This is a genomic window from Planomonospora algeriensis, assembly GCF_977012225.1.
The window spans coordinates 1-56,231 of sequence record NZ_CDRNDK010000001.1; the positions used below are offsets into that span (position 1 = coordinate 1).

51 protein-coding genes and 1 pseudogene (1 of these 52 running past the window's edge) are annotated in these 56,231 nt (G+C 72.2%); 26 read left to right on the plus strand and 26 right to left on the minus strand.

Going from position 1 to position 56,231, the window contains the following annotated elements:
• From ACWJ6R_RS00005 to aceB, 3 genes are all read right to left on the minus strand, one after another.
• On the minus strand, positions 1 to 822 hold an 822-nt coding region (locus ACWJ6R_RS00005; protein WP_449060214.1), incomplete at its 3' end, for an FAD-binding oxidoreductase.
• Positions 822 to 2,306, minus strand: coding sequence for an FAD-linked oxidase C-terminal domain-containing protein (locus tag ACWJ6R_RS00010; RefSeq protein ID WP_449060215.1), 1,485 nt, complete (start codon positions 2,304 to 2,306; stop codon positions 822 to 824). The genes ACWJ6R_RS00005 and ACWJ6R_RS00010, both read right to left, overlap by 1 nt.
• Positions 2,307 to 2,384: 78 nt before the next feature.
• Positions 2,385 to 3,971, minus strand: a complete 1,587-nt coding sequence (gene aceB, locus ACWJ6R_RS00015) for a malate synthase A (protein ID WP_449060216.1) — start codon at positions 3,969 to 3,971, stop codon at positions 2,385 to 2,387.
• A gap of 232 nt (positions 3,972 to 4,203) precedes the next feature.
• Between aceB and ACWJ6R_RS00020 the strand changes: the two genes are divergently transcribed.
• From ACWJ6R_RS00020 to ACWJ6R_RS00045, 6 genes are all read left to right on the plus strand, one after another.
• A complete protein-coding gene (locus ACWJ6R_RS00020; RefSeq protein ID WP_449060217.1) occupies positions 4,204 to 4,893 on the plus strand; it encodes a DUF4097 family beta strand repeat-containing protein in 690 nt (229 codons plus the stop codon).
• A gap of 307 nt (positions 4,894 to 5,200) precedes the next feature.
• Positions 5,201 to 6,568: a GTPase HflX gene (gene hflX / locus ACWJ6R_RS00025; protein WP_449060218.1), complete on the plus strand. Its 1,368-nt coding sequence runs from the start codon at positions 5,201 to 5,203 to the stop codon at positions 6,566 to 6,568.
• A gap of 869 nt (positions 6,569 to 7,437) precedes the next feature.
• On the plus strand, positions 7,438 to 8,646 hold the full coding sequence (gene hutI / locus ACWJ6R_RS00030) for an imidazolonepropionase (RefSeq protein WP_449060219.1): 1,209 nt from the start codon (positions 7,438 to 7,440) through the stop codon (positions 8,644 to 8,646).
• 111 nt (positions 8,647 to 8,757) lie between these two features.
• On the plus strand, positions 8,758 to 9,798 hold the full coding sequence (locus tag ACWJ6R_RS00035; RefSeq protein ID WP_449060220.1) for a DegV family protein: 1,041 nt from the start codon (positions 8,758 to 8,760) through the stop codon (positions 9,796 to 9,798).
• Between the two features lie 94 nt (positions 9,799 to 9,892).
• The gene (locus tag ACWJ6R_RS00040) at positions 9,893 to 10,816 is read left to right on the plus strand and encodes a helix-hairpin-helix domain-containing protein (protein WP_449060221.1); all 924 of its coding nucleotides are present in this window, start codon (positions 9,893 to 9,895) and stop codon (positions 10,814 to 10,816) included.
• Positions 10,813 to 13,353, plus strand: a complete 2,541-nt coding sequence (locus ACWJ6R_RS00045) for a ComEC/Rec2 family competence protein (protein ID WP_449060222.1) — start codon at positions 10,813 to 10,815, stop codon at positions 13,351 to 13,353. The genes ACWJ6R_RS00040 and ACWJ6R_RS00045 overlap by 4 nt, the downstream gene beginning before the upstream one ends.
• Before the next feature lie 100 nt (positions 13,354 to 13,453).
• Here the strand turns inward: ACWJ6R_RS00045 and ACWJ6R_RS00050 are convergent, their stop codons facing one another.
• Positions 13,454 to 13,606 carry a hypothetical protein gene (locus tag ACWJ6R_RS00050; protein ID WP_449060223.1) on the minus strand — a complete coding sequence of 51 codons (153 nt, stop codon included), beginning with the start codon at positions 13,604 to 13,606 and terminating at the stop codon, positions 13,454 to 13,456.
• Between the two features lie 114 nt (positions 13,607 to 13,720).
• Between ACWJ6R_RS00050 and holA the strand changes: the two genes are divergently transcribed.
• The gene (gene holA / locus ACWJ6R_RS00055) at positions 13,721 to 14,692 is read left to right on the plus strand and encodes a DNA polymerase III subunit delta (protein ID WP_449060224.1); all 972 of its coding nucleotides are present in this window, start codon (positions 13,721 to 13,723) and stop codon (positions 14,690 to 14,692) included.
• A gap of 267 nt (positions 14,693 to 14,959) precedes the next feature.
• Here the strand turns inward: holA and rpsT are convergent, their stop codons facing one another.
• Both rpsT and ACWJ6R_RS00065 read right to left on the minus strand, forming a co-directional pair.
• Positions 14,960 to 15,232, minus strand: coding sequence for a 30S ribosomal protein S20 (gene rpsT, locus ACWJ6R_RS00060; RefSeq protein ID WP_068896890.1), 273 nt, complete (start codon positions 15,230 to 15,232; stop codon positions 14,960 to 14,962).
• 146 nt (positions 15,233 to 15,378) lie between these two features.
• Positions 15,379 to 16,398: a hypothetical protein gene (locus tag ACWJ6R_RS00065; RefSeq protein WP_449060225.1), complete on the minus strand. Its 1,020-nt coding sequence runs from the start codon at positions 16,396 to 16,398 to the stop codon at positions 15,379 to 15,381.
• A gap of 237 nt (positions 16,399 to 16,635) precedes the next feature.
• Here ACWJ6R_RS00065 and lepA point away from each other — a divergent pair, with 237 nt between their 5' ends.
• Positions 16,636 to 18,474, plus strand: coding sequence for a translation elongation factor 4 (gene lepA, locus ACWJ6R_RS00070; RefSeq protein ID WP_449060226.1), 1,839 nt, complete (start codon positions 16,636 to 16,638; stop codon positions 18,472 to 18,474).
• Between the two features lie 180 nt (positions 18,475 to 18,654).
• On the opposite strand, the gene ACWJ6R_RS00075 is transcribed toward lepA, so the two are convergent.
• Positions 18,655 to 19,929: a glycoside hydrolase family 18 protein gene (locus ACWJ6R_RS00075; RefSeq protein ID WP_449060227.1), complete on the minus strand. Its 1,275-nt coding sequence runs from the start codon at positions 19,927 to 19,929 to the stop codon at positions 18,655 to 18,657.
• A gap of 199 nt (positions 19,930 to 20,128) precedes the next feature.
• On the opposite strand from ACWJ6R_RS00075, the pseudogene hemW reads away from it, so the two are divergent.
• Positions 20,129 to 21,341, plus strand: a pseudogene (hemW, locus tag ACWJ6R_RS00080) (radical SAM family heme chaperone HemW).
• Between the two features lie 15 nt (positions 21,342 to 21,356).
• On the opposite strand, the gene ACWJ6R_RS00085 reads toward hemW, so the two are convergent.
• The 3 genes from ACWJ6R_RS00085 to ACWJ6R_RS00095 all read right to left on the minus strand — a co-directional run bounded on the left by ACWJ6R_RS00085 (position 21,357) and on the right by ACWJ6R_RS00095 (position 23,609).
• Positions 21,357 to 21,776, minus strand: a complete 420-nt coding sequence (locus tag ACWJ6R_RS00085; protein WP_449060228.1) for a DUF4870 domain-containing protein — start codon at positions 21,774 to 21,776, stop codon at positions 21,357 to 21,359.
• A 218-nt stretch (positions 21,777 to 21,994) separates the two neighbouring features.
• On the minus strand, positions 21,995 to 22,810 hold the full coding sequence (locus ACWJ6R_RS00090) for a DUF3097 domain-containing protein (protein ID WP_449060229.1): 816 nt from the start codon (positions 22,808 to 22,810) through the stop codon (positions 21,995 to 21,997).
• 61 nt (positions 22,811 to 22,871) lie between these two features.
• Positions 22,872 to 23,609: a hypothetical protein gene (locus ACWJ6R_RS00095; RefSeq protein WP_449060230.1), complete on the minus strand. Its 738-nt coding sequence runs from the start codon at positions 23,607 to 23,609 to the stop codon at positions 22,872 to 22,874.
• 188 nt (positions 23,610 to 23,797) lie between these two features.
• Between ACWJ6R_RS00095 and hrcA the strand changes: the two genes are divergently transcribed.
• From hrcA to ACWJ6R_RS00110, 3 genes are read left to right on the plus strand one after another with little or no spacing between them, the layout of a single operon-like run.
• On the plus strand, positions 23,798 to 24,811 hold the full coding sequence (gene hrcA, locus ACWJ6R_RS00100) for a heat-inducible transcriptional repressor HrcA (RefSeq protein ID WP_068896883.1): 1,014 nt from the start codon (positions 23,798 to 23,800) through the stop codon (positions 24,809 to 24,811).
• A 12-nt stretch (positions 24,812 to 24,823) separates the two neighbouring features.
• The gene (dnaJ, locus tag ACWJ6R_RS00105; RefSeq protein WP_449060231.1) at positions 24,824 to 25,969 is read left to right on the plus strand and encodes a molecular chaperone DnaJ; all 1,146 of its coding nucleotides are present in this window, start codon (positions 24,824 to 24,826) and stop codon (positions 25,967 to 25,969) included.
• Entirely contained in the window at positions 25,966 to 26,697 is a 732-nt protein-coding gene (locus tag ACWJ6R_RS00110) for a 16S rRNA (uracil(1498)-N(3))-methyltransferase (protein ID WP_449060232.1), read from the plus strand. The genes dnaJ and ACWJ6R_RS00110 overlap by 4 nt, the downstream gene beginning before the upstream one ends.
• Positions 26,698 to 26,713: 16 nt before the next feature.
• On the opposite strand, the gene ACWJ6R_RS00115 is transcribed toward ACWJ6R_RS00110, so the two are convergent.
• Both ACWJ6R_RS00115 and ACWJ6R_RS00120 read right to left on the minus strand, forming a co-directional pair.
• On the minus strand, positions 26,714 to 27,373 hold the full coding sequence (locus ACWJ6R_RS00115) for a hypothetical protein (RefSeq protein WP_449060233.1): 660 nt from the start codon (positions 27,371 to 27,373) through the stop codon (positions 26,714 to 26,716).
• On the minus strand, positions 27,370 to 27,849 hold the full coding sequence (locus ACWJ6R_RS00120) for a SigE family RNA polymerase sigma factor (protein WP_189234883.1): 480 nt from the start codon (positions 27,847 to 27,849) through the stop codon (positions 27,370 to 27,372). Before ACWJ6R_RS00120 ends, ACWJ6R_RS00115 begins: the two co-directional genes overlap by 4 nt.
• 355 nt (positions 27,850 to 28,204) lie before the next feature.
• Here ACWJ6R_RS00120 and ACWJ6R_RS00125 point away from each other — a divergent pair, with 355 nt between their 5' ends.
• The 7 genes from ACWJ6R_RS00125 to era all read left to right on the plus strand — a co-directional run bounded on the left by ACWJ6R_RS00125 (position 28,205) and on the right by era (position 34,295).
• Entirely contained in the window at positions 28,205 to 28,555 is a 351-nt protein-coding gene (locus ACWJ6R_RS00125; protein WP_449060266.1) for a histidine triad nucleotide-binding protein, read from the plus strand.
• Between the two features lie 126 nt (positions 28,556 to 28,681).
• Positions 28,682 to 29,746 (plus strand): PhoH family protein, encoded by a 1,065-nt coding sequence (locus ACWJ6R_RS00130; protein WP_449060234.1) that lies wholly within the window; start codon positions 28,682 to 28,684, stop codon positions 29,744 to 29,746.
• Between the two features lie 34 nt (positions 29,747 to 29,780).
• Positions 29,781 to 30,263: an rRNA maturation RNase YbeY gene (ybeY, locus tag ACWJ6R_RS00135; protein WP_068896879.1), complete on the plus strand. Its 483-nt coding sequence runs from the start codon at positions 29,781 to 29,783 to the stop codon at positions 30,261 to 30,263.
• Positions 30,260 to 31,564, plus strand: coding sequence for a hemolysin family protein (locus ACWJ6R_RS00140; RefSeq protein WP_449060235.1), 1,305 nt, complete (start codon positions 30,260 to 30,262; stop codon positions 31,562 to 31,564). The genes ybeY and ACWJ6R_RS00140 overlap by 4 nt, the downstream gene beginning before the upstream one ends.
• Before the next feature lie 446 nt (positions 31,565 to 32,010).
• Positions 32,011 to 32,775: a hypothetical protein gene (locus tag ACWJ6R_RS00145; protein WP_449060236.1), complete on the plus strand. Its 765-nt coding sequence runs from the start codon at positions 32,011 to 32,013 to the stop codon at positions 32,773 to 32,775.
• A 42-nt stretch (positions 32,776 to 32,817) separates the two neighbouring features.
• Complete coding sequence (locus ACWJ6R_RS00150; protein ID WP_449060237.1) at positions 32,818 to 33,150, plus strand: cytidine deaminase; 333 nt, start codon at positions 32,818 to 32,820, stop codon at positions 33,148 to 33,150.
• A 224-nt stretch (positions 33,151 to 33,374) separates the two neighbouring features.
• Positions 33,375 to 34,295: a GTPase Era gene (gene era, locus ACWJ6R_RS00155; RefSeq protein ID WP_449060238.1), complete on the plus strand. Its 921-nt coding sequence runs from the start codon at positions 33,375 to 33,377 to the stop codon at positions 34,293 to 34,295.
• On the opposite strand, the gene ACWJ6R_RS00160 is transcribed toward era, so the two are convergent.
• Together ACWJ6R_RS00160 and ACWJ6R_RS00165 are read right to left on the minus strand one after the other, a co-directional pair.
• Positions 34,286 to 34,750 (minus strand): hypothetical protein, encoded by a 465-nt coding sequence (locus ACWJ6R_RS00160; protein WP_449060239.1) that lies wholly within the window; start codon positions 34,748 to 34,750, stop codon positions 34,286 to 34,288. The genes era and ACWJ6R_RS00160 overlap by 10 nt on opposite strands.
• Positions 34,751 to 34,968: 218 nt before the next feature.
• Positions 34,969 to 35,448, minus strand: coding sequence for an urease accessory protein UreD (locus ACWJ6R_RS00165; protein ID WP_449060240.1), 480 nt, complete (start codon positions 35,446 to 35,448; stop codon positions 34,969 to 34,971).
• A 321-nt stretch (positions 35,449 to 35,769) separates the two neighbouring features.
• Here ACWJ6R_RS00165 and ACWJ6R_RS00170 point away from each other — a divergent pair, with 321 nt between their 5' ends.
• The gene (locus ACWJ6R_RS00170; RefSeq protein ID WP_449060241.1) at positions 35,770 to 36,753 is read left to right on the plus strand and encodes a transporter substrate-binding domain-containing protein; all 984 of its coding nucleotides are present in this window, start codon (positions 35,770 to 35,772) and stop codon (positions 36,751 to 36,753) included.
• The gene (locus ACWJ6R_RS00175) at positions 36,750 to 38,003 is read left to right on the plus strand and encodes a hypothetical protein (RefSeq protein WP_449060242.1); all 1,254 of its coding nucleotides are present in this window, start codon (positions 36,750 to 36,752) and stop codon (positions 38,001 to 38,003) included. Before ACWJ6R_RS00170 ends, ACWJ6R_RS00175 begins: the two co-directional genes overlap by 4 nt.
• A gap of 71 nt (positions 38,004 to 38,074) precedes the next feature.
• Here the strand turns inward: ACWJ6R_RS00175 and ACWJ6R_RS00180 are convergent, their stop codons facing one another.
• Positions 38,075 to 38,320 carry a DUF2630 family protein gene (locus ACWJ6R_RS00180; protein ID WP_449060243.1) on the minus strand — a complete coding sequence of 82 codons (246 nt, stop codon included), beginning with the start codon at positions 38,318 to 38,320 and terminating at the stop codon, positions 38,075 to 38,077.
• Between the two features lie 378 nt (positions 38,321 to 38,698).
• On the opposite strand from ACWJ6R_RS00180, the gene leuA reads away from it, so the two are divergent.
• Both leuA and ACWJ6R_RS00190 read left to right on the plus strand, forming a co-directional pair.
• Positions 38,699 to 40,405 carry a 2-isopropylmalate synthase gene (leuA, locus tag ACWJ6R_RS00185; protein ID WP_449060244.1) on the plus strand — a complete coding sequence of 569 codons (1,707 nt, stop codon included), beginning with the start codon at positions 38,699 to 38,701 and terminating at the stop codon, positions 40,403 to 40,405.
• Positions 40,406 to 40,829: 424 nt separating this feature from the next.
• A complete protein-coding gene (locus tag ACWJ6R_RS00190) occupies positions 40,830 to 42,086 on the plus strand; it encodes an ATP-binding protein (protein ID WP_449060245.1) in 1,257 nt (418 codons plus the stop codon).
• A gap of 36 nt (positions 42,087 to 42,122) precedes the next feature.
• On the opposite strand, the gene ACWJ6R_RS00195 is transcribed toward ACWJ6R_RS00190, so the two are convergent.
• From ACWJ6R_RS00195 to ACWJ6R_RS00205, 3 genes are all read right to left on the minus strand, one after another.
• Positions 42,123 to 42,446, minus strand: coding sequence for an STAS domain-containing protein (locus ACWJ6R_RS00195; RefSeq protein WP_449060246.1), 324 nt, complete (start codon positions 42,444 to 42,446; stop codon positions 42,123 to 42,125).
• A complete protein-coding gene (locus tag ACWJ6R_RS00200; protein ID WP_449060247.1) occupies positions 42,443 to 43,003 on the minus strand; it encodes a DUF5994 family protein in 561 nt (186 codons plus the stop codon). Before ACWJ6R_RS00200 ends, ACWJ6R_RS00195 begins: the two co-directional genes overlap by 4 nt.
• Positions 43,004 to 43,223: 220 nt before the next feature.
• Positions 43,224 to 43,952, minus strand: coding sequence for a TetR/AcrR family transcriptional regulator (locus ACWJ6R_RS00205; RefSeq protein ID WP_449060248.1), 729 nt, complete (start codon positions 43,950 to 43,952; stop codon positions 43,224 to 43,226).
• Positions 43,953 to 44,197: 245 nt separating this feature from the next.
• Between ACWJ6R_RS00205 and ACWJ6R_RS00210 the strand changes: the two genes are divergently transcribed.
• Positions 44,198 to 45,142 carry an NAD-dependent epimerase/dehydratase family protein gene (locus ACWJ6R_RS00210; RefSeq protein WP_449060249.1) on the plus strand — a complete coding sequence of 315 codons (945 nt, stop codon included), beginning with the start codon at positions 44,198 to 44,200 and terminating at the stop codon, positions 45,140 to 45,142.
• Positions 45,143 to 45,151: 9 nt separating this feature from the next.
• Here the strand turns inward: ACWJ6R_RS00210 and ACWJ6R_RS00215 are convergent, their stop codons facing one another.
• The 3 genes from ACWJ6R_RS00215 to ACWJ6R_RS00225 form a co-directional block, all read right to left on the minus strand.
• Entirely contained in the window at positions 45,152 to 46,057 is a 906-nt protein-coding gene (locus ACWJ6R_RS00215; RefSeq protein ID WP_449060250.1) for a Gfo/Idh/MocA family protein, read from the minus strand.
• 10 nt (positions 46,058 to 46,067) lie between these two features.
• The gene (locus ACWJ6R_RS00220; protein WP_449060251.1) at positions 46,068 to 47,498 is read right to left on the minus strand and encodes a M20/M25/M40 family metallo-hydrolase; all 1,431 of its coding nucleotides are present in this window, start codon (positions 47,496 to 47,498) and stop codon (positions 46,068 to 46,070) included.
• A gap of 236 nt (positions 47,499 to 47,734) precedes the next feature.
• Entirely contained in the window at positions 47,735 to 49,096 is a 1,362-nt protein-coding gene (locus tag ACWJ6R_RS00225; protein ID WP_449060252.1) for a Glu/Leu/Phe/Val family dehydrogenase, read from the minus strand.
• A gap of 198 nt (positions 49,097 to 49,294) precedes the next feature.
• Here ACWJ6R_RS00225 and ACWJ6R_RS00230 point away from each other — a divergent pair, with 198 nt between their 5' ends.
• Positions 49,295 to 50,866 carry an alkaline phosphatase D family protein gene (locus ACWJ6R_RS00230; RefSeq protein WP_449060253.1) on the plus strand — a complete coding sequence of 524 codons (1,572 nt, stop codon included), beginning with the start codon at positions 49,295 to 49,297 and terminating at the stop codon, positions 50,864 to 50,866.
• 42 nt (positions 50,867 to 50,908) lie between these two features.
• On the plus strand, positions 50,909 to 52,324 hold the full coding sequence (locus tag ACWJ6R_RS00235; protein WP_449060254.1) for an ATP-binding protein: 1,416 nt from the start codon (positions 50,909 to 50,911) through the stop codon (positions 52,322 to 52,324).
• Between the two features lie 43 nt (positions 52,325 to 52,367).
• Here ACWJ6R_RS00235 and rocD read toward each other — a convergent pair whose 3' ends face one another.
• The 5 genes from rocD to ACWJ6R_RS00260 form a co-directional block, all read right to left on the minus strand.
• Entirely contained in the window at positions 52,368 to 53,579 is a 1,212-nt protein-coding gene (gene rocD, locus ACWJ6R_RS00240; protein ID WP_449060255.1) for an ornithine--oxo-acid transaminase, read from the minus strand.
• Between the two features lie 47 nt (positions 53,580 to 53,626).
• Positions 53,627 to 54,526 (minus strand): dimethylargininase, encoded by a 900-nt coding sequence (gene ddaH, locus ACWJ6R_RS00245; RefSeq protein WP_449060256.1) that lies wholly within the window; start codon positions 54,524 to 54,526, stop codon positions 53,627 to 53,629.
• 134 nt (positions 54,527 to 54,660) lie between these two features.
• Positions 54,661 to 55,134 carry an Lrp/AsnC family transcriptional regulator gene (locus ACWJ6R_RS00250; RefSeq protein WP_189234618.1) on the minus strand — a complete coding sequence of 158 codons (474 nt, stop codon included), beginning with the start codon at positions 55,132 to 55,134 and terminating at the stop codon, positions 54,661 to 54,663.
• A gap of 131 nt (positions 55,135 to 55,265) precedes the next feature.
• Positions 55,266 to 55,976 carry a DUF5941 domain-containing protein gene (locus tag ACWJ6R_RS00255; protein ID WP_449060257.1) on the minus strand — a complete coding sequence of 237 codons (711 nt, stop codon included), beginning with the start codon at positions 55,974 to 55,976 and terminating at the stop codon, positions 55,266 to 55,268.
• Positions 55,973 to 56,231 carry the 3' end of a CDP-alcohol phosphatidyltransferase family protein gene (locus ACWJ6R_RS00260; protein ID WP_449060258.1) on the minus strand. 1,319 nt of this gene lie beyond the right edge of the window, so the window shows 259 of its 1,578 coding nt (coding positions 1,320-1,578); its start codon lies off the right edge, out of view; the stop codon is at positions 55,973 to 55,975. The genes ACWJ6R_RS00255 and ACWJ6R_RS00260 overlap by 4 nt, the downstream gene beginning before the upstream one ends.

Sequence of the window (56,231 nt, forward strand, 5' to 3'; positions counted from 1 at the left end):
CCCGGAGCCTCCGGCGTGGGCCGGGCGGTCGCCGGGGCCCGCGGCCGGAGCCGTCCAGGACTCCGGGCCGGGGAGGCGGACGGTGATCCAGCGGCGGACCCGGGAGGCCGGATGGAGGCGGAAGGCGGCCTCGGTGATGATCCCGAGCGTGCCGTACGAACCGGTGAAGAGCTTGCCCAGGTCGTAGCCCGCGACGTTCTTCACGACCTTCCCGCCGGACCGGGCGACCGTGCCGTCCGCGAGCACGACGGTGATCCCGATCAGCAGGTCGCGGGCGGTGCCGTAGCGGAGCCTGCGCGGTCCGGCGGCGGCCGTGGCGAGCGCGCCTCCGACGGTGGAGCCGCCGGAGGGGACGTCGAGTGCGAGCTCTTGGCCGGCGGCGGCGAGGACCCCGGCGAGGGCCTCCACGGTCACGCCCGCCTGCGTCCGCACGACGAGGTCGCCGGAGGCGTGCTCCAGGATCCCGTCCAGGCGGCGGGTGCCGACCAGCAGGTCGCAGCGCTCCGGCGGGCGCCCCCAGTGCAACCGGGTGCCGCCGCCGGTGGGGACGGCGGCCAGGTCGTGGGAGGCGCAGACGCGCATCAGCGCCGCGACCTCCTCGGTGCTCCCCGGCAGGGCCACCCAGCGGGGCGCGACCCCGGCGACGGCATCGCCGTGACCGGCCTCCCGGATCTCCGCGCCGGTCCCGCGCAGCGCCTTCAGCACCTCCGGCGCCGTCCCCGCGGCGCTCCCGTCTGCGGTGCTCTCACTCGCGGAGGCCCCGTCCGCGGCGCTCCCGCCCGCGGAGGCCCGGCGGGGGCCGCTCCCGTACGGCGCGCCCATCAGAACTGCTCCGCCCTGCCGGACTCCACCAGCGGATGCGCGCCCCTGCGGACGCCCGGCGCCTCGCCGCACAGGCGTGGGGTCGGAAAGACCTTGCCCGGGTTGGACAGGCCTCGGGGATCGAAGGCGCAGCGGACCAGTTGCATGGTGTCCAGATCGTCGTCGGTGAACATCTTCGGCATATATCGTGCCTTGTCCACGCCGACCCCGTGCTCACCGGTGATGGACCCGCCGTGCTCGACGCACAGGTCGAGGATCCTGCCCGAGACGGTCTCGGCCCGCTCGGCCGCGCCGGGCTCGGCGTCGTCGAAGAGCACCAGCGGGTGCAGGTTGCCGTCGCCGGCGTGGAAGACGTTGGCCACCCGGATGCCGTGCTCGGCCGAGAGCCGGTCGATGCTGGCCAGGACGTCCGGCAGCGCGGTTCGCGGAACCACGCCGTCCTGCACGATGTAGGCGGGGCTGATCCGGCCGACCGCGGCGAAGGCGGACCTGCGGCCCTTCCAGATCGCGTCCCGCTCCTCGGGGCCGGCGGCGGTCCGCAGCTCGAACGCGCCGCTCTCGCGGCAGACCCGCTCCACCTCGGCGGACCGGAGCGCCGTCTCGGCGGCCGGCCCGTCCAGCTCCACGATGAGGACCGCGCCCGCGCCGGCGGGATAGGCGCAGGCCACGGCCGCCTCGGCGGCCTCGATCGCCAGCGCGTCCATCATCTCGATCGCCGCCGGGACGATGCCGCCGCCGATGATCGCCGAGACGGCCCGCCCGCCCTGCTCGATGCTCCCGAACGCCGCCAGCAGCGTGGTCACGGCCTCCGGCGCGCGCAGCAGCCGCACGGTGACCTTGGTGGTGATCCCGAGCGTGCCCTCCGAGCCGACGAACGCGCCCAGCAGGTCGTAGCCCGGATCGTCGGCGTCCAGGGTGACGACGTCGCCGTCCGGGGTGACGATCTCCAGGGCCAGCACGTGGTTGACCGTGAAGCCGTACTTCAGGCAGTGGGCGCCGCCGGAGTTCTCCGCCACGTTCCCGCCGATCGTGCAGACCTGCCGGCTGGAGGGGTCGGGCGCGTAGTAGTAACCGTGCGGGCCGACCGCCTCGGTGATCGCCAGGTTGGTCACGCCGGGCTCCACCACGGCCCGCCGGTTCGGCAGGTCGACCTCCAGGACGCGCCGCATCCTGGAGGTGACGACCAGCACGCCGTCGGTCCGCGGGAGCGCGCCGCCGGACAGCCCGGTGCCCGCGCCCCGGGCCACGAACGGCACGCCGTACTCGTTGCAGATCCGCACCACGGCGGAGACCTGCCCGGTGGTCTCCGGGAGCACGACGATCCCGGGGACGGCCCGGTGGTGGGTCAGGCCGTCGCACTCGTAGGTGCGCAGCCGGACCGGATCGGTGATCACCGCACCCGGCGGCAGGACCGCCGCCAGCCGCCGGGCGGCCCTGTCGAGCACGGGGCCGAGCGCGGGTGTCACGCCTGTCGGGTCCGTCAACGCGCCCCCTCCGGCAGCCGTGGGACCGCGGTGGGATCCTCTCCGGACGAGGAGGATCCCACCGCCGGATCCCTCGTGTCACGGCATGCGGGCATATGCGGGCAGGGTGAGGAACTCGGCGAAGTCGTCGTCGAGGGCGACCTCCTTGAACAGCGCGGTGGCCTGGGCGTAGAGGGCCTCGTCGTAGCCCGGTTCGGTCTTGATCTTGGCGAGCTCCTCGTCGATGATCCGCTCGACGAGCTCCTTGGTGACCACGGCCCCGGTGTCGGCGAGCTCGATGTCGTTGTGGATCCACTGCCAGATCTGGGAGCGGGAGATCTCGGCGGTGGCGGCGTCCTCCATCAGGTTGTGGATCGCCACCGCGCCCAGGCCGCCCATCCAGGCGGCGAGGTAGCGCAGCGCCACGTCCACGTTGTTGCGCAGGCCGGCCTCGGTGATGTCGCCCGGGGTCTTGGAGACCGCGAGCAGGTCGGCGGCGGAGACGGAGACGTCCTCGCGGAGCCGCTCGATCTGGTTGGGGCGGTCGCCGAGCACGCCGTCGAAGACCTCGCGGCAGATCGGGACCAGGTCGGGGTGGGCGACCCAGGAGCCGTCGAAGCCGTCGCCGGACTCGCGGGTCTTGTCGGCGGTGACCTTCTCCAGGGCGACCTTGTTGACCTCGGGGTCGCGGCGGGAGGGGATGAAGGCGGCCATGCCGCCGATGGCGTGCGCGCCGCGCTTGTGGCAGGTGCGCACCAGCAGCTCGGTGTAGGCGCGCATGAACGGCGCGGTCATGGTCACCGCGTTCCGCTCGGGCAGCAGGAACTCCCGGCCCCGGGTCCGGAACTTCTTGATGACGCTGAACAGGTAGTCCCAGCGGCCCGCGTTGAGCCCGGCCGAGTGGTCGCGGAGCTCGTAGAGGATCTCCTCCATCTCGAACGCGGCCGGGTAGGTCTCGATCAGCACGGTCGCGCGGATCGTGCCCTGCGGGACGCCGAGCAGGTCCTGCGCCCGGACGAAGACGTCGTTCCAGAGGCGGGCCTCCAGGTGCGACTCCATCTTCGGCAGGTAGAAGTAGGGGCCCTTGCCCTTGGCGAGCTGCCGGGCGGCGCAGTGGAAGAAGTAGAGGCCGAAGTCGACGAGCGAGCCGGAGAACGGGGCGCCGTCGCAGGTGAGGTGCTTCTCCTCCAGGTGCCAGCCGCGCGGGCGGACCACGATGGTGGCCAGCTCCTCGTCGTGCTTGAGCGCGTAGCTCTTGCCACCGGTTTCGAAGTCGATGGTCCGGTCCAGCGCGTCCCGCAGGTTGAGCTGTCCGCTGACGGTGTTCTCCCAGGTGGGGGCGTTGGCGTCCTCGAAGTCCGCCAGCCAGACCTTGGCCCCGGAGTTCAGCGCGTTGATCGTCATCTTCCGGTCGACCGGGCCGGTGATCTCCACCCGGCGGTCCACCAGGCCGGGCGCGGGCGGAGCGACCTTCCACTCGGACTCGCGCACGTGCTTCGTCCGGGGAAGGAAGTCGAGGGTGCCTCCGGCCGACAGCTCCTCCTGCCGGGCCTGGCGGGCGGCCAGCAGTTCCAGGCGCCGGGCGCCGAACTCGCGCTGGAGGGCGGCGACGAAGGCCAGCGCCTCCGGCGTGAGGATCTGGTCGAACCGCTCCAGCATGGGGCCGGTGATCTCAACGCCGTCCATGAGCTTCCTTTCCGTCTGGTGGAAAACAACTTCTGAATTGTGGAATCGACGCTACTGGACGGTCACTTACGGGTCAAAGGCCGGGGTCCTCTCAGGGCCCCCTCCGGGGTCTCCCGGATGGGATCATGAGGTCGGCCGGGCCACAGTTGGATCAGTTCCCTCCGACGGAGAGGGTGCGGAACCGGTCGTGAGGGGGAGGCGGAGCGCCTCCCGGAAGTCGAGGATCAGGGTCATGAAGAAGAACATGCTGGCCGCGGGGGCGCTCTTGGGATCGGCGCTCGTGCTCTCCGGCTGCGGGATCGGCCTGGCCACTCAGCAGACCGCCGTCTCCTACGACGTGACCGACGAGGTGCTGGTGCTCTCCGTGGACGCGGAGGCCGGGGACATCGTGGTGAACGAGTCCGGCCGGAGCGGGATCAGCGTGACCGAGACCCTCCACTGGAGCAACGACAAGCCCAAGACGGAGCACTCCGTCGACGGCGGCACCCTCACGCTGAAGTACACCTGCCCGTCCGGGTTCAGCCTGGGGAGCTGCAGCGTCGACTACAAGGTCGAGATCCCGAAGGGGGTGCGGGTCCGGGTCGAGACCGGCGCGGGTGACATCACGCTGCGCTCCCTCACCGGCGAGGTGGAGGCCGGCAGCGGAGCCGGTGACATCGAGGCCGGCGGCCTGGCCGGCAAGGCGTTCACCGCCGACACGGGGGCCGGCGACGTCGAGGCGGAGTTCACCGCCGCACCCGACCGGGTCGTCGTGGAGACCGGCGCGGGCGACGCCACGGTACGGCTGCCGAAGGGCCCCTACCGGGTGGACCTCAGCAGCGGCGCCGGGGACGAGACGATCCAGGTCGAGCAGGACCCGTCCGCGACCCGCACCGTGAAGGTGTCGAGCGGCGCCGGGGACGCGAAGGTGCTGCCGGTCTGAGCCCCGTCCGCCCGGGTCCGGGTCCGGGTCCCGCGCGCCACCGCCGCGAGGAGGCGGTCGGCGTCACCGCCCGGCCGGGAGGGTCCGGATCCCGCCCGTCCGGGCGGGCGGCGGGGGATAACCAGGTGAGGACCGGACGTTCACGTGGCACCATCGGCGGGAAGACATCCGGGGCGTCCGGGCGTTGTCATAGGTGTCACGCCACAGGCGTCACAAGAAGACCGAACATCCGAACAGGAGCAACGACATAGACACTCGTGAGTCGCTGGACTTTGACCAGTTCGACGATCTGCCCGAAACCGGTGAGATGGACCTGGCCGAGCGCCAGGCGCTGCGCCGGGTGGCAGGGCTCTCCACCGAGCTCGAGGACGTCACCGAGGTCGAATACCGTCAGCTGCGGCTCGAGAGGGTCGTCCTGGTCGGTGTCTGGACCTCGGGCACGGTGACCGACGCCGAGAACTCCCTCCTGGAGCTCAAGTTCCTCGCGGAGACGGCGGGCTCGGAGGTGCTGGAGGGACTGATCCAGCGCCGTCAGAAGCCCGACACGGCGACCTACATCGGTTCCGGCAAGGCGCAGGAGCTGGCGGACATCGTGGCGGCCACCGGCGCCGACACCGTGGTCTGCGACGGTGAGCTGAGCCCCGGCCAGCTGCGGCAGCTGGAGGAGGTCGTCAAGGTCAAGGTCATCGACCGGACCATGCTGATCCTCGACATCTTCGCCCAGCACGCCAAGAGCAGGGAGGGCAAGGCGCAGGTCGAGCTCGCCCAGCTCAACTACCTCCTGCCGCGCCTGCGCGGCTGGGGCGGAAACCTGTCCCGCCAGGTCGGCGGCCGGGCCGCGGGCGGCGTCGGCATCGGCGGCCGCGGTCCCGGTGAGACCAAGATCGAGTTGGACCGCCGCCGCATCCGCGAGCGGATGGCCAAGCTCCGCCGCCAGATCGGCGAGATGACCACCGCGCGCGAGACCAAGCGCGCGCGGCGGGTGCAGCGCGAGGTCCCGGCCGTGGCCATCGCCGGCTACACCAACGCCGGGAAGTCCTCGCTGCTGAACCGGCTGACCGGCGCGGGCGTCCTGGTGGAGAACGCGCTGTTCGCCACCCTCGACCCGACCGTCCGCCGGGCCTACACCCCCGAGGGACGGCTGTTCACGCTGGCCGACACCGTCGGATTCGTCCGGCACCTGCCGCACCAGCTGGTCGAGGCCTTCCGCTCCACGCTGGAGGAGGTCGGCGACGCCGACCTGATCCTGCACGTGGTCGACGGTTCGCACCCCGACCCGGAGTCGCAGCTCGCCGCCGTGCGGGAGGTCTTCTCCGAGATCGAGGGCGCCGGGGACATCCCCGAGATCGTGGTCGTCAACAAGGCCGACGCGGCCGATCCGGTGGTGCTGGCTCAGCTGACCGCGCGGGAGAAGCACACCGTCGTCGTCTCGGCCCGCACCGGCGCCGGGATCGACGAGCTGAGGGCCGTGATCGAGCGCGAGCTGCCGCGCTTCGACCAGGAGGTCAGGATGCTCGTGCCGTACCAGCGCGGCGACCTGGTCTCCCGGGTCCACCAGGAGGGCGAGGTCCTCGACGTCGAGCACACCGAGGAGGGCACGATCCTGCACGCCAGGGTCCTGCCCGGTCTGTTCGCCGAGCTGGAGAGGACCGCCAAGCCGGTCGAGACCGTCTGAGGCGGCCGGAACGGCGCGGTGGCCGCCCGCAGGAGCGGCCCGTGAGCCGGGCCGGGGACGTACGGACGTCCCCGGCCCGGCTCCCGCACGTTCCGAGGGCGTTCAGGAGCCGTCCGGTCCGTCCGGGGCATCAGCAGATCCACCAGAGCGAGGTCCGGAGGGGCGGCGGCCATCGCCTCGGTCAGGCGGCGTGCGTACTGCAGCGCTTGTCATGATGTGCCCCATTTATGAAGCGGGGCCGGGAAGGGATCGCAGAGCTCATGGAGCGGGGCCGGGAGGAGGCTTGGGAGCGGTGCCGAAGTGTCGCCGACGCGGCCGGTCGTTATGTGAGATTAGAAGAGTATCGACTCTACGGGCAATGCCGGCGCTTGCGTGGCGAACCTGGATTGAGAAGAACTGACACTTCCTAAAAACCGTATATATCGCCATAAATCCGGCACTGGCCGGTCAAGGTTGGGGTTGCTACCATGGGGCAAACCTAACGAGATGTTAGGGCACAGGTCTGTTTGTCGCCCGATGTTACAGGTGGGGAACGAGTGATCTGAGCTGCGGAAACATGCTCGCTGTCGGCTGCGGGCGCGAGGCTGGCGAACCGGTGGCGGTTACGGCGAATCGGCCTTCTTCCCAATTAGCCTGTACAGCGGGCCAAGCTGTGAAATAACGTAACTGAACCGAAACCGCCGGATCATGACCCCGGCGCTACTGTCGCCGCACACACATGAGCGGATGAGAGCAGGAGACCCCCCAATGTCGTCCGGACTCGGAGCGGACCCGGTGGGCACCACGCCCGGCACCGGCCGGGCTCCCTTGTCGTCTCCGGAGACGCCCTCCGCTCCGGTGCCTTTCCCTGCGCACAAGGCGGTGATGCGATGACGGTCCGCCTGCTGACCAACATCGGCCGGCTCTGGACCGGCAACGACGTCTGCAGCAATGCCGCGATCCTCGTGCACAACGACCGCATCGCCTGGGTCGGCCGCGCCGCGGACCTGCCGCAGAGCGTCCCCGGCGTGGTGGACGACATCGTCGACGTCGACCACGTCGAGAACCTGGGCGGAGCGCTCGTCACGCCCGGCCTGATCGACGCCCACACCCATCCGGTCTACGCGGGCAACCGCTACGCGGAGATGGCCATGCGCTCGGGCGGCTCCACCCCGTCCGCGATCACCGCGGCCGGCGGGGGCATCGGCTCCACCGTCACGGTCACCCGCGGGACCGACCCGTGGACCCTGTGCAACGGCGTCCGCGAGCGCCTGCGCGAGTGGCTGCTCAGCGGCACCACCACGGTCGAGGCGAAGACCGGCTACCACCTCACCCGCGACGGCGAGCTCGCCGACGTGCGGCTCCTGCGCGAGCTGGAGAAGGAGCCGATGATGCCGCGCGTGCACGTCACGTTCCTCGCCGCGCACGTCGTCCCGCCGGAGTACTTCGGACGCCAGCGCGACTACGTCGAGGCCGTGGGAGCCTGGTGCGCCGACGCCGCCGCGGCCGGTGCCGACAGCGTGGACGTCTACTGCGACGAGGGCCATTTCACCACCGAAGAGGCCCGCTGGGTGCTCGCCTCGGGACGCAACGTCGGCCTGCTTCCCCGTGTCCACGCCGGCGCCTACAGCCGCCGCGGCGCGGTCCAGCTCGCCGCCGAACTCGGATGCGCCTCGGCGGACCTGCTCCACCACACCTCCGACGAGGACATCGCGCTCCTGTCCCGCTACGGGGTCCCCGCCGTGCTCTGTCCCGGCACCGCGCTCCAGCGCGGCAGCCTGCCCCCCGTGCGCCGGATGCTGGCCCAGGGGGTCACGGTGGCCCTCGGCAGCGACCACAACCCCGGGCACTGCGGCATCACCTCGATGTCCCTGGTCGTCAGCCTCGCGGTGGCGGCCTTCGGCATGAGCGTGGGCGACGCCCTGCGCGCCGCCACCCTGGGCGGAGCCACCGTTCTCGGAGCCCCCGACCGGGGCGTTCTGGCCCCTGGCCGGCTGGCCGACATCGTCCAGTGGGACGCGGACCACGAGGGCGCCTTCGCCTGGGCCTTCGGACTCAAGCCCCGGCGCGTCTGGCGGGGCGGCACCCCCGTCCAGTAGCACTCGGCACGGGGTTCCGCCCCGGCCCCCGATCCGGCGGCCCTCCGGTACGGAGCACCTCCCGCCCGCTCCACCCTCGATCATGCGGTCTGCTGCGGATAATCTCTGGGCATGCCACCATCGGTCGCCGTCGTCACCGACTCCACCGCGTACCTTCCTCCGGAGGAGGCCGCCGGGCTGGGGATCGTCGTGGTGCCGCTCCAGGTGGTCGTCGGGGGCAGGGCCTTCGACGACGCGGTGCGGGCGGACGGCGCGGGGACGGACGGCAGAGGGCCACGCGGTACGGAGGCGGACGATCCCGGCGCGGACGCCGCGATGGCGGACGGCGCTGCACCGGATGGTGCCGGAGCGGAGGGCGCCGGAGCGGGCAGGGGCGGGGGCGGAGCGGGCAGGGCTGAAACGAGCAGGGCTGAAACGAGCAGGGCTGAAACGAGCAGGGCTGAAACGAGCAGGGCGTTCTGGGAGCGGGCTCCGATCACGACCTCCCGGCCCGCGCCCCGGCGTTTCGCGGACGCCTACGCCAAGGCGGCCGCCGCCGGCGCCGAAGCCGTGGTCTCCATCCACCTGTCCGGGAAGATGTCGGGCACCGTCGAGGCGGCCAGGGCCGGCGCCGCCGACTCTCCGATCCCGGTGGAGGTCGTCGACAGCGGATCCGTCGCGATGGGACTCGGCTTCCCGGTCCTCGCCGCGGCGCAGGCCGCCGTGCGGGGGGCGACCGGCGCCGACGTGGCCGGAGCCGCGCGCCGCCGCATGGCGGAGACCCGCAGCTTCTTCTACCTCGACACCCTGGAGTACCTGCGCCGGGGGGGCCGCATCGGCGCGGCGGCGACCATGCTCGGCTCCGCTCTGATGATCAAGCCGCTGCTGCACATCGCCGACGGTGTGATCGCCCCCCTGGAGAAGGTGCGTACGGCGAACCGGGCCATCGCCCGCCTCGAGGACCTCGCGGTCCGGGCCGCTGCGGATGCCGGGCCGGTCGAGGTGGCCGTCCAGCACATCTCCTCCCTTCCCCGGGCCGAGGCGCTGGCCGTACGGCTCTCCGAGCGCCTCCCCGATCTCTTCAGGGTGGTCGTGGTCGAGGTCGGTGCGGTTCTCGGCGCCCACGCGGGACCGGGCATGCTCGGGGTGACGGTCTCCCCCCTCTCTCCGTGACGTTCCTCCACAGGGAGCCCGGGATCCAGTCCGTCGTCCACAGAACCGAGTTCGGCCAACGGTCCTGCGGAGGCGGCGGCCTAGCGTTCCGCACATGGGCACGGATCAGGACAGCGAGCGGTTCCGCGCGGAGTCACGGCTGCGGACGCTGACGGGTTTCCGCGGTTCCGCCATCCTGGGAACGGCCACGGGGCCCAGGGCGGATCCCGACCCCGCCGGCCGCACCGGCACCCCCGGCCATGCCGGTACCTTCGGCCATGCCGACGCCTTCGGCAGCCCCGGCGCCGCCGGCCGCGTCGACACCTTCGGCCGCGCCGACACCGTTGATTCCGACGACCGGGCACGTTCCGCGCCGGTCCCGCCCTCCTTCGAAGCACTCCGTACGGCCGTCGCCGCCCAGCGTCCCGCACTCGACCCCGGCCGCCCGGGGCTGAGAGTGCTGCTCCTGGTCGCCCTGGCGGCGGTCATCACCGGAGGCGTCTACGCCTGGCGGTCCCAGCCGGAGCCCGAACCCCTCGCTCCACCCGCGCCGACATCCGGCCCCTCCCTCACGGAGGCCGCCGTTCCCCGGCCGCTGCACTCGGCGGCCGTCGAGGTCACCGTCCACGTCACCGGGAAGGTCCGTCGTCCCGGTGTCGTCGTCCTGCCCGGCGGCTCACGAGTGGCCGACGCGGTCAAGGCCGCCGGAGGCGCGCGCGGAGGGTCCTCCTCGGGCTCCCTGAACCTCGCCCGCAGACTCGTCGACGGAGAGCAGATCGTCGTCGGCGCCCCGGGACGGGAGGCACCCGGAGCGGTCGTCCCCGCTCCTCCCGCCGATCCCGCGTCGATGATCGTCGATCTCAACGCCGCCACGCCGGAGCAGCTGGAGGAGCTGCCGGGTGTCGGAGAGGTGCTCGCCCGCCGCATCACCGAATACCGCGACGGCCACGGTGGATTCCGGAGCGTCGAGCAGCTCCGCGAGGTCAGCGGCATCGGTGAGAGGAAATACGCCGAGATGAAAGACAAGGTCCGTGTATGACCCCGCCCGGCTTCTCCCGCGCCTCTACGACCGGGGTCGGAGTCCATGCCGCCGGGCATGTTCGCACGCCCGTCCCCGGCTCCGGTTCTGGCCTCGGCTCCGCCCCCGTCCTCAGCCCCGGTCCCGGTCCCGGTCCCGCTCCCGGTCACCGTGGCGGGGACGCCGGCCTGGCAGGCTCGACGCACGCTCTCCGGCTCGTCCTGCCCGCCCTCGCCTCCTGGGCGGTCGCGCTCGTCCTCCTGGGTTGCCCGGCTCCGGCGGGTGCCGCGGTGAGCGTCGCCGCCGCGGTCGGTGCGCTGCTGGTCGCCGCACCGGTCCGCCTCGCCGGTGCGCGTCTGGTCAGGAAGGCGCCCGGCTCCTTGCCCGCAGGGAGGAACGCGGTGATCGCGGTGCTCGGTTGCGTGGCGGCGACGGCCGCGACCGTGGCCTTCCGGGTCCATGCCGCCGATACGGGACCGGTGGCGGACCTGGTGCGGAAGGGAGCCTCGGTGACGGCGGAAGCGGTGCTGACGGACGACCCCCGGGAGATGAGAGGACAGGCGTCGGTCTTCCGGCGGGAGAGCTTCGTCGTGCCCGCCAGGATCGAGGCGGTGACCACGGCCACGGGAAGGACGCGGGTGCGGGCTCCGGTGGTGCTGCTCACCTCGGGGAAGGAGTGGCGCCCCCTGCTGCCGAGCCAGCGGATCGAGATCCGGGGACGGTTCGGCCCGGCCGAGTCGGGAGAACTGCTCGCCGCAGTGGTCCTCGTCCGGGATCCGCCGAGGGTGCTGAGCGGACCGTCGGCGGTGCAGAACGTGGCCGGCGCGTTCCGGGCCGGCCTCCGAGCCGCCGCCGACGTGCTGCCACCGGACCGGCGCGGCCTGCTTCCCGGCTTGGTCGTGGGGGACGTGTCCCGGATGGACGAGAAGGTCAGGGCCGACTTCAAGGCCGCCGGGCTCAGCCACCTGACGGCGGTCAGCGGCGCCAACCTGGCCATCGTGGCCGGAGCCGCGGTGGCGCTGGCCCGGACGGCGGGCCTGCCGCTCGCCGCGAGAGCGGTGCTCGCCGTACTGGCGATGCTGGCCTTCGCAGTCATCGCCCGGCCCTCTCCCAGCGTGCTCCGCGCACTCCTCATGGGTTCCGCCGCCGCCCTGGCGCTCGGCACGGGCCGGTCCCGCGACGGCGTCGCGGCCCTGTCGGCGACCGTCCTCCTGCTGATCTTGTTCGACCCCGCGCTCGCCCGCTCGTACGGCTTCGCCCTGTCCGTGTGCGCCACCGGCGGCATCCTGCTGCTCGCCCCGCGCTGGCGTGACCGGATCTCGAGACGGACGCCCCGGCTCCCCCGATGGGCCGCCGAGGCGATCGCCGTGCCCGCCGCCGCACAGGCCGCCGTCACCCCGGTGCTCGTGCTCATGGCGGGACAGCTCGCCCCCGTCGCGATCCCCGCCAACCTCCTCGCGGGACCGGCTGTCGCTCCGGCCACCCTGCTCGGCTTCGCCGCCGCGCTGATCGCACCCGTACTGATGCCGGTGGCCCGGTTGCTGGTCCACCCGGCGGGGCTGGCGACAGGGTGGATCATTGAGGTGGCGGAGCGCGCGGCGGGGTTTCCCCTGGCGGTGGTGCCATGGCCGGCCGGTCTCACGGGGCTGGCCCTGCTGGCCGTCGCCGCACCGGTGGCCGTCCTGACGCTGAGGCGCCGGCGCATGCGGTGGATCACCGGTGCCCTGGTGGCGGGAGCGCTGGCGGCGGTCGTTCTCGTGGGACCGGTGGTGGCCCGCTGGCCGCCGCGGGACTGGCTGTTGGTGGTCTGCGACGTCGGCCAGGGGGACGCGTTGCTGGTCGCCGCAGGACGGGGCCGGGCGGTGGTCGTGGATGCGGGGCCGGATCCGGCGCAGGTGGACCGCTGTCTGCGTGACATGGAGGTCGAAGCGGTCCCGCTGGTCGTCCTGACCCACCCGCACTTCGACCATGTCGGCGGCCTGGGCGGCGTGTTCCGCGGGCGCAAGGTGGGCGCCGCGCTGCTCGGTCCCGGAGAGGAGGGGAGGGAGAGCGCGAGGCTGCGCGGCGACCTCGACCGCCGCGGGGTCACCCGGTGGACGGCCCGGCCGGGCATGCGCTGGCGCTTCGGACCGTCGGAGTTCACGGTCATCGGCCCGGTGGAAGGAGGAGGGGGCGCGCGTGGTGGAGGGGAGGGGACGGAGGTCAACAATGCCAGCGTCGTGATGCACGTGCGCTGGGCGGCAGGGACGGCGCTGCTCACCGGCGACATCGAGACCGAGGCCCAAGAGGATCTGCTCCGGCGGGGCCTCCCGCCCGCCGATGTCATCAAGATCCCGCACCACGGGTCCAGCGGCCATCACCCGGGCTTCTTCGCCGCCTCCGGCGCGCGTGCGGCGCTGATCAGCGTCGGGGCGGGCAACGGCTACGGTCATCCCGCCTCCGTGACCCTGGCTCGGCTGAACCGGCTGGGCATGCGGACCCACCGGACCGATCTGTCGGGAGATCTGGCGGTGGTGCTCCGTGACGGGGGTCTGGCGATCGTCCCCCGGGGACGCTGAGTCGCCCGGGGACGGGAGCCGGTGAGGGTGTCACGGGGAGGTCCTGGGGGGAGGTGCAGGACCTCGTCCGGGCGGGTGTCCGGGGAGGGCCAGGGCCCCGCTAGGCCGGAGTCCTGGCCGGGCGGCGGAACTCGGTGTTCACGTCGGCGGCGTAGACCGAGCGCTTGCACCGCGCACAGCGGTACATGATGGGGCCCTCGTCGAGGACCGTTCCGCAGCGCGGGCAGGTGTGACGGCGAATGGTGGACGTCATCATGGTTTTCACCTCCTCTGTCCTCATCTGATAGTGCCCCGAAGAGCCTGCACTCCGATTGCGAATGGCTTGCTGATTGCGATTCGGTCGCCGTCACGTGGCATGCTGCTCGGCATGGCGGCAACCGATCCAGCACCCGTGACCCTGGTGACCGGCGACGAGGAACTGCTGGCCGACCGCGCGGTGGGCGAGGTGATCGCGGCGGTCCGGGCGGCGGATCCGGGCGCCGAGGTCGTCGATCTGGTGGGCGGGAAGGTGGAATCAGGCGAGGTGACCCGCTTGACCTCGCCGTCGCTGTTCGGTGACCGGTCCGTGGTGGTCATCCGCTCGGCGCAGGACCTGGTGAAGGACGTCGTCTCCGAGATCGTCTCCTACGCCGCCGACCCCGCGGACGAGGCCGTACTGGTTCTCGTCCATCCCGGGGGGGTGAAGGGCAAAGCGCTGGTCGACGGGGTGAAGAAGGCCGGGGCCCGGGTGGTCACCGTCAGCAAGCTGACCAAGCCCGCCGAACGGCTGGCCTTCGTCAAGGCCGAGCTGAAGCGCGCGGGGCGGACCGTCAGCGGAGACGCGGCCGGAGCCCTGCTGGACGCGGTCGGCAACGACCTGCGGGAGCTCGCGGCGGCCTGCAGCCAGCTCGCCTTCGACACCCCGGGCAAGGCCATCGACGAGGCCGCCGTGGCCCGTTACCACCGGGGCCGGGCAGAGGTCAGCGGGTTCACCGTGGCCGACTCCGCCATCGCGGGCAGACTGGGTGACGCGCTCGAGCAGGTGCGGTGGGCGCTGGCCACGGGGACGGCCCCGGTGCTGCTGGTGAGCGCGCTGGCCAGGGGCCTGCGCTCGCTGGCCAAGGTGGGCGGAGCCCCGCGCAACCTGCGAGGTGGGCAGCTCGCCGCCCACCTCGGCATGCCGCCCTGGCAGGTCGGCCGGGTCCAGGAGCAGCTGAACGGCTGGGGGCCCGACGGCATCGCGCGCGCGCTCCAGGCGGTCGCCGCAGCGGACGAGCAGGTCAAGGGCGGCGGTGCGGACCCGGCCTACGCGCTGGAGCGGGCCGTCCAGACCATCGTGGCGAGCCGCAACGGCCGCTGACGGCCGTACCGTGATGCGCCAAGCAGCCGGGCCTCGTGCGAGGAGGCCGGGCCGCGATCAGGATTTCGGCGGTTCGTGTGAACCCGAGCGGGTCACACGGAGACCCGTCCGCTGCCGCTGCCGGAGCTCACGATCGGCTTGACGCTGGAGGAAGCCCCAGGCCCGGGAACGGCGGGGGCACGGGTTCGGGAGCGACTGGACGCGGAGCCGCGGAACGCCGAAGCGCCGCGCCCTCGAGGGGTGCGGCGCTTCGGTGGAGAACCGGGACTACTTGGCGGCCGTCAGGGTGGCGGCGCGCTGGGCGATCGCCGACTTGCGGTTGGCGGCCTGGTTCTTGTGGATGACGCCCTTGCTGGCGGCCTTGTCCAGCTGGCGGGAGGCGGCGCGCTGGAGCGCGATGGCCTCGTCGACGTTGCCCTGCTCGGCGGCCTCGCGGAACTTGCGGATCGCCGTCTTGAGGGACGACTTGACAGCCTTGTTACGCAGCCGGGCCTTCTCGTTCTGCCGGTTGCGCTTGATCTGGGACTTGATGTTCGCCACGAAGAAGCCTCGGTGATGTCGTCGGATGGGGCGCGCGGGCAGAGAGGGCGCGCCACACGCAGTTGAACAGGCTACCAACTGCCCAGGTGGTCGCTCAAATCGACGACCGGGGCAGAAGAATGCGTGTACAGCTTACCGCGCCGGTCTCAGGGCCGGTACCAGGAACGGGTGTATTCGGCCCAGTCCTCGTCGGTGGCGGCGAAGTCCACGTAGAGCGCCAGCCCGAACCTCTGGCGCGGCGTCCCGCGGTGGGTCAGCGCCAGCCGGGCGCCCTCGGCCGCCGCGGCGACGCTCTCGGCCGCGTCGCCCCAGGGGTAACCGTGGTCGTGGTAGGCGGGCGCGCCCAGCAGCAGGGTCTTGCCCTCGGGCACGAGCTCCAGGGCGGTCTCGCCCTGCTGCACGACGTAGCCGCCGTAGAGCGAGCCGAGCGGGAGGTAGGAGTCGTAGGTCATGATCGCCACCTGGTCGGTGCGGGCCACGACCTCGCCGAAGTAGTCCCGCATCCAGTACTTGTCGTGGCCGATGACGGCGCGGGAGGCCGGGCGGAGACCGGGAAGGGGTTCGATCTGCGGGGTCGAGGTGGACAGGACGCCGTCGCCGACGAGGGGGCGGGTCCTGTCCAGCAGGTCGAGGAAGTCCGCGTCACCGCTGGTGATCGGCTCGAAGTTGTAGTGCACGCCGTCGAACCCGGCGGCCATGACGTCCCGCGCGCCGTCGAGCACGCGCTGCCGGGCGGCAGGGTCCCCGAAGTCGAGTCTTCCGCCGTTGACCTTCTGCCCGAGCCAGGCGGAGACGCGGACGTCCGGCAGTTCGGCCCGCCACCATTTCAGGAGATCTCGTGCGTTGGGATATTTCGCGGGCGGGAGTTCCCCGTTGAAGTCGAACGGGCCGGCGTGGACGTAGACGTCCCGGATCCCGGTGCCGCGCAGCCGTACGGCCAAGGTCTTCACATCGGCCTCGGTCCTGCGGCCGTCCACCCAGGCGTGCCCCAGCCAGAGGGCGTCGTGACCGGTGCTCCGCGCCCAGGAGGCGGGCGTGCCGGCGAACTGGATCCAGAAGAAGGCCGCGGCCATCGAGGGGAGCGCCAGGAGGACGGCCGTCACCGCGGCGAACACGCGCAGGCAGCGCCGTACCGTGATCTTCTCCGTCAGCCGGAATTTCATCATCCGGACATGTCACCCTGACCCGCCCGTTCCGTCAACGAGCGGGAGGCGGCGGGAGTGGTGGGGCGGGCGGTACGGCGAGCGCCGGGGTGGGCGGCGCGGCGGGCGGTGAGGGAAGCGTGGCGGTGGAACGGCTCGCCCGGCGGCGTGAAGCCATCGCCCCTCTCGCTAAACTTGCTGGGAAGATAGCTGGATTTGCCAGCCCCTTGATCCACATCAATCCCGTCGAAACGGACACCGGTGCGTAATCAGCCTGGCCAGACCGATCCCGCGGTGATCCGCAACTTCTGCATCATCGCGCACATCGACCACGGCAAGTCGACGCTTGCCGACCGCATGCTGCAGATCACCGGCGTGGTCGACGACCGCTCCATGCGCGCCCAGTACCTCGACCGGATGGACATCGAGCGCGAGCGCGGCATCACCATCAAGTCCCAGGCGGTCCGGCTGCCGTGGAAGGTCGGCGAGACCGACCACGTCCTCAACATGATCGACACCCCGGGGCACGTGGACTTCACCTACGAGGTATCCCGGTCGCTGCAGGCGTGCGAGGGCGCGATCCTGCTGGTCGACGCGGCGCAGGGGATCGAGGCGCAGACGCTGGCCAACCTCTACCTGGCCATGAACGCCGACATGACGATCATCCCGGTGCTCAACAAGATCGACCTGCCCGCCGCCCAGCCGGAGAAGTACGCCGCGGAGATCGCGCACCTCATCGGCTGCGAGCCGGAGGACGTGCTGAAGGTCTCCGGCAAGACCGGCGTCGGCGTCCGCGAGCTCCTGGACCACGTGGTCGAGCGCGTCCCGGCGCCGGTCGGCGTGGCCGAGGCGCCCGCCCGAGCGTTGATCTTCGACTCGGTCTACGACACCTACCGTGGCGTCATCACCTACGTCCGGGTGATGGACGGCCACCTGGGCAAGCGCGAGCGCATCCTGATGATGTCCACCGCCGCGACCCACGAGACGCTGGAGATCGGCGTCATCTCGCCGGAGCCGAAGATCGCCGACCACGGTCTCGGCGTCGGCGAGGTGGGCTACCTGATCACCGGTGTGAAGGACGTCCGCCAGTCGCGCGTCGGCGACACCGTGACCTCCGTGGCGCGTCCCGCCGCAGAGGCGCTCGGCGGCTACGAGCACCCCAAGCCGATGGTCTTCTCCGGCCTCTACCCGGTCGACGGCGACGACTACCCGGAGTTGCGCGAGGCCCTCGACAAGCTCCAGCTCAACGACGCCGCCCTGGTCTACGAGCCCGAGACGTCGGCGGCGCTGGGCTTCGGCTTCCGCTGCGGCTTCCTCGGCCTGCTCCACATGGAGATCGTCCGTGAGCGCCTCGAGCGGGAGTTCAACCTCTCGCTCATCTCCACCGCGCCGAACGTGGTCTACCGGGTGATCATGGAGGACGGCAAGGAGGTCGTCGTCACCAACCCGTCGGAGTTCCCCACCGGCAAGGTGGACAAGGTCTTCGAGCCGATGGTGAAGTCGACCGTGCTGGTCCCCTCGGAGTTCATCGGCGCGATCATGGAGCTCTGCCAGAACCGGCGCGGCAACCTGCAGGGCATGGACTACCTGTCGGAGGACCGCGTCGAGATCCGCTACACCATGCCGCTCGGCGAGATCATCTTCGACTTCTTCGACCAGCTCAAGTCCCGCACGCGCGGTTACGCCTCGCTCGACTACGAGCCCTCCGGCGAGCAGGAGTCGGAGCTGGTCAAGGTCGACATCCTGCTGCAGGGCGAGGCCGTCGACGCCTTCAGCGCCATCGTGCACAAGGACAAGGCGTACGGCTACGGCGTCGAGATGGCCAAGAAGCTCCGCGAGCTGATCCCCAGACAGCAGTTCGAGGTGCCGATCCAGGCCGCCATCGGCGCCCGGGTCATCGCGCGCGAGAACATCCGGGCCATCCGCAAGGACGTCCTCGCCAAGTGCTACGGCGGCGACATCTCCCGTAAGCGCAAGCTGCTGGAGAAGCAGAAGGAGGGCAAGAAGCGGATGAAGATGGTCGGCAGGGTGGAGGTCCCCCAGGAGGCCTTCGTCGCCGCGCTGTCCACCGAGTCCTCGACCGACAAGCCCAAGAAGTAGGTCCCGGTAGGGGAGCAGGGGGCGGGCACCGGTCGGTGCCCGCCCCCTGTCTCTTCTCCCGCGGCCGTTCACGCCGCGGTCGACCTCCGGCGGGGCCCCCGCGTTCGTGGGCGCGGGCCCCGTGGAGCCGTCAGTGCGGGATCTCGCACAGGGCCGAGGCCCGGCGGTCCCGTGGAGCCGTCAGCGCAGGATCTTGTACAGGGCCGAGGTCAGCGAGCCCCGGGCGTCGTCCTGGTCGAGGGACCACATCATCGAGCCGCCGAGGCCCTTCAGGCGGATGTAGGCCGCCTTGGTGGCCACGGCCGCCGGGTCGTCGTAGGACCAGAACTCGTTGCCGTCGTAGAGCCACACCGCGCCTGTGCGCAGGTCGCGGTAGCGCTTGCCGGGCTTGTTCACCAGGTCCTTGTAGTCCTCGCTGCCCGCGGCCCACTTGCCCGGGGCGGGGCCGGTGGCGGTGCCGTACAGGCCGTTCCTGCCGCCGGTCACGCCGGTCCAGCCCTGGCCGTAGGCCGGGACGCCGACCACGAGCTTCCTGGCCGGGGCGCCGCGCGACAGGTAGTCGCGGACGGTCTGATCGACGCTGTAGCGCACCTCGTTCGGGTCGCGCCGGTCGGTGAGCAGGTTGCCGTGGTGGCCGGTACGGGTCTCCCAGGGGCCGTGCAGGTCGTAGCCCTGGACGGTGGCGAAGGTCAGGTTCCTGAACACCTCGCGGACCTCGAAGCCCGCGTCGATCTTCGCCGCGGCGGCGGGGAGGAAGGCGGTGATCTCGCTGCGCCGGTCGAACTCGTTCATCTGGCGGCGGAGCTCGGCCAGGAACAGGGTGAAGTTCCGCCTGTCCTCGGGGCGGATCACGTTGCCCTCGGCGCCGGAGGAGCCGGGCCACTCCCAGTCGAGGTCGATGCCGTCGAAGACGCCGGCTCCGGCGCCGGGCGCGGTGCCCGGCAGGTTGCCGCGCAGCCACAGGTCGATGCAGGAGGAGGCCAGCTTGGCGCGGCTCTCGGGGGTGAGGACGGCGTCGGAGAAGTACTTCGAGCCGGTCCAGCCGCCGAGCGAGATCAGCGCCTTGAGCCCGGGGTGCCTGGCCTTGAGCTTCTTGAGCTGGTTGAGGTTGCCGGCCAGGGCCTGGCCCTCGGCGTCGGCGACGCCGTCCACGCTCTGCTCGGCGGGGACCGGGCGCTGCCAGTCGGCCCAGGGGTCGGAGGAGTAGCACTCGCCCTGCTCGCTGACGAAGCCGAAGGCGTAGTTGATGTGGGTCAGCTTGGCGGCCGAGCCGCTGGTCTCGAGGTCCTTGACGTGGAAGTCGCGCCCGTAGACGCCCCACTGGATGAAGTAGCCGACCCGCTTGAAGCGGTCGCCGTGGCCGCCGGTCTCGGCCTGGGCGGGCGCGGGGGCGGCGGTCACGGCGAGGCCGGTGGCGAGCGCCGCCGTGAGCATGCGCCGGAGGAGTCTCTGCACGGGATTCTCCACAATGGTTCGGGGCAACTTATAGGAAACTTTCCTTTAAGTTTTCCCGGATCGTAGGCGCGGGCGATCTACGCGTCAACGGCTTGCCGCCGATTCGCCGCACAATGGTGCGCCCGCTCGCCGGAGACCGTGCCGCCGACGGCCTCTCCAGCCGTCCCGGGCACCGCGGCGGGGGCGGCAGACTTGGGAGGTGCCATCCACACTTCCCGACGGCGACCCCGTACCGGCCTCCGGAGAGCTGCCCGAGAGCGCGCTCGCCGGTCTCGGCACGCGGCCCTTCGGCTTCTACGTCCACGTGCCCTTCTGCGTGACCCGGTGCGGTTACTGCGACTTCAACACCTACACGGCGTCCGAGCTCGTCCCGGCGCCTCTCACGCGGACTACGCCGGCACCGCGATCGAGGAGGTACGGCGGGCGCGCGCGATCCTCGGCGAGGCCGCGCCGAGGGTCGAGACCGTGTTCTTCGGTGGTGGCACCCCCACCCTGCTGCCCGCCCGCGACCTGGTGCGGATCCTCGGCGCGATCGACGAGGAGTTCGGCCTGGCCCCGGGCGCCGAGGTGACCACCGAGGCCAACCCCGAGTCCGTCGATCCGGCCTACCTGGCCGGGTTGCGGCGCGGCGGGTTCACCCGGATGAGCTTCGGCATGCAGAGCGTCCGTGAGCACGTGCTCGCGGTGCTGGACCGGCGGCACACGCCGGCCGGGCGGCCCAGGCCGTACGGGAGGCCAGGGCCGAGGGGTTCGAGCACGTCAACCTGGATCTGATCTACAGCACGCCGGGGGAGAGCGACGACGACTGGAGGGCCTCGCTGGCCGCGGCGATCGAGGCCGGACCCGACCACGTGTCGGCGTACTCGCTGATCGTGGAGGAGGGCACCCGGCTCGCCGCCCGGATCCGGCGCGGAGAGCTGCCGATGCCCGACGACGACGTGGCCGCCGACCGCTACCTCATCGCCGAGGAGATGCTCACCGGGGCGGGGTTCGGCTGGTACGAGGTGTCGAACTGGGCGACCTCGCCGCAGGCGCGCTGCCGCCACAACCTGCTCTACTGGACCGGCGGCGACTGGTGGGGCGTCGGCCCCGGCGCGCACAGCCACGTCGGCGGCACCCGGTGGTGGAACGTCAAGCACCCGGCGGCCTACGCCGGACGGCTGGCCTCGGGGGTCTCGCCCGCGCACGCGCGGGAGGTGCTGGCGCCGGAGGACCGCGCGGTGGAGCGGCTGATGCTGGAGCTGCGGCTGGCCGACGGCTTCCCGCTGGCGGAGATCGACCGCCCCGTCGTGGTGGCCAGGGCGCTGGGCGGCGGCCTGCTGGAGACCGAGCCGTTCAAGCGGGGCCGCGCGGTGCTGACGCTCCGCGGCCGCCTGCTGGCCGACGCGCTGGTGCGCGATCTGGTCGGCTGATCCGCGGGCGGTCCGTCAGCTGACGAAGCGGATGGACATCGGGTAGCGGTAGCTCTCCCCGCGGTTGGCGGACACGGCGGCCAGGACCATGAAGACGACCGATCCGATCCAGATCAGGGGCAGCAGCAGGATGCCGATGAACGCGAACACCAGCACCCAGGCGACGACGTAGGCGACCATCAGGGTGAGCTGGAAGTTCAGCGCCTCGGCGGCCTGGTCCCGCACGTAGGGGGACTCGTCCCGCTTGACCAGGTACATCACCAGGGGGCCGAGGAATCCGGTGAGCAGGCCCAGCAGGTGGGAGACCATGGCCAGGGTGGTGTCGTCGGTGCCGGGACGCGGGCCGTACGACCCGTACTGCCCGTAGCGGCCGTACGGGTCGTACGGCCCGTACGGTTCGGGGGGAGCCGGGCGCGGGCCGGGCGTAGGGGTCATGGGAACCGTAAGGGCCGGGTGCCGCCTGGCCGTACGGGTCGTAGGGCGGGGGCTGGGGTCCGGGGTGGCCGCCGCCGTGGGCGCCGTGGCCGTACGGCGAGGCGGGAGGCGGCTGGTGGCCGTATCCCTCACCGGGCCGGGTGCGGTCGTCTCCTTCGGCCCCGTAGCGGGGCTCGCCGGGGTTCTCGCTCATGGACCCTCCTGGTGGGTCTTCGGGATCAGCCGGCCTCGTCGGGGGCCGTCACGAAGTCGATCAGCTCCTCGACCGGGCCGAGCAGCTCCGGCTCGAGGTCAGCATATGTCCCGACCGCCCCGAGGATCCGGCGCCAGGCGTCACCGGGTTCCAGGTTCCAGCCCAGGGCGGCGACGACGCCCTCCTTCCACGGCAGGCCGCGGGGCACGGACGGCCAGGCGGGGATGCCGAGCGCCGACGGCTTGACCGCTTGCCAGACGTCCACGAAGGGGTGGCCGACGACCAGCACGTGCGGGGAGGCGACCCGCTCGGCGATCCGGCTCTCCTTCGACCCGGCGACCAGGTGGTCGACGAGCACGCCCAGCCGGCGGCCCGGGCCGGGCGAGAACTCCTCGACGATCGCGGGCAGGTGGTCGACGCCCTCGAGGTACTCCACGACCACGCCCTCGACCCGCAGGTCGTGGCCCCAGACCCGCTCGACGAGCGCGGCGTCGTGCACGCCCTCGACGTAGATCCGGCTCTCCCGGGCGACGCGGGCGCGCAGCCCCTCCACCGCGATGGAGCCGGAGGCGCTGCGCCGGGGGGCCTTCGGAGCGGAGACGGGCCGCACCAGGGTGACGACCCGGCCCTCCAGCAGGAACGCGGCGGGCTCCAGCGGGAACACCCGCCGCCGCCCGAACCGGTCCTCCAGCGTGACGGCCTCCTTGTCGCAGGCGACCACCGCGCCGCAGAAGCCGCCCTCGGCGTCCTCCACGACGAGGTCGGGCTCCGCCGGGACCTGCGGGATCGTCCCCCTGCCCGGCCGCCGCCAGTCGCCCGCCAGCACGTCGCGCTCGTACATCGCCCCTCCTGCGTCCGTGTCGACGCATGGGACGCTAGCAGCGGACGGGGCGGGGCCGCGATCACCCGCGGTAGGGGCCGGTCGGTCCCCACACGGGGGCCGGGGCGGCCGCGAGCTTGCGGGCGCGGCTCCGCTTCACCAGCACCACGATGGTCACGACGATGGCGAGCAGGACGCCGAGGCCCGGGATCAGGAACAGGGCCACGACGCCGCCCACGAGGGCGTCGGCGGCCAGTTCGCGGCCCACGCCGAAGCGGGCCTGGCCCCCGTCCTCGACGGAGCAGGCGAGCTTGTACTCGCCCGCCTGGTCGACGCCGATCCGGAAGGCCAGCTCCCAGGGGATCCCGTCGCTGCCGGTGACGGTCGTCTGCACGAGCGAGTTCTCCAGCCGGCCCTGGGTCCCCTCCTGGAAACCGCACTGGAACTTGGTCCCCTGGGCCGCGGAGACGTAGAGGGCGGGGCTCTCGGCCGGGTCCAGCTCGACGGTGAAGACCTCGCCCGGTCCGTAGGAGGCCGGGGGCGCGGCGTCGTTGGCGAAGCTGAGGATGCCGCCGACGGAGATCGCGATGCCGGCGATCACGGAGACCACCGCGAGCAGCCAGGCGCCGACGATCCAGCCGACGCTCGGTCCCGCCTTCGCCTTCGGGGGCGGTGCCTGCGGGGCGCCGTAGCCGGGCGGGGCGTAGCCGTAGGAGGGGGCGCCGCCGTACGGCTGGGCGGCGGGGTGCTGCGCGGGGTTCTGGGGGGTGCCGGAAGGGGGGACGAAACCACCGGAGGGGTTTCCGAAATCGTGGGACATAAGACAAGTGTGGAGGTTGTCGCTTGTATCCGAATAGCAGTTGACTTGACGACCATGCGGACCCCGGTTGCGGACCGCGTCATCCCACCCTGCGGGCGGGAGCCGTACACTGGCACTCGGGAACACCGAGTGCCAGATCCGGTGTTCCCCGTTCGGGCGCGCAGGGTGCAGGCAGGGAGGTGAGCACGTTGGTCGATGACCGCAAGCTCGCGGTGCTTCGCGCCATCGTCGAGGACTTCGTGTCCACCAACGAACCGGTGGGCTCCAAGGCTCTGGTCGAGCGGCACAACCTGGGGGTGTCGCCCGCGACGATCCGCAACGACATGGCGGTGCTGGAGGAGCAGGGCTACATCGCCCAGCCGCACACCAGCGCCGGGCGGGTGCCCACGGACAAGGGCTACCGGCTGTTCGTCGACCGGCTCTCCCAGGTCAAGCCGCTGTCGGGGGCCGAGCGCCGGGCCATCGAGACGTTCCTGGCGGGCGCGGTGGACATCGACGACGTGGTGACGCGCACCGTGCGGCTGCTGGCGCAGCTCACCCGGCAGGTCGCCGTGGTGCAGTACCCGTCGCTGACCAGCTCCACGGTCCGGCACGTCGAACTGGTCCCGCTGAGCGAGCGCCGCCTGATGTTCGTGCTCATCACCAACACCGGCCGGGTCGAGCAGCGCGTGGTCGAACTGCCCGACGTGGTGGACGAGGGCCGGGTCGCGCACCTGCGCGCCGTGCTCAACGCCTGCCTGGACGGCTGCGGGCTCACCAGCGTCCCGGACAAGGTCGCCGACCTGCCCGAGCGGCTGCCGGCCGAGGACCGGCCGCTGGCGGCCACGGTCCTGTCGGTGCTCCTGGAGTCCCTGGTGGAGCGCCAGGAGGAGAAGATCGTCTTTGCGGGGGCCGCCAACCTCGCGGGGGCCGACTTCACCGTCGGCCTGCGCGACGTGCTGGAGGCGCTGGAGGAGCAGGTCGTGCTGATGCGCCTGCTCGGCGAGACCTCCGACCCGTCCACACTGACCGTGCGGATCGGTTCGGAGAACCCCTACACCGGACTGCAGGGGACGTCGATCGTCGCCGCCGGATACGGTTCGGGGGACAAGCAACTGGCCCGGCTCGGTGTGCTGGGACCGACACGAATGGACTACCCGGTCACGATGGGCGCGGTGCGCGCGGTGGCACGCTACGTCAGCCAGATCCTGGCTGCATCCTAAGAGGTCGACTAAGTGGCTAAGAGTGACTACTACGGCACCCTCGGGGTGCGCCGTGACGCCAGTGCGGAAGAGATCAAGAAGGCTTACCGCAGGCTGGCCCGTGAGCTGCACCCTGACGTGAACCCCGATCCCGCGACCCAGGAGCGGTTCAAGGAGATCACCCAGGCCTACGAGGTGCTGTCAGACCCGGGCAAACGGCAGATGTACGACCTGGGCGGCGACCCGTTCGGCGGGGCCGGCGGAGGCGCGGGTGCCGGCGGCTTCGGCGCGGGCTTCCCGTTCAGCGACATCATGGACGCCTTCTTCGGCACGGCCGCCGGGGGCGGCGGACGCGGCCCCCGCTCCCGGGCCCGCCGGGGGCGCAACGCCACCATCCGGGTCGAGCTCGACCTGAGCGAGTCGGCCTTCGGCACCACCCGCGAGCTGACCGTCGACACCGCCGTGCTCTGCGAGGTCTGCACCGGCTCCGGGGCCGCGGCCGGCACCCACCCCGACACCTGCGACATGTGCAACGGCCGGGGAGAGGTGTCCCAGGTCACCCGCTCCTTCCTGGGCCAGGTCATGACCTCCCGCCCCTGCCCCCAGTGCGGCGGGTTCGGCTCGATCATCCGCCACCCCTGCCAGGAGTGCTCCGGCGACGGCAGGGTCCGCACCCGGCGCACCATCAAGGTCCGCATCCCGGCCGGAGTGGAGGACGGCACCCACATCCAGCTCGCCGGCGAGGGCGAGATCGGTCCCGGCGGCGGCCCGCCCGGCGACCTGTTCCTGGAGATCGTCGAGCGCCCGCACGAGATCTTCGAACGGCGCGGCGACGACCTGCACTGCACCGTGCAGATCCCGATGACGGCGGCCGCGCTCGGCACGATCCTGACCGTGGAGACCCTCGACGGCGCCGAGGAGATCGACGTGCGGCCCGGGACCCAGTCCGGGCAGACCATCTCCCTGTACGGCAGGGGCGTCCAGCGCCTCAACGAGACCGGCCGCGGCGACCTGCTGATCCACGTGAACGTGGAGACGCCGTCCCGCCTCGACCCGGCCCAGGAGGAACTGCTGAAGGAACTGGCCCGGCTCCGCGGCGAGGAGCGGCCCCCCGGCAAGTTCGCCCCCGGCCAGCAGGGCTTCTTCTCGCGCCTGCGGGACGCGTTCAACGGCCGATGACCGCTCCCGTCTTCCTGGCGGACCCCGCGGACCTGGCCCTGCCCGAGTTCACGTTCGGCGGGCCGGAGGGACGCCACGCCGCGGCCGTACGGCGGCTGCGGGAGGGCGAGCGGCTCGACCTGACCGACGGGGCCGGCGCCGTGGCCGAGTGCGTGGTCCTGGCCTCGGGCAAGGACTCCCTCCGGGTGGAGGTGCTGCGCCGCTACGAGGTGCCCGAGCCCCGGCCGCGCCTGGTCGTGGTCCAGGGACTGCCCAAGGGCGAGCGCGGCGAGCTGGCCGTGGAGATGATGACGGAGGCGGGGGTCGACGTCATCGTGCCCTGGGCCGCGCTGCGCTGCGTCACCCGGTGGAAGGGCGAGCGGGAGGCCAAGTCCCTGGCGCGGTGGCGCTCCACCGCGCGGGAGGCGGGCAAGCAGTCGCGCCGCTTCCGGCTGCCCGAGGTGACCGCGCCGGCGGGCACGGCCGAGGTGGCCGCGCTGCTGTCGGCCGCGGCGCTGGGGATCGTGCTGCACGAGGAGGCCGAGGCGCGGCTCTCGGCGCTGGAGGCACCGGCCGACGGCGACATCGTCGTGGTGGTCGGGCCCGAGGGCGGGATCGCCGACGAGGAGCTCTCCGCCTTCCGGGCCGCGGGGGCCGCGACGGCACTGCTCGGGCCGACGGTCCTGCGGACCTCGACCGCCGGGGTCGCCGCCGCGGCGGTGCTCCAGTCCCGCGCCGGCCGCTGGTGACCCCGGTCCGTCCGGCCTAACCCCCGATGGGGGTCGGTGTGACCTGCTCCGACGGGAGCGGCGGCTCCGGCCGGGGCTCCTCCACCTGCTGGCAGCCGCCTGCGGGGCAGGGGCTCTCCGAGGGCGTCGCGGACTCCGAAGGCGTCGGGACCGGCGTCGCCGCCTCCTCGCACTCCGCCGGAGGCTCCGCCGGGACCGCCTCGGCGGTCGCCGTCGGGCAGGTGGGGGTGGGAGCGGGCGTGGACTCCCGGGTCGGCTCCGCGCTCGGCTGCGGAGGCGCGCTCGGAGTCGTCCGCCTGCTCTCCTCGGGAGCGGGCGGGGGCGGCGCGTCGGACCTGGTGACGGCGGGCGGGGCCTGCCCGCTCTTCGACGGCAGCGGCCGGGAGGTCCCGGACAGGTCGGTGTGGGTCGGAGCGACGGGCTTGACCTCTCCGGAGAAGGTGACCTGGGCCACCTGCTCCCGCAGGCCGGGGACCACCATGACGACGGAGGCCGCGACGAGCACGGCCCCCGCGACCGAGGCTCCGGCGCGCCACCAGGTCAGCCGCCGGAGCCCGCGTCGTTCGATGCGAGCGCGGATGATCTCCAGTCCGTCCGGGGAGGGAACGACCGAGTCCGCCTCCGCGCTGAGGGCACGGCGGAGCAGCTCGCCGTACTCGTCGGGGGAGTCGGTCATGACAGTTGCTCCAGTGAGGTTCGTAGGGCGGCCATGCCGCGAGCCGTGTGACTCTTGACCGCGCCTTTGCTGATGCCCATCGCGTCGGCGATCTGCGCCTCGGACAGGTCTCCGTAATAGCGCAGGACGAGCGCCTCCCGCTGGCGCGCGGGCAGCCCGCGCAGCGCCTCGATGACGGCTGACCGCTCCAGTTCGCCGATCGCGCCGTTCTCGGCGCTCGGCGCGTCGGGCAGGCCCTTGGGCGCGTACTTCTCGACGACCGCCCGGTGCCGGAGCACCGAACGTGATCGGTTGACGACCGACTGACGCAGGTAGGCCAGTGCCTTGTCGGTATCACGCAGTCTGCGCCAGGCACCATGAATGGCGACGAACGCGTCCTGCACGACCTCCTCCGCGGTTGCCATGTCGCGGACGAGCAGTACAGCGAGACGCACAAGGGACCGATAGTGCGCGCTGTAGAGCGCGGTAACGGCCATGTCGGCATCCCACCCGACGGGCACCGCCCCGAGCGACCTGTCGGCCACGAGGGTCTCGGTGGTCACATCAGTGGGACGCTCGGCCTTCCCAGGGGGTTTACGCTCTTCCGGTTCATTAGGGGGCATGACCCTGTCGTGTCCTCGCCAGGCGGCCTCGGGGGGCGGCTCGCAAACGTCTTCCGCCGCAAGTTTCGCACACCCGCCCCGTTCAGGTGGATCTTTCCCCGCCGCGGGGGCCGCCGGCGGCGGTCCGGGCCGCGGGGGGACCATCGCCGAGGCCCGGCGCGCGGGAGGACGACGCATGGGCGGGGCGAGGAGGAGGCGGCGATGCCGGCGGCGATAGGGTGCCGTCATGGTGAGTGAAGCCGACTGCCTGTTCTGCGGGATCGTCGCCGGGAGGATCCCGGCGGAGGTCGTCCACGAGACCGAGCGCACGCTGGCCTTCCGGGACGTCAATCCGCAGGCGCCGACCCACGTCCTGGTGATCCCCAAGGACCACTACCCGACCGCGGCGGCGCTGGCCGCCGCCGACCACGGGCTGGCCGACGACGTGCTCCAGGCCGCGCACGCGGTCGCCGAGCAGGAGGGCGTCGCGGACGCGGGCTACCGGCTGGTCTTCAACACCGGGCCCGCGGCCGGCCAGACCGTCTTCCATGTGCACGGGCACGTGATCGGCGGCCGGGACCTGACCTGGCCGCCCGGATAGGACGGGACGAAACGGGAAGGCGTGACCGCCTCCATCGCGGATACGATGACGGAGGGGGCGTCCCACGGGACACTCCCGCACATCCGCCGTCGACGTCTGGAGGCGAACAGGCCGCTAGGCCCGCCCATGTCCGAGTCAAACGATTCCAGCAGAACACCCTCTCCACGCTCGAAGGGTCCGAGCCGGGTCCAGGCGAAGGTGGTGATCCCGGACGACCACTCGATGCTCAGCATCCTGGGCTCGAGCGACGAGCTGCTGCGGGTCGTCGAGAACGCCTTCCGCGCGGACATCCACGTCCGGGGCAACGAGATCACCATCACCGGCAGCCCGGAGGAGAGCAGCATCGTGGTGCGGCTCTTCGAGGAACTGACCGAACTGGTCAGCGGAGGCGCCGAGCTGACGGCGGACGCGGTCGAACGGAGCATCGCGATGCTGCGGATGACCTCCGACCGGCCGGCGGAGGTGCTCTCCCTCGACATCATCTCCTCGCGGGGCCGGACCATCCGGCCGAAGACCGTGAACCAGAAGCGCTACGTCGACGCGATCGACAAGCACACCATCGTCTTCGGCATCGGCCCGGCCGGCACCGGCAAGACGTACCTCGCGATGGCCAAGGCCGTGCGGGCGCTGCAGGAGAAGAAGGTCAACCGGATCATCCTCACCCGCCCGGCGGTCGAGGCGGGCGAGCGGCTGGGCTTCCTGCCCGGCACGCTCTACGAGAAGATCGACCCCTACCTGCGCCCCCTCTACGACGCGCTGCACGACATGCTCGACCCGGATTCGATCCCCCGGCTGATGGCCGCGGGCACGATCGAGGTCGCGCCCCTGGCGTACATGCGCGGCCGCACGCTCAACGACGCCTTCATCATCCTGGACGAGGCGCAGAACACCTCGCCGGAGCAGATGAAGATGTTCCTGACGCGGCTGGGCTTCAACTCGAAGATCGTCGTGACCGGTGACGTGACCCAGGTCGACCTGCCGGGCGGCACGCAGAGCGGACTGAGGGTGGTGCAGGACATCCTCGACGGCATCTCCGACATCCACTTCTCCAGGCTGACCAGCGCCGACGTGGTCCGTCACAAGCTGGTGAGCGACATCGTGGACGCCTACGGGCGCTACGACGAGACCCTGCGGCAGAGCGCGCCGCAGGCGATCAAGGGCGCGGTCAAGCGCCCCAGGGGGAGACAGTGAGAGAGCGGAGCGGACGATCCGATGGGGTGCTCCGATGAGCATTGAGGTCAACAACGAGTCCGGCGTCGAGGTCGACGAGGGGCTGCTCGTGGCGCTGGCCGGGCACGTGCTGGAGAAGATGGGCATCAACCCGCTCGCCGAGCTGTCCATCCTGGTGGTGGACGAGGGCGCCATGTCCGAGCTGCACGAGCGGTGGATGGGGGAGCCCGGCCCGACCGACGTGCTGGCCTTCCCGATGGACGAGCTGCGTCCCGGTGGCGGCGCCGGAGCCCGGCAGGAGGGCGACGCCCCCGCCGACCCGGCGCTCCTGGGCGACGTGGTGCTCTGCCCCCAGGTGGCCGCCAAGCAGGGGGCCGAGGCCGGCCACGGCACCGAGGCGGAGCTGGAGCTGCTGTGCACGCACGGCATCCTCCACCTGCTCGGCTACGACCACGCCGAGCCCGAGGAGCACAAGGAGATGTTCGGCCTGCAGGGCGAGCTCCTCGAGTCGTGGCGGGAGGTGCGCCCCCAGCGGTGAACCTCGCCAACGGGTGGTTGCCCGCAGCCGTCGTCCTCGTCGTGGCCGGCGGCCTGATCGCCAGCGCGGAGACCGCGCTCACCCGCATCTCGCGGGTGCGCGCGGAGGAGTTCGTCCGGCAGGAGCGCCGGGGCGCGGTGCGCCTGCAGGCGATCGTCGCGGATCCGCCGCGCTACCTCAACCTCCTGCTGCTGCTCCGGCTGAGCTGCGAGCTGGTCGCCACGGTGATCGCCACGCTGCTCTTCATCGACTGGCTCGGCGACCAGGGCTGGGCCTACACCGCCGCGGCCGCCGTCATGGTCGTGATCAGCTACGTGATCGTCGGGGTCTCGCCGCGCACGCTGGGCCGCCAGCACGCCGAGCCGATCGCGCTCGCCGGCGCCCCCATCGTGTACGGCCTCACCCGGATCTTCGGGCCCCTCCCCAAGCTGCTCATCCTGCTGGGCAACGCGGTGACGCCGGGCAAGGGGTTCCGGGAGGGGCCGTTCACCTCCGAGGCCGAACTGCGCGACCTGGTCGATCTGGCCGAGCAGCGCAGGGTCATCGAGCCGGACGAGCGGGAGATGATCCACTCGGTCTTCGAGCTCGGCGACACCCTGGTGCGGGAGGTCATGGTGCCGCGCACCGACATGGTGTTCATCGAGCGCGGCAAGACGCTGAACCAGGCCCTCTCGCTCGCGCTGCGCAGCGGTTTCTCCCGCATCCCGGTGGTCGGCGAGAACGAGGACGACGTCATCGGCATCGTCTACCTCAAGGACATCGTCCGCCGGGTGCAGGACACCGGGGACGCGGGCCGCGCCGAGCCGGTGGAGTCGATCATGCGTCCGGCCACCTACGTGCCGGAGAGCAAGCCGATCGACCAGCTCCTCCGCGAGATGCAGGCCCGCCAGATCCACCAGGCCATCGTCATCGACGAGTACGGCGGGACGGCCGGCCTGGTCACCATCGAGGACGTCCTCGAGGAGATCGTCGGCGAGATCACCGACGAGTACGACCAGGAGACTCCCCCCGTCGAGCCGCTGGCCGACGGCTCGGTCCGGGTGACGGCCCGGCTCCCCGTCGGAGACCTGGCCGAGCTGTTCGACGTCGAACTGGACGTGGAGGACGTCGAGACGGTCGGCGGCCTGCTGGCGCACGCGCTGGGTCGCGTCCCGATCGCCGGTTCGGAGGCCGTGGTGGAAGGCCTCAGCCTGACCGCGGAGAGCCTCGCCGGACGGCGCAACAGGATCGGCACGGTCGTCGTCCGGCGGCTGGCGGAGACCGGCCAGGACGCGGTGGCGGCCTCCTCCGACCACGACTGAGGAGCCGCTCCGGGGACCCTCCGGGGCGGCCCCATCGGGCCGGTCGTGAACCCGCCGGTCGCGTGGTCCCGGCGCAGGACCCGTCGCGGGTCCCCGCCGGGCGGTGCGGTCCCGTCAAGCCCGCCGCAAGCGCCTTGCAAGCATGCCGGGCCATCGTTTCCCCGCGGCTCCCCCTCACCGGGGAGCCGGAGAGAAGGTCCGAGCGCCGGGGAGGGGTTCGCGGCGCGAAGGGCGGACTCTCGGGGGGAAGGGTGCGCACGGCCGCCGTCCGGCCGGGCGCCGCCCGACCTGGGGTGTCCTCGTCCGCGTTACGCGGACGAGGACACCCTTAGGTGTTTCCAGGTGATTGTCGTTTTTGTCGAACGGGAAGGAAGCGGATCGGCGGGGGCGACCACCCCGCGTGACATTCGGGGGAAGCCATGGGGCGGGGGATTCGGACTGCCGCCGTGCTTGCCGTCTGGGGGATCCTGGCCGGGTTCGGGCTCACGGCGGGGTGCGGCGCACCGGCGGTCGGCGGGGGCACGCGCACGGGCGGGCACACGGGCACCGGGACCGGTACGGCGGCGGACGGAGACGCCGATGCGGGCACGGAGACGGTGCTCCACCAGGGGACGGCGGCGACCGGCGCCGACCGGGCCCGGCTGAGAGGGCTGCTCCTGCAGGCGCACGACCTGCCCGAAGGGTTCTCCACCCGCCTCCGGGAGGGGTGGCGGTCCCCGTTCCACCCGGCCGCCGGCGACTGCCGCCGCGTGCTGGAGACCGCGGGGCACAGGCCCTCCGAAGGGACCCCGGACGTACGGGTGACCGCGACCTACTCCGGGGACGGGCTGGGCGAGCTGGCGGGGATCGGCCTGGAGAGCCACCCCGGCGAGGACGCCGAGCGTCGTTTCACCGCCCTGGCCGCGGCGCTGGACCGCTGCCGGGTCGTGGCCGCCCCCGCGACGGGCGCCGCGGCGGACCGGGAGACCCTGCTGACGGGATCGGGCCTGGCGATGGACGCGGTCGGGGACGACATGCGGGCCAGACGCCTGTACGGCAGGCTGAACGGCTACCCGTACGAGATGCACGTGGTCCTCATCCGCTCGGGGAGGATCCTGATGTCGCTGGTGCACGCCGGGATCTCGGACGTCGACGCCGGTCGCACCCAGCGGCTCGCGGGGTTCCTCGCCGCCCGGGCGGACGATCTGGCGGCGGACGGGGACGAGACCTGACCGGGTGCGCGGGGGCGCGGGGGCGCTGAATACCCTTGTGCCGTGAGTGAAGCGACCCTCGATCCCGAGGACAACAAGATCATCGTCCTGGCCCGTTCGGCCCGTGCCCGCAACGGCGCCGCCGAGGGCGCGGCCGTACGCGACGAGACCGGCCGGACCTACTCCTCGACCAACGTCGACCTGCCCTCGCTGACCCTGTCGGCGCTGCAGGTCGCGGTGGCCATGGCGGTCTCCAGCGGAGCCCGCGCCCTGGAGGCGGCGGCGCTGGTCACCGCGGGCGACGGACCGAGCGAGGCGGACACCAGGGCGGTTCGCGACCTGGGCGGTGAGACCCTGCTCGTGGCCGCCCCTGACGGCACCCTGGCGCCGGACTGAGCATCCTGGACGGGACCCTGCGCCGGAGCCGGGCGTCCTGACGGCGCCGCTGCGCCGGAGCCGGGCGTCCTGACGGCGCCGTGCGCCGGAGCCGGGCATCTCCCCGGCGGTGCTCCGGACCGGAGCCGGGCGGTCCCGGGGCACTCCACGAGGGCGTCCCGCGGCCCGCTCCGGAGGGCGGCGGAGGGGCGGTCCCGTCAGAGCGGGCCTCCGCATCGGGGACAATGGACGACGTGAGTTCCTCAGCTGCTGATTTCCGCGCGGGTTTCGCCTGCTTCGTCGGCCGGCCCAACGTCGGCAAGTCCACGCTGATGAACGCGTTGGTCGGCACCAAGGTGGCGATCACCTCGTCCAAGCCGCAGACCACCCGGCGCGTCATCCGGGGCATCGTGCACCGCCTGGACGCCCAGCTCATCATCGTCGACACCCCCGGGCTGCACCGGCCGCGCACGCTGCTCGGCGAGCGGCTGGACAGCCTGGTGCTGTCCACCCTCACCGAGGTCGACGTGATCGGGTTCTGCCTGCCCGCCAACGAGCCCATCGGCAAGGGCGATCGCTTCATCGCCGAGAAGCTCGCGGCGGTGAGGAAGACCCCGGTGGTCGCCGTGGTCACCAAGTGCGACCTGGCCACCCGCGAGCAGATCGCCGAGCAGCTGCTCGCGGTCTCCCGGCTCGCCGAGTTCGCGGAGATCGTCCCGGTCTCCGCGCAGGCGGGGGACCAGCTCGACGTGGTGAGCGACCTGCTGATCCGGCGGCTCCCCGAGAGCCCTCCGCTGTACGAGGGGGGACAGCTCACCGACGAGCCGGAGCAGGTCCTGGTCGGCGAGCTCATCCGGGAGGCCGCGCTGGAGGGAGTGCGGGACGAGTTGCCGCACTCGATCGCGGTCGTCGTCGACGAGATGCTGCCCCGCGAGGGCCGCGACGACCTGCTCGACATCTACGCGCACATGTTCGTCGAGCGCCCCTCCCAGAAGGCCATCGTGATCGGTCACAAGGGCACACGGCTGAAGGACGTCGGCAGCCGTGCCCGCAAGCAGATCGAGGCGCTGCTCGGCACCCGGGTCTACCTCGACCTGCGCATCAGCGTCGCCAAGGACTGGCAGCGCGACCCCAAGCAGCTGCGCCGTCTCGGCTTCTACGACTGACGGAGCCGGCGGCCGGAGGCCAGTGCGGCGACCGCGGACCCGGTCACCGCCAGCGCCGCGGCCAGGGCGACGAACCAGCCGTACTCCACGGTGGGCTCGACCCTCACCAGGTCGCCGATGGCGAACGAGGCGTCCGGCCCCCTGCCCTGCGGGTCGCTGAGGAAGACCAGCAGGACCGCGGTGGTGATCGCACCGGGCAGGGCCGCGAGGGCGGTGAAGGGCCGGTCGCCGCCCGCGACCCCGATGACCGCCGCCATGGCCCCGCCGACCAGCACGAGGATCCCGGACCAGTCGTCCACGCCCCGGACGCTCTCGCTCAGCGAGCCCAGGACGGCGATGTCGGCTCTGACCCCCGCCCACGGCAGGAACGCGGCCACCACCAGCAGGGCGCCCCCGGCGATCACCCCGATCGGCGCGATCCGGTTCGGGGAGGCGGGGGTCGCGAGATCGGCCATCGGCCAAGGGTAGTTTCACCGGGACGTCCGCGGCAGGCGCATCCCGCACATTCCCGCCGGGCTTCTTGTCCGCTCACGCGCAGCCGTCGCCCAGGATCCGGTCCTGCCCCGTCCCCGGCCCGGCCCAGGATCCGTCCCCGCCCCGATCCGGTCCCGTCCTGGTCCGGTCCCGCCCGGGCGGCCTTTCCCACGGGCAGTGGCGGCCGCCGCACTCGGCCTCAGCGGGCGGATACGCGGGACTCTCCCAGTTCCAGGCGCCGCCGCAGTTCCACGGTGTCGCGGCCCAGAGCCGTGACGAGGACTCCAGGCCCGGCCAGCGGCAGTACGGCCCAGCCCTCCCCGACGTCCGCGCCGCCCTGCCGTCCCGCGGGGGCGCGGTCCTTCCCGGGTGCGGCCCCGTTCTCTCCGGCGCGGTGGAGGCCGGACGGCGAGGGCCGGGCCGAGCCCGCGATCAAGGTTCCGCCCACGCAGCGGGCGTCTCCGTACACGGCGGGACCGCCGTCGACCGCCGGGTCGCCGACGGTGAGCTCCTGCCGGAGCAGCGGGCGTCCGTCGAGCACCGCGTCGAAGCGGGAGCGGCAGCGGCCGGACGGCTCGCCGTACCGGCCGAAGACGAGCTCCTCACGCCACAGGACCCCGGCGCCCGCCTCCAGCGCCAGCCGTACGACCATGCGGTGGCGGCAGCCCGCGGCGAGCACGACGGTGTTGCCCGCCGATGTCGTATCCGTTTCCGGACCGCGGTCTCCGGCCGCGTCGTGCACTCCGGCGCGGCCGGAGAGGCCCGCGGGAAGGACCCGGCGGTTTGATCACTTCTTGGTGACTGTTGCCGGTGGCGCGCGCGCCGCCATCGACGGCTGACGTACTCTGCCCCCAGATTTTCATGGAATCGGGGGGATTCGGATCCGGGGGGCGTCATGCGCATCAGAAGGACGAAACCGGAGCCCGACCCCGGAGCAGGACAGCCGGCCGCGCCGCCCCCGCCCGTGGAACCGCCGGAGCCCGTGGATTCTGTGGGTCCTGTGGGGCGGACGGGGTCCGGTGACGTCCTGCCGGGCGGGCGCGGACTGCGGCTCGCCGGGTGGCTCGCCGCCGTCGTGGCGGCGGTGGTCGTCGCGGGCTGGGCGATCTGGGAGACGGGACCGCCCACCGAGGCGGAGCTGCTGGAGCAGGCGGGCCTGAACGGCAGGCGGAGCCTGCTGGTCGGGGTGAAGGACGACACCCCCGGCATCGCGCTCCGCAAGCCGGACGGCACCTACGAGGGGTTCGACATCCAGATGGCCCTCATGATCGCCGCCGATCTCGGCTTCCGCGCGAGCGAGGTCGAGTTCCTGTCCATCGAGACCGAGGACCGGGCCCGGATGACGGCCAGGAACGCCGCGGGCCAGCACGTGAAGGTCGACCTCGTCGTGGCCACGTTCAGCGTGACGCCGGCCCGCAGCGCCAACCGCGCGATCGGGTTCTCCGCGCCCTACCTGGAGACCCAGCAGTCCGTCATCACCCGCAAGGGGCATCCCGACATCACCTCGCTCACGCAGCTCCGGGGCCGGAAGGTCTGCACGCTCGCCGCCTCGACCTCCGAGACCGAGATCGACAGGGCCGGGGCGGAGGTCACCCGGAAGAACCGCATCAGCGACTGCGTCACCGGCCTCAAGGCGAAGGAGTACGAGGCGGTCACGACCGACACCGCGATCCTCGCCGGGTTCGTGGCGCAAGAGCCCGGCCTGCTCGAACATCACGACATCGGCCTGGAGACCTCCGAGCAGTGGGCCGTCAACGCCGGGGCCAACGAGGCGCTGCGCACCCTCGTGAACCTCTCGCTGCACCGCTCGGTGACCGACCCGCAGGACATGCGCTGGGAGGAGGCCTACGAACGGTTCGTCGCCCCGATGCAGGCGCACAACCCCAAGGAGCAGATCGCCGGCCGTACCCAGCCCGCCGTGCCGGAACCCGACGTGCGGCGCTGGCCCTGGGAGCGGGGGATCCCTCAGCGGAACGCCGGATGAGCGGGACCGGGGAACCTCCGGCCCCCGGCGCGGCGGGGGACTCCCCTCCGAAGGGCGCGCCGGGGAACGCGCCGGGGGAGCCCTCTCCGAAGGGCGCGCCGGAAGACGCGCGGGGGGAGCGGCCGCCCTCCGGTGACTTCTGGGGAGGGACGCCCGCCGTCGGATTCGCCGAGCGCCCGGTGCCGCCCGGCGGGTTCCGCGGCCGCGGACCGGCGGGGTGGCCCGGGGGAGCGCGGGGCGGCAACCAGCAGTGGATGCTCGCGGTGCTGCCGGGCTTCCCGCTGGTCCTGCTCGTCGTGCGGTTGTGGTACGCCAGCCGGCAGGACACCCAGACGCTGCTCCTGCTGGTCCAGCACGTCAGCGCACTCGGTCTGCTCACCGCCGTGCTGCTGACCATCCTGTGGGTGCTGCCCGCCCTCGTGCTGGCGGCCCGCGCGCTCGGCGTGCTCTACCGGGTCAGCGCCGGGCGGTCGTCCTGGCTCTCGGTGGTGGCCGACCGGATCCCCGACTGGGTCGTGGTGATCTCCGTCGTGGTCGGCCTGGTGAGCTGGCAGCTCAGATTCCTGCCCACCCTCGCCATGCTCTCGCTGGCGGTGCTCGGGCTGAGCGTCAACGACCGCAGGCCCGGCCGGCGGGACCTGGTCGTCCTGCTCACACTGGTGCTGCCCGCCGTGGTGGGCGTCGGGCTCTACGCCTGGCTCGCTCCGGCCATCGGGCAGGCGTTCACCGAGGGGGACGTCGTCACCGCCGTGCTGCTCACGCTGCCGCCGGGCCTGTCGGTCCTGCTGACCGGTCCGATCCCGGCCCGTGCCGCGGCCGCGCTGACGTCCACCCTGGCCGTCGCCGTACTCGCGCTGACGCCGCTGTTCACCGCAGCCGTCGTCGTGCAGGCGCCGATCCTGCCGCTGATGGGGGTGGAGGTCGCCGTGAAGGGCGCCGACGAGGAGATCGCAGGGAAGGTGCTGCTCGGATACGTCATCGCGACCGACGACCGGGTCTCCACCTTCCTCGACCGCGACGGCACCGTGCGGTTCATCGCCAACGGGACGGTGGTCTCCCAGTTCCTCTGCCCGGATCTCGGTCAGATCCCCCGCAGCCGTGTCGCGCTGCACCGCTGGTACGTCGAGCACAGCGTGCTCGCCTGGTTCGCTCCCGATCCGCTGGAGAAGCCCAGCGACTCCCGCTGCCCGGGCCGTCCGACGGGGCGGGGCGACCGGGAGCGTCCGGGTCCCGGCGGCGGGACCGGGTGATCGGGCGCGCTCGCGGCGTCCGCCGCCGCGACGGGGCGAGGGGGCGGGGCGCGGTGGCCGGATCGCCGGTCCTACTGGCGGTACTCCTCGACCTCGTCGACCGGGCGCGGCTCCGCCGCGTTGGGGTCCTCCCCGAACTCCCGGTGAGCCCGGCGCTGCCTGAGCAGGTCCCACGCCTGGTCGAGGGCCTCCTCGATGGATCTGATCCGGTGGTTCTCCTCATGGGAGGAGATGGAACCGGACGCCAGTAGCGAACGGAGGTCGCGTTCCTCGGCGATGAGGTGGTTGATGTGGGCGAGAATGTCGACGTCCTTCATTGCGGACCCTCCCTTTCTGCGCTCCTTTCGGACTGTATCCGACGGGCGCCGCCGTACTCGGCGGCAGGCGGGAGCGGGCACCGGTCCGGCCCGGGAGCGGCGGCGGGCGCGGGGCATCCGGATGCCCGAACGGTCACCTCTCCGGGCGTCCACTGCGGCGTCCGGCTGTCCGGCTGTTCGGGCGTCCGGGCGTCCGGCTGTTCGGGATGTGAGATCGGCGTCCGGGGATTTGGAACCGTCTGTTAACGTGGCATGCATGCTGCGCGGGCTGCTTCTTAGCTGCCGCGGCGAGGGCCTGTAACAGGCCGGCTCCCTCGTCGCGGAGCGAGCCATGCGTGTCGGCCGTGATCGTCTTTCCAGTCGAGGAGCCGAAGCGATATGTATCCGCAGCAGCCCAGCCCCATGCCGTTCCAGCGCTACCAGCCCTTTGAGCCGGTGCGCCTGCCCGACCGCACCTGGCCCGACAAGGTCATCGACAAGGCGCCCCGGTGGTGCGCGGTGGACCTGCGGGACGGCAACCAGGCGCTGATCGACCCCATGGACGCCCACCGGAAGCTCAAGATGTTCGAGCTGCTGGTACGGATGGGCTACAAGGAGATCGAGGTGGGCTTCCCGGCCGCCTCGCAGACCGACTTCGACTTCGTCCGGCAGATCATCGAAGAGGGCCGGATCCCCGAGGACGTGGTGATCCAGGTCCTGACCCAGGCCCGGCCCGAGCTGATCGAGCGGACCTTCGAGGCGATCCAGGGCGCGAAGTCGGCCATCGTCCACCTGTACAACTCGACCTCCACGCTGCAGCGCCGGGTCGTCTTCGGCGCCGACCGCGAGGGCATCACCGCCATCGCCGTCGAGGGCGCCAAGCTCTGCAAGAAGCTGGCGGACGCCTCCGACGTGGACGTCTACTTCCAGTACTCCCCGGAGTCCTTCACCGGGACCGAGCTGGAGTACGCCGTGGAGGTGTGTGACGCCGTCAACGAGGTCTGGCAGCCGACCCCGGAGCGCAAGGTCATCGTCAACCTGCCCGCCACCGTCGAGATGGCCACGCCGAACGTCTACGCCGACCAGATCGAGTGGATGCACCGCAACCTGGCCCACCGCGACTCGATCATCCTGTCCCTGCACCCGCACAACGACCGGGGCACGGCCGTCGCCGCCGCCGAGCTGGGCTACCAGGCCGGGGCCGACCGGATCGAGGGCTGCCTGTTCGGCAACGGTGAGCGCACCGGCAACGTCTGCCTGGTCACCCTGGGCATGAACCTGTTCTCCCAGGGGATCGACCCCGAGGTCGACATCTCCGACATCGATGAGATCCGCCGCGTCGTGGAGTACTGCAACCAGCTGCCCGTCCACCCGCGCCACCCGTGGGGCGGCGAGCTGGTCTACACGGCCTTCTCCGGCTCCCACCAGGACGCCATCAAGAAGGGCTTCGAGCACCTGGAGCGCGACGCGGCCGCGGCTGGCGTGCCAGTGGACGAGTACACCTGGGCGGTGCCGTACCTGCCGATCGACCCCAAGGACATCGGCCGCAGCTACGAGGCCGTGATCCGGGTCAACAGCCAGTCCGGCAAGGGCGGCGTCGCCTACATCATGAAGGCCGACCACCACCTGGACCTGCCGCGCCGGCTGCAGATCGAGTTCTCCCGGGTGGTGCAGGCCCGCACCGACGCCGAGGGCGGCGAGGTCACCCCGGCGGCGATGTGGGAGGCCTTCGCCGACGAGTACCTGCCGAACCAGGCCAGTCCGTGGGGCCGCTTCGGCCTGCTGGCCCACCGCAACGCCTCCGGCTCCGACGGCAAGGACGTCATCGGCGCCGACCTGCGGGTGGCGGGGGAGATCCGCGAGGTCGAGGGCGTCGGGAACGGCCCCATCTCCGCCTTCTGCGACGCGCTGTCCGGCATCGGGGTGAAGGTCCGCGTGCTCGACTACGCCGAGCACGCGATGAGCGCCGGCAGCGACGCCAAGGCCGCCTCCTACGTCGAGTGCGAGGTCGGCGACCAGATCCTGTGGGGGGTCGGCATCGACGCCAACACCACCACCGCCTCCCTGAAGGCGATCATCTCCGCGGTCAACCGCGCCACCCGCTGACCTCTGCGGCTCTCCTCCGGCGGGGCCTGTACGGCTTCCGCGGGCGGATCCCCGCGGTTCCCGTCCGGACCCGGCACGACCTGCCGGGTCCGGCGCCCCCGCTCGCGCCCATGAGGCCCGCGTCGTCTTCCCGGCCGCGCTCACCGCGAAATCCACGCGGAGCGCGGCCGAGTCGTCTCCGGCCCCGATCACCCGGTCTCCGCCCCCGGCCTACTTCCCCGGAGTCAGGCGTACGGCTCGCCGGTGCGCCGGGAGGCGGGCGCGTACCGGCCCGGCGGGCTGCGGGCCGGATCGGCCGCCGGTCGGCGGCGCACCCGCCGTGGCCTGTTCTTTACCCGCCGTACCGTGGGAGGAGGTGTCGATTCCGGGATGAGCGGCATACCTACCTGGACCCGCGGTGGCGGACCGGTGAGGGAACGAGGCCATGAGAGAGATACCGGATCAACCGGGTGAGGTCGAGCGGCTGGCCGAGCTGGAGTCACTGGGGGCTCTGGACGTGCTGGTCGAGCCGATCTTCCAGGCGATCGCCGAGCTGGCCTCCCATGTCTGCCAGACGCCGATCGCGCTGGTCAACCTGCTGGGCACCGGACGGCAGTACTTCAAGGGCCGGGTCGGCACCACCTCCGCCGACATGGACCGGAGAGTCGGGTTCTGCCCCTACACCATCGCCGCCTGCCAGTTGCTGGAGGTGCCCGACGCCCAGTCGGACGTACGTTTCCGCGACGATCCGGCGGTGGTCGGGGAGCCGTACGTGCGCTTCTACGCCGGTGCGCCGATGATCAGCGATCGTGACGTCGCGCTGGGGGTGGTGTGCGTGTTCGACCACCGCCCGCGCCGGTTGACCGCCGAGCACCGCCGGGCGCTGGAGACGCTGGCCGCCTGCGCGGTCGGCATGCTGGAACTGCACCACCACGCCGGCCAGACCGAAGAGGTCGCCATCCGGTTGAACCGGCTGGAGGGAATGAAACAGCAGTTCCTGCGCAACATCAACCACGAGTTGCGCACCCCCTTGACCTCGATCCGCTCCTACCTGGAGCTTCTGCGGGCGGGTGGTCTGGAACAGGCCACACAGGAGCGCTTCCTCCAGGTCATCGAGCGCAGCGGTGACCGCATGCTGCATCTGATCGACACACTGCTGCTGATGGCGAGCCTGAGCGCGTGCAGCGCGCCTTTCAGTCCCGGCCGGGTCGACCTGGCCGGGCTGGCCCGTCAGGCGGTGGGGCAGATCGCCCCCGCGGCCCGGCTCAAGGACCAGAGGGTGAACCTGAGCGCCCCGCAGCGGATGGACGCGTGGGCCGATGCCGAGCAGCTGCAGATCGCGTTGATGCAGGTACTGGACAACGCGGTGAAGTTCACCCCGCTAGGCGGGGCGATCGAAGTGTCGGTCCTGGACGCTCCCGTCCCGCGAATAGAGATCCACGACACCGGTGCCGGCATCGGCGCCGAGGATCTGCCGCACGTCTTCGAGGGGTTCTACCGCGGCACGCAGGCCGAACGGCAGGCCGCCGCCGGCACCGGGGTCGGTCTGTCCATCGTCGAGAAGATCATGGAGATGCACGGCGGCAGCGTGCGGATGGAGAGCCGGCTGCACCATGGCGCGTGCATCCATCTCATCCTGCCGGTGTCGTCCGAGCCTCCGGCGGCGGAGCCTTCCCTTCGCGGTCCGCCCGGTGGTCGGTGACCGTGTGCTCCCGGGGCGTGCCCCGGGAGCACACGGTCACGCCGCCGTCGGCAGGCCGCGGTCGAGACCGGTGATGCGCAGGATTCGGGACATGTGCGGGCGAGGCGCGGTCAGGATGAGGATGGCGCCCAGTTCCCGGGCGCGGTGCTGGACACCGACCAGGACCGACAGTCCGGAGGCGTCGCAGAACGACACCTCCGACAGGTCCAGGACGAGCGGGCCTGTGCTGTGGCGCAGGGCGTCCAGCAACCGCTCGCGGAGCGCCCCGGCGGTGAGGATGTCGATCTCACCGGACAGGCGGACGGTGGTGGGGGCCGATGGGCGGGTCGCACCGGACGGGCGGGTGCCGGCGGCGGTCACGGGGTTCTCCGATCGGTGAGGTGCCCGCCTTCGTTCTCCCAGCCGGCCGGGCCGTCCTCGTCCGGTGCGCCGGCACCCGGTGCGGTGGAGCGTCGCGAGAGGTCGAGGACGTCCGCCGGTCCGAGGCCGGCGATGCCCGCGGCCGCGAGTGCGAGTGCGGCCGTGGCGGGGCCTTCCGCGGTGCGCGGCGCGATGACCAGCAGGGTGACGGGCTCGGCGTCCGCGAGGATGAGCGTGACCAGATACGGCCGGGTGCTGCGGAACCAGCCCACCTTGATCTGGCGGCCCCGGGCCGGGATGCGGCGCGGGATGTGCTCCCAGGCGTCCGGATGCAGGCCGACGCGCAGGGTGGTGCGCCCGAGCCGCTGGTCGATGGCGGAGATGAGCCCGGGCAGTTCGGCGGCGGCGTCGCGGGAGTACGGCCACCAGGCCCCGTCCAGGGCGTCCCGCCTGCCGAGCACGGGATCCAGGCTGATGCGGACCGTGGAGTGGACGGCGGGAACCGCGTCGGCGGTGGGACTGAGCGGTGTGAGATGCGAGAGAATCGTGGGCGTCATGGTCGCCTGGCCTGTCCGGGCCCTTGATCAGGCCGAAAGCGGTCTATCGCCGCGGGCGACGCCGACTTGAGTGCCGGCGCGCGAGATGTCCTCGGTGAATTCCACTCTACTCTGCTTCAAGGGGATTTTTCGGTTTGCCGATGCCGGAAAGGGGCGGGCGGGGATTCAGCGGAGCGGGATACGCTCACCCGCGACCGGCGGCCGACCGGGAGGTGCCCGCTCACCCGTGATCCGGGTCGGCGCTCCCGGATCGGACGGGCAGTCCCAGGAGCGCGGCGTGGTAGCGCATGGCGTGGTCGAAGGCCGGGGCGGGATCGAGGATCGTGTTGGCGAACTGGCCGAACAGCTCGAAGCCGACCCAGCCGAACAGTCCGGTCCAGGCGGTCAGCGCCCGGGCGACCACCTCGTCGGGGACGTCGGGCATGAGCTCCCGCACCCGCGCCGCGTCCCGGCCGAACGAGGCGGGGACGGGCGGGCAGAGGTCCGGCGGGTTCAGGGCCCCGGCCCGGTGGGCGTCGGAGACGATGCGGCCGTAGACGACGGTGTCGCGGATCGCCGCGGCGATGGTGTCCGCCGGGGCCTTGTAGCCGGGCACGGGCGAGCCGTACAGCAGGGCGTACTCGTGCGGGTGCGCCAGCGCCCAGTCCCGTACGGCACGGCAGACGGCCAGCCACCGGCCGGTGTGGTCACCGGGGGGGCAGGCCGCGTCGGCGTCCTCCACGGCCTGGCCGAGGGCGTTGTAGCCGTCGATGATCAGGGCCGTGAGCAGGTCGTCCCGCGAGGGGAAGTAGCGGTAGATCGCCGAGGAGACCATGCCCATCTCGCGGGCCACCGCGCGCAGCGAGAGCCCCGCCGCGCCGTCGACGGCCAGCTGCCTGCGGGCGATGTCGGTGATCTCGCGGGTCAGCTCGGCCCGGACCCGCTCGCGTGCTGTACGGCCTGCGCTCATGGGATCGACCGTACCAGAGCGCTGAAAGAGAACGAGAGCGCCGCTCTTGACTATCCGTGCTCCATTGAGAGAGCATTGCTCTCAGAACGGAACGGCAATCCGAAAAGGAGCTCCCATGCTCGGCCTGGCCGGTCGGAGCGCCCCGGCGATCACCTTCGCCGCCGTCTTCGCCGTCGACGCCGTTCTCCGGCTCGTCTGGCAGCAGTGAGAGCCGGTCCGGAAAACCAGTGGAAGGGAAGATCGAGATGGGTAAGCACGTCGTCGTGGGAGCGGGGCAGGTCGGCTCAGAGGTGGCCCGGCTGCTGGCCGAGGACGGGCACGAGGTCGTCCTCGTCAGCCGGTCCGGCTCGGGCCCGGACCTGCCGGGCATCCGCAAGGAGGCGGCCGACGCGGCCGCCCGCGAGCGGCTGACCCGGCTGGCCGCGGGCGCCGAGGCGCTGTACAACTGCGTCAACCCGCCCTACCCCCGCTGGGCGCAGGACTGGCCGCCGATGGCGGGATCGATGCTGGCCGCCGCCGAGGCCACCGGTGCGGGCTACGTGATCCTCGGCAACCTTTACGTCTACACGGCCCCCGACCGGCCCATGAAGGAGAGCGACCCGCTCGCCCCGCCCAGCGCCAAGGGCGCCGTCCGGGTCCGCATGTGGCAGGACGCGCTGGCCGCGCACGAGGCGGGCCGGGTCCGGGTGACGGAGATCCGCGGCTCGGACTACTTCGGCCCCGGCTGCCGGGACCAGTCGCACCTGGGGGACAGGTTCGTCCCGAGGCTGCTGGCGGGCAGGCCCGTGCGCCACATCGGCGACCCCGACCAGCCGCACAGCTGGACCTACGTGCCCGACGTGGCCCGGGCCCTGGTGACCGCCGCGGCCGACGACCGGTCCTGGGGCCGCGCCTGGCACGTCCCCACCGGCCCGGCGATGACCTACCGGGCCGTGGCCGAGCGGCTGTGCGAGCTGGCGGGCGTCCCCGGCCCGGCGGTCAAGTCCATGCCGCACTGGCTCGTCCGGACGGCCGGCGTCTTCTCGCCCGTGCTCGGCGAACTGGAGGAGCTGCGCTACCAGTTCGTCCGGCCCTTCGTGCTCGACTCCACCGACTTCCAGACCGCCTTCGGCATGGCGCCCACCCCGGTGGACGAGGCGCTGACCGCAACGATCGCGTGGTGGCGCGACCGCCTGGCCGCGGCGGCGTGATCCGCGGGGCTATCCGGCGGAGGGGCGGCCGGTCGCCTTGCGGACGATCTCCTCGCAGAGCGCGTGGGTGGCCAGGGCGTCGTCCGCCCGGACCACCCGGCCGGTCCGGACCGCGTCGAGGAAGTCCAGGCAGGCCTGCTCGATTCCGCGCTGCCGGGCGACCGGGATCCAGTCGGCGCGCCGGGTGAGGGTCTCGCCGCCCGCGTGGTCGACCACGTCGCCGAGGTTGACCACCCGGCGCTTGACGCCGCCGCCCATGACCTCGCAGGTCTCCTCCGCGGTCCCGCTCACCCGGTTCATGACGCCGATCGCGGTGAACCCGTCACCGGACAGCTCCAGCACCACGTGCTCCAGCAGGCCGTCCCGGACCCGCGTGCGGATCCCGGTCCGGGTCGCCTCGCCGGGCACCAGGAAGCGCAGCGTGTCCACGACGTGGATGAAGTCGTCGAAGACCGCCCGCCGCGGCTCCTCCGCGTGGTCCACCCGGTTCTTCTGCATCAGGACCAGATTCCGGGGCAGATCCAGCAGGGCGGCGTACCCGGGCGCGTAGCGGCGGTTGAACCCGGTCATCAGGCTCACCCCCGCCTCGTCCGCCAGCCGGGCCAGTCGCTCGCAGCCCGCCAGGTCGTCCGTGATCGGCTTGTCGACGTAGACGTGCACGCCCGCGCGGAGCAGCGGCTCGACGATCCCGGCGTGGGCCGGGGTGGCCGCGTGCACGAACGCCGCCCGGACCCCGGCCGCGACGACCTGCTCCACCGAGGTGGAGCGCTCCGCGATCCGGTAGGCGTCGCCGAGCCGGTCCAGCGTCGCGCGGTCGCGGGTGCACAGGTGCAGATCGAGCCCCGGGAGCGCGGAGAGCACCGGCAGGTAGGCCTTCTGCGCGATGTCCCCGAGCCCGATCATGGCGATTCTCATGCGCCGAAGCCTATTGCGGGTCCGTCCCGGCCAGCTCGGGCCAGAGGAACGCCAGCGTGGCCGCGCCCGCCAGCAGCGCGTCGATCTCGGCCCGCTCGTCGCTGTCGTGCCAGTGGTCGCTCGGCAGGCCGGTTCCGAAGAAGACCACCGGCGCCTCCAGAGCCCTGGACAGCAGATCGGCCGGCCCGCCCCCGCCGTTGCGCATCTCCCCGGCCACCGGGGCGCCGAACCCCCGCTCCGTCGCCCGGCCCAGCACGGCCAGGGCCGGATGGTCCGGCGGCGTCCGGTACGGCTCCTGGGCGGCCTCCAGCGAGATGCTCAGTTCGTACTCCACCTTGTCGCCGATCCGCTCGGCCACCCAGCGTCTCAGCTGATCGGCCGCCTCGGCGACCCTCTGGTCCGGCACCAGTCGCAGGTTCAGGTCGGCGGAGGCCAGGGCGGGGATCGCACCGCGGGAGGCGCCGACGGGGTCGCCGCCGATGAGGGTGAGGATCTCCACCGCCGGACGGGTCCACACCCGCTCCAGCACGCTGTAGTCGCTCTCCCCGCCCACCGAGCGCGTCTCGGTCCGCTCCAGCCAGTCGGCGTCGCTGTAGGGCAGCGCGCCGATCCGCTCCCGCTCCTCGGCGGTCGGCTCCGCCACCCGGTCGTAGAAACCGGGCAGCGTCACCCGTCCGTGCTCGTCGTACAGCTGCGCCAGCACCTTGCACAGTTCGGCGCACGGGTTGGGCGCCGCACCGGAGACGGCGCCGCTGTGCACGTCCCGGTGCGGCCCGAAGACCTCCAGATGGGCGCTGAGCATGCCCCGCAGGCCGGTGCAGAGCGCCGGTGCCGTCAGCGACCACTGCAGCGTGTCGGACAGCACCACCAGATCGGCGGTAAGCCGGTCGCGGCGGTCCTCCAGCAGGGCGGCCAGGTGCGGGGAGCCGATCTCCTCCTCACCCTCCACCAGCAGCTTGAGGTTGACCTGCGGGGCGGTGCGCCCCGTCGCCGCCAGGTGGGCGCGCACCCCCCACAGGTGGGCCAGCACCTGGCCCTTGGCGTCGGAGGCGCCGCGGCCGTAGATCCTGCCGTCGCGGACCTGCGGTTCGAACGGCGGCGACTCCCCCCAGGAGAGCGAGCGCACGGCGCGCACGTCGTGGTGGCTGTAGACGAGCACGGTCGGCGCCCCCGGTGCGGCGCACCACTCGGCGTAGACCGCGGGGGCGCCCTCGGTGTGCCACAGCTCCACTCCGGGGAAGCCGATCTCGCGTAGCCGGCCGGTCAGCCAGTTGGCCGAGCGCAGCATGTCCGGCCCGCGCTCGGGTTCGGAGGAGACCGAGGGGATGCGCACCCAGTCGCCGAGCTCCCGCAGGAACTCCTCGCGGTACTCGCACAGGAACCGGTGCACCGCCTCGTCGCCGCCGTCACCGCGCCGACCGGAACCGTTCCCTGCCGTCATGGCGGCATGATAGGCACGGGCGCAGCGACATCCGCCCTTCCCACCTGCGAATTTGCCGTCCGTGCGGAGAAGGGAGACCCCGTGCCGACCTCCGGGGGACCTCCTGCCGACCCCGGCATGGCCTGTGCCTCTCCCCGGGAGACGCGGTAACCCCCTCCCTGCGGTCCTGCGCCGGCTCCGGGGGGGATCCCGTGCCGGCCCGGGAGAGGGCCGGCACGGGATCCCCCCCCGGTCCGTCAGGGGTACAGGCCCCGCATCCGGTGGGCCTCGGCGACCCGGCCGACGCCGATGATGTGGGCCGCCTGGCGCAGGGTGACGCCGCGCTCGGCGGACGTCGCCGCGACCGCGTCGTACGAGGACTCCATCAGGTCGCGGAGCCGCGACTCGACCTCGTTCGCGTTCCAGGAGCAGGCCTGCAGGTTCTGCACCCACTCCAGGTAGGAGACGATCACGCCGCCCGCGTTGGCCAGGATGTCCGGGACCACCGTGGCCCCGGCGTCGGCCAGGATGCGGTCCGCCTCCGGGGTGGTGGGGCCGTTGGCGCCCTCCACGATCAGGCGGGCCCTGATCCGCGGGGCGTTCTCCTCGGTGATCACGCCTTCCAGCGCCGCGGGGACGAGGACGTCGACGTCCAGCTCCAGCAGCTCGGCGTGGGAGAGCGCGTCGGCGCGGCGGTAGCCGTACACGCCGCCGGTCTCGGCGACCCAGGCCCGCAGGTCGTCGACGTCGAGGCCGGAGCGGTTCACCACCGCGCCCGTGACGTCGGAGACGGCCACCACCCGGCAGCCTGCGTCGGCGAGGTAGCGGGCGGCGAGCGCGCCGACCTTGCCGAACCCCTGGACCGCGACGGTGCGGCCCTCGGGCGAGCCCGGCAGGGCCCTCAGCGCGGCGATCTGCACACCGCGCGAGGTGGCCCCCGCCCGGCCGAGGGAGCCGCCGAGGGTCGTCGGCTTGCCGGTCACCACGCCGGGGACGGGGTAGCCGGTGTTCACCGAGTAGGTGTCCATGATCCAGGCCATGGTCTGCTCGTCGGTGCCGACGTCGGGCGCCGGGATGTCCCGCTCCGGGCCGATGATCGGCAGGATCTCGTTGACGTAGCGCCGGGTGACCCGCTCCAGCTCGCGCGTGGTCAGCGAGGCCGGGTCCACGGAGACGCCGCCCTTGGCGCCGCCGTACGGGATGCCGACCAGCGCGCACTTCCAGGTCATCCACATGGCCAGCGCGGTGACCTCGTGGATGTCGGTGGAGGGGTGGAAGCGGATGCCGCCCTTGGCCGGGCCGCGGGTGATGTTGTGCTGGACCCGGAAGCCCTGCACGACGTCCATCCGGCCGTCCTCGCGGCGGACGGGCACCGCGACGGTGAGCGAGCGGCGCGGGGTGGCGAGCATGGTGCGCAGGCCGTCGTCCAGGCCGAGCCGGTCGGCCGCCTGGTCGAGCTGGAAGAGCGCGGAGTCGAGGGCCTGGCGGCCCGGGCTGAGCAGAGAGGTGGTTGCCGGCGTCGTTGACGGCACCGTGATCGACATGAAGGAGGACCTCCATACGGTGGGCGGGGCGCCGTTGCCCCGCCCGAGGCGGTTGTTCGTGATCAGCGTAGCCATGCGGTGCCACCGGGCGAAGACGACGGTGTTGCGTTCTCGTGGCCGGTCGTTGTGCGATTCCGCACTTGTCCGCCGATCCGTTGTTACCGATCAAACCGGCTGGGCACTGGGAGGGGAACACGCCGATATGGCAGGCTCGTGGTGATGAGTCCGCCATTCCGTAGTGGCTGATCCGTAGGTTTTGAGGGGACGAACGACGTGCCGGAACTTGTGGTCGGGCCGCTGCTGCGCTACGTCGACGAAACGAGCGCCTCCATCTGGGTGGAGACCAGCGAGCCGTGCGAGGTGACGGTCCAGGCGGGGCGGGCGCGGGGGAGCGGGCGGACGTTCACCGTGCACGGCCACCACTACGCCGTCGTGGACGTGGAGGGCGGCGGGGCCTATGAGGTCCGGCTCGACGGGGAGGCCGTCTGGCCGCTGCCGGACCACCCGCCCAGCCGCATCCGGCTGCTCGGCTCCGGCGGCCCCCGGAAGGTGATGTTCGGCTCCTGCCGGACCAGTGTGCCGCACGACACGCTGCACACGATCTCGCACGGGGTGGACGTCCTGCGCTCCTACGGCTGCAGCCTGATGGAGGCCCCCGAGGAGGACTGGCCCGATCTGCTGCTCCTGCTCGGCGACCAGGTCTACGCCGACGAGCCGTCGGCGGAGATGCTGGAGTTCATCGCCGGCCGCAGGGACACCGAGCCGAAGAAGGAGATCGCCGACTTCGAGGAGTACGCCGAGCTGTACCGGGTGGCCTGGACCGACCCGGAGATCCGCTGGATGCTCTCGACCGTGCCCAGCGCGATGATCTTCGACGACCACGACCTGCGCGACGACTGGAACACCTCGGCGGACTGGCGCGAGCAGATGTCCAAGGTGGAGTGGTGGCCGCGCCGGGTGATCGCGGGGCTCGGCGCCTACTGGGTCTACCAGCACCTGGGCAACATGTCGCCCGCCGAGCGCGAGGCCGACGGCCTGCTCGGCAAGCTGTGCGCCGCGGAGGGCGACGGGGCGGAGATCCTCGACGCCTTCGCCGAGCACGCCGACGCGGTCCCCGCAGGCAGCAGGTGGAGCTACGTCCGCGACCTGGGCACGACCCGCCTGATCATGCTCGACACCCGCTGCGCCCGGCAGCTCACCCCGGGGGACCGGCGCATGATCGGCCCGGTCGAGTGGGAGTGGCTCGCCGAGCAGCTGGAGCGGAAGGGCGCCGAGCGCTTCGTGATCGGCTCGTCGGTCCCCTTCCTGCTCCCGGCGGGCATCCACCACATCCAGACCTGGAACGAGGCGCTGGCCCAGGGGGCGTGGGGCAGGCGGGTCGCCCGGCTGTCGGAGGCCCTGCGCCAGGCCATCGACCTGGAGCACTGGTCGGCCTTCCGCCGCTCCTTCGAGGACCTGGCCCGGCTGCTGGTCGCAACGGGCAGGCCGGTGGTCATCCTCTCCGGCGACGTGCACTACTCCTACGTCGCCAAGGCCAGGCGCCACCCGATCCACCAGCTGGTCTGCTCCCCCATCCGCAACCCGCTCAGCCGGACGCTCCGCCTGGCCAACATCGTCGCGCAGTTCGGCGTCGCGACCCTGATCGGCGGCTCGCTCTCCCGCCTGGCGCGCATCCCCCGCCCGCCCATCCGGTGGCGGATCACCGACGGCCCGTGGTTCTCCAACGCGATCGCACGCTCGACCTGGACGGCCCGCTCTCGGCCCGCTGGGACACCGCCACCAGCGCGGGAGTCACCGAGGTTGCCACGGTGGAACTCGCGATCCGATAGTTACTCTCATTGCTAGAAGTATCAGCGAGGTTACTAACATCAATGAGAGTATGTTGTGGTGGAGTTCATCGGACGCGAGCGGGAGATCGCCCTCCTGAAGGAGCATCTGGACGCGGTGCACGGAGCGGTGGGGAGGAGCCGCCCCGGTCGCTGTCTGATCATGCGTGGCCGCCGCCGGGTGGGGAAATCGCGGCTGGTCGAAGAGTTCGTGCGATCCGCCGGTGTCCCGGTGCTCTACTACACCGCGGGCGGCGTCCGGCTGGGCCAGGAACTGGAACAGTTCCGCAGGGACGTCTCCCTCGCGGGGGTGCCCGAATGGGAGTTGCTGGCCAGAACGCCGCTGAGCGACTGGGACGGCGCCTTCCATCTCCTCAGCCAGGTGCTTCCGGGTGACCGGGCGTCCATCGTGGTGATCGACGAGGTTCCCTATCTCGCCCAGGGGGATCCGGGCTTCGAGGGGACCCTGCAGCGAGCGTGGGACCGGTATTTCGAGCAGAAGCCGGTTCTGCTGGTCCTCATCGGCTCGGACCTCTCCGTGATGGAAGCGCTCACCAGTTACGGACGGCCCTTCTACCAGCGCGGACGAGAGATGAAGCTCGGCCCGCTCACCCCAGGTGAGGTCGGCCGGATGCTCGCTCTCCCCGCCCCGGAGACGTTCGACGCCTGGCTGGTTACCGGTGGGCTCCCCCTGATCTGCGCGGAATGGAAGAACGGGGAGGGATTGTGGGACTTCCTGGAACACGCTCTGGCCGACCCCACCTCCCCGCTGCTGGTCTCCGCCGAACGATCGCTCGCCGCGGAGTTTCCCAAGCAGGCGATCGCCAAGGACGTCCTCAGCGTCATCGGATCCGGTGAACGGACCTTCGGTAACATCTCCAGGGCGTCGGGAGGGCTCGCCGCCGCGACGGCGACCCGCTCGCTGGAACTGCTCGTCGCGAAGCGGGTCGTGGCCGCCGAACTTCCACTGAGCACCCGGCCGTCCAAGGACCGCCGCTACCGGATCGCCGACCCCTACCTGCGGTTCTGGACGCGTTTTCTGCAGCCCGCGCTGCCCTTGCTGGAGCGAGGGCGGTCGGATGTGGTGCTCCGCCGTATCCGTGACGGCTGGACGTCCTGGCGGGGGCGCGCGGTGGAGCCGGTGATCTGCGAGGCGCTGTCGCGGCTCCTGCCCGGCGAGGCGTTCCCCGACGTGGTGGAGGTCGGTTCCTTCTGGACCAGGACGAACGATGTGGAGATCGACATCATCGGCGCCGACCGTGAGCCGATCGCCAGGCGGTTGTTCTTCGCGGGCTCGATCAAATGGCTGGAGGACCGCCCCTTCGACAATCACGATCTCATCGAGCTGGCCAGGGCCCAGGGAGCCGTACCGGGGGCGGGTGACCTCCCGATGATCGCAGTCTCGAGAGCGGGGGTCACCACGGGAGGTCTGGCGGCCTGCTACGGCCCGGAGGACCTCATCCGCGCATGGGATTGATCTCGTACGGCTCACGCCCCGCGACGCGAGCCGTACGGAGGGATCAGCGGGAGAGGTCCTCGATCGCGCCGGCCAGCTGGTCGACGGCCCAGACGAGGTCGTCCTCGGCGATGACGATCGGCGGGGCGAGGCGGATGGTGGAGCCGTGGGTGTCCTTGGCCAGGACGCCCCGGCGCATGAGCGCCTCGGAGATCTCCCGGCCGCTCCCGAGCGAGGGGTCGACGTCCACGCCGGCCCACAGGCCCCGCCCGCGCACGGCCACCACGCCCCGGCCGACCAGGGCGTTCAGCCGCTCGTGCAGGACGCCGCCCAGCCGCTTGGAGCGGGCCTGGTACTCCCCGGTGTTGAGGATGTCGATGACCGCGCACGCCACCGCGCAGGCGAGCGGGTTGCCGCCGAAGGTGGAGCCGTGCTGCCCCGGCCGGATCACGCCGAGGACGTCGGCGTCGGCCGCGACGGCCGAGACCGGGACCACGCCGCCGCCCAGCGCCTTGCCCAGCACGTAGAGGTCGGGGACGACGCCCTCGTGGTCGCAGGCGAAGGTCTCGCCGGTACGGCCCAGGCCGGACTGGATCTCATCGGCGATCATCAGCACGTTGTGCTCGGTACACAGCTCGCGGACCTGCCTCAGGTAGCCGTCCGGCGGCACGAGCACGCCGGCCTCGCCCTGGATGGGCTCCAGCAGCACCGCGACCGTGTCGGCGTCGATGGCCTCGCGGATCGCCTCCACCGAGCCGTACTTCACGACCTTGAAGCCGGGCGTGTAGGGGCCGTAGCCGCCGCGCGCGTCGGGATCGGTGGAGAAGCTCACGATCGTCGTGGTGCGGCCGTGGAAGTTGTCCTCCATGACGATGATGTTCGCCCGGTCGCGGGCGACGCCCTTGACCTCGTAGCCCCACTTGCGGGCCGTCTTGATCGCGGTCTCCACCGCCTCGGCGCCGGTGTTCATCGGCAGGACCATGTCCTTGCCGGTGAGGTCGCCCAGCGCGGCGGCGAAGGCCGCGAACCGGTCGTGGAAGAAGGCGCGGCTGGTCAAGGTGAGCCTGCCGAGCTGCTCCCGGGCCGCTTCGATGATCTTCGTGTTCCCGTGCCCGAAGTTCAGAGCCGAGTAGCCGGACAGGCAGTCCAGGAACCGGCGCCCCTCGACGTCGGTGATCCAGGCGCCCTGCGCCTCGTGGATCACGACGGGGAGCGGGTGGTAATTGTGCGCGCTGCGGCGCTCACTGAGCTCGATGAGCTCGGCCGTGGTGGTCATCGGTACGTCACCGTCTTCCCTGGTCCGCGGGCTCTGCCCTCTGGTGTTCATCCCCGGATCTCCAGCGTGCAGCACTTCGGGCCGCCGCCGGCCTTGCGGAGCTCGGACAGCCCGACCGGGACGACCTCGAAGCCCGCCTGCCGGAGGGCGCGCCGCAGCCCCGCCGCCTCTTCGTTGATCACCACGTGGGTGCCGTCGCTGACCGCGTTGAGGCCCAGCACGGCCGCGTCGTCCTCGCCGGCGATGACGGCGTGGGGGAAGAGGCGGCGCAACACCTCCTGGCTTCCCGGGGAGAACGCGCCGGGGAAGTACGCCACGTTCTGCCCGTTCAGCGGGAAGAGGGCCGTGTCCAGGTGGTAGAAGCGCGGGTCCACCAGGCGCAGGGTCACCACCGGCCGGCCGAGGAACTCCTGCGCCTCGAAGTGGGCGGCGATGTCGGTGCGGAATCCGGTCCCGGCCAGGATGACGTGGTCGAGGGTGAGGAAGTCGCCCTCGCCCTCGTTGGTGAAGGCCGCCTCGCGCACCCGGTCGTAGCCGTTGCGGACGAACCACTCCAGGTAGGCCGGGCCCTCGGCCGCGCGCTCGGGGTGCGCGAACCGCGCGCCGTACACCCGGCCGCCGACGACCAGCGCGCCGTTGGCCGCGAAGACCATGTCCGGCAGGCCGCGCACCGGGTCGATCAGGCTGACCCGGTGCCCCAGGGCCTCGTAGGCGCTTTTGAGCTCTTCCCACTGCCGGATCGCCGCCGCGCGATCGGCTCCCGCGCCGGGGTCCATCCACGGGTTGATCGCGTACTCGACCGCGAAGTGCTCGGGCGGGCACATGAGGAAGTGCCTCGCCGTGGCGGTCCCGTCCGCCGAGGGGAGCGGGGCCGCGGCCGCCGCGGGCGACGGCCCGGCCCCGGCCGTCACGGGGACGGCGGGAAGGGGGTTCTCCCGGCCGAGCACCTCGGTGACTTCGCTGGCTGTGATGGCGCACCTCCACGAGAGGACGTCGTGTCAGGGACGGCAACAGCCTAGGAACGGGATCAACGCAGGCCAAGGGGCCTGTCGTGCGCGTCGGCGCGGCTTTCGCGCGTCCTTCAGGCGAGGAACGGCGATTCGTTGCGCGTGGTGATCAGCGGGGCGTCGATCAGGCGGGAGAGCACGATGGAGCTCTTGGTCCGCACCACGAACGGCTCCGCGGCGATGCGCTCGATCACCCGTTCCACGTGGCGCACGTCCGTCGCGCGGATGTGCAGCAGCGCGTCGGCCTCCCCGGTGATCGTGCACGCCGAGACCACCTCGGGGTGCCGGGCCACGGCCACCCCGATCTCCGCCGGCGAGGTCTTGCCCGCGCAGAACAGCTCGACGTACGCCTCGGTGGTCCAGCCGAGCGCCGCGGGCTCCACCCGCGCGGTGAACCCGGTGATCGCCCCCGTCTCGCGCAACCGGTCCACCCGCCGTTTCACCGCCGACGCCGACAGGCCCACGCGCTGCCCGATCTCCGCGTAGGTGGCGCGGGCGTCCTCGACGAGCGCCCCGATGATGTCGCGATCCAGCCGGTCCAACTCCACGCTGCTTTCTAACACAGCCGTCCAGCCGGGCGGCGTGCGGTCCGGTCGCGCATACGGCGGGGGCCGCGGCGGTGCGCCGCGGCCCTCGGGTCGTCGTACGGCGGGCGCCCTCCGGCGCCCGGTGCGGTCCGTCAGGCGGGCTCGGCCTCGCCGGTCGCCTGCTCCATGGCCTCCTCGGGGGAGGTCTCCAGGTCGTCGCTCTCCTGGGCCTTCGCCGCCGACGCCTTGTCCAGCCGGACCCAGCTCGTCACGCTCTCGATGGCGAACAGCACGCCCAGGTAGAGAGTGAGCGCGGCCAGCACCCAGGTCAGCGCGCCCAGCGCGGCGCCCGCCCCGAGCAGCAGGAGGCGGATCTCCCAGCCCAGACCGGCGCGGAACACCCAGTCGGGCGGCCAGATGCCCTGGCGGGTCCGGTAGACGGTGTCGTAGGTGTGGTAGCCGACGACGTACAGCAGGACGAACAGCAGCCACTTGGGCGCGTCCGCGGCCAGGCCGACCAGGATGACGATCAGGAACTCGGTCGCCCGGATCAGCGGCGGCACCAGCCAGTCGAGCTTGCCCAGGTGGTCGCGGGCCGCGGTGGGCAGCACCAGCACCACCATGACCAGCGCGGGGACGATCAGGACCGGGCCGTCGTCCAGCATTCCGGCCACCGCCATCGCGACCACCGCGAGCAGCGCGGCGAGGGAGGCCGGGACCGGGGGCAGGCCCGGGCCGACCGCGCGGCGCAGCGCGGTGACCAGCGGGCCGTCGTCGCGGTAGGCGAGCAGGCGTGCGGTCTGGATGCGCAGGCGCTCCTCGTAGGGGTCGGGAGCGGGAGTGGCCTGCGGCTGGGTGATCATGCGAGCGACCTCATCAGACGTCCGGTGAGCGAGTAGGTGGCCCCGATGCCGCCCCAGATGATCAACGCGAGGAAGGTGACCCGGGCGTCGAAGAGGGCTCCGGTGATGGCGATGACGGCGAAGCGCTCACCGATCGGGAACACGATCATCTTGCGGGCCCAGTGCACGGCCCGGTACTTGCCGGCCTTGGTCCACATCTTCAGCAGGTTGCGGATCCCGCTGCTGCGCGCGGCCTTGCGCTGCTCGAGCGCGTCC

Bases quoted from the DNA above. Each gene is read 5' to 3' on its own strand.
- ACWJ6R_RS00065 (WP_449060225.1), bottom strand. From the start codon at position 16,398: ATGATGAAATTCCGGCTGACGGAGAAGATCACGGTACGGCGCTGCCTG.
- ACWJ6R_RS00095 (WP_449060230.1), bottom strand. From the start codon at position 23,609: ATGTCCCACGATTTCGGAAACCCCTCCGGTGGTTTCGTCCCCCCTTCC.
- ACWJ6R_RS00045 (WP_449060222.1), top strand. From the start codon at position 10,813: ATGACCCCGCCCGGCTTCTCCCGCGCCTCTACGACCGGGGTCGGAGTC.
- ACWJ6R_RS00160 (WP_449060239.1), bottom strand. From the start codon at position 34,750: ATGGCCGATCTCGCGACCCCCGCCTCCCCGAACCGGATCGCGCCGATC.
- ybeY (WP_068896879.1), top strand. From the start codon at position 29,781: ATGAGCATTGAGGTCAACAACGAGTCCGGCGTCGAGGTCGACGAGGGG.
- era (WP_449060238.1), top strand. From the start codon at position 33,375: ATGGACGACGTGAGTTCCTCAGCTGCTGATTTCCGCGCGGGTTTCGCC.
- rocD (WP_449060255.1), bottom strand. From the start codon at position 53,579: ATGACCACCACGGCCGAGCTCATCGAGCTCAGTGAGCGCCGCAGCGCG.
- ACWJ6R_RS00020 (WP_449060217.1), top strand. From the start codon at position 4,204: ATGAAGAAGAACATGCTGGCCGCGGGGGCGCTCTTGGGATCGGCGCTC.
- ACWJ6R_RS00040 (WP_449060221.1), top strand. From the start codon at position 9,893: ATGGGCACGGATCAGGACAGCGAGCGGTTCCGCGCGGAGTCACGGCTG.
- ACWJ6R_RS00110 (WP_449060232.1), top strand. From the start codon at position 25,966: ATGACCGCTCCCGTCTTCCTGGCGGACCCCGCGGACCTGGCCCTGCCC.
- ACWJ6R_RS00120 (WP_189234883.1), bottom strand. From the start codon at position 27,849: ATGGCCGTTACCGCGCTCTACAGCGCGCACTATCGGTCCCTTGTGCGT.
- ACWJ6R_RS00180 (WP_449060243.1), bottom strand. From the start codon at position 38,320: ATGAAGGACGTCGACATTCTCGCCCACATCAACCACCTCATCGCCGAG.
- ACWJ6R_RS00085 (WP_449060228.1), bottom strand. From the start codon at position 21,776: ATGACCCCTACGCCCGGCCCGCGCCCGGCTCCCCCCGAACCGTACGGG.
- ACWJ6R_RS00220 (WP_449060251.1), bottom strand. From the start codon at position 47,498: ATGACGGCAGGGAACGGTTCCGGTCGGCGCGGTGACGGCGGCGACGAG.
- ACWJ6R_RS00255 (WP_449060257.1), bottom strand. From the start codon at position 55,976: ATGATCACCCAGCCGCAGGCCACTCCCGCTCCCGACCCCTACGAGGAG.
- hflX (WP_449060218.1), top strand. From the start codon at position 5,201: ATGGACCTGGCCGAGCGCCAGGCGCTGCGCCGGGTGGCAGGGCTCTCC.
- ACWJ6R_RS00130 (WP_449060234.1), top strand. From the start codon at position 28,682: ATGTCCGAGTCAAACGATTCCAGCAGAACACCCTCTCCACGCTCGAAG.
- ACWJ6R_RS00210 (WP_449060249.1), top strand. From the start codon at position 44,198: ATGGGTAAGCACGTCGTCGTGGGAGCGGGGCAGGTCGGCTCAGAGGTG.
- leuA (WP_449060244.1), top strand. From the start codon at position 38,699: ATGTATCCGCAGCAGCCCAGCCCCATGCCGTTCCAGCGCTACCAGCCC.
- aceB (WP_449060216.1), bottom strand. From the start codon at position 3,971: ATGGACGGCGTTGAGATCACCGGCCCCATGCTGGAGCGGTTCGACCAG.
- ACWJ6R_RS00050 (WP_449060223.1), bottom strand. From the start codon at position 13,606: ATGACGTCCACCATTCGCCGTCACACCTGCCCGCGCTGCGGAACGGTC.
- ACWJ6R_RS00035 (WP_449060220.1), top strand. From the start codon at position 8,758: ATGCCACCATCGGTCGCCGTCGTCACCGACTCCACCGCGTACCTTCCT.
- ACWJ6R_RS00175 (WP_449060242.1), top strand. From the start codon at position 36,750: ATGAGCGGGACCGGGGAACCTCCGGCCCCCGGCGCGGCGGGGGACTCC.
- ACWJ6R_RS00115 (WP_449060233.1), bottom strand. From the start codon at position 27,373: ATGACCGACTCCCCCGACGAGTACGGCGAGCTGCTCCGCCGTGCCCTC.
- ACWJ6R_RS00205 (WP_449060248.1), bottom strand. From the start codon at position 43,952: ATGAGCGCAGGCCGTACAGCACGCGAGCGGGTCCGGGCCGAGCTGACC.
- ACWJ6R_RS00225 (WP_449060252.1), bottom strand. From the start codon at position 49,096: ATGGCTACGCTGATCACGAACAACCGCCTCGGGCGGGGCAACGGCGCC.
- hutI (WP_449060219.1), top strand. From the start codon at position 7,438: ATGACGGTCCGCCTGCTGACCAACATCGGCCGGCTCTGGACCGGCAAC.
- ACWJ6R_RS00200 (WP_449060247.1), bottom strand. From the start codon at position 43,003: ATGACGCCCACGATTCTCTCGCATCTCACACCGCTCAGTCCCACCGCC.
- ACWJ6R_RS00190 (WP_449060245.1), top strand. From the start codon at position 40,830: ATGAGAGAGATACCGGATCAACCGGGTGAGGTCGAGCGGCTGGCCGAG.
- holA (WP_449060224.1), top strand. From the start codon at position 13,721: ATGGCGGCAACCGATCCAGCACCCGTGACCCTGGTGACCGGCGACGAG.
- ACWJ6R_RS00215 (WP_449060250.1), bottom strand. From the start codon at position 46,057: ATGAGAATCGCCATGATCGGGCTCGGGGACATCGCGCAGAAGGCCTAC.
- ACWJ6R_RS00090 (WP_449060229.1), bottom strand. From the start codon at position 22,810: ATGTACGAGCGCGACGTGCTGGCGGGCGACTGGCGGCGGCCGGGCAGG.